At 63.9% G+C, this 55,738-nt stretch carries 53 protein-coding genes, 1 pseudogene and 1 riboswitch (1 of these 55 cut by a window edge); of the genes and pseudogenes, 29 read left to right on the top strand and 25 right to left on the bottom strand.

The annotated features are described in order from the left end of the window. Window positions 1-205, top strand: the 3' end of a protein-coding gene (locus tag FJW05_RS10210) for a LysE family translocator (RefSeq protein WP_140631155.1). Its footprint begins 407 nt before the window's first position; only the last 205 of its 612 coding nucleotides appear in the window; its start codon lies off the left edge, out of view; it ends in the stop codon at window positions 203-205. 122 nt (window positions 206-327) lie between these two features. Continuing rightward, window positions 328-726, top strand: a complete 399-nt coding sequence (locus FJW05_RS10205) for a RidA family protein (RefSeq protein ID WP_140631153.1) — start codon at window positions 328-330, stop codon at window positions 724-726. Here FJW05_RS10205 and FJW05_RS10200 read toward each other — a convergent pair. Genes FJW05_RS10200 through FJW05_RS10190 form a run of 3 tightly spaced genes read right to left on the bottom strand, consistent with a single transcriptional unit; the run spans window position 723 to window position 2,611 of the window. After that, window positions 723-1,109 carry a nuclear transport factor 2 family protein gene (locus tag FJW05_RS10200; RefSeq protein ID WP_140631151.1) on the bottom strand — a complete coding sequence of 129 codons (387 nt, stop codon included), beginning with the start codon at window positions 1,107-1,109 and terminating at the stop codon, window positions 723-725. The two genes, FJW05_RS10205 and FJW05_RS10200, sit on opposite strands and share 4 nt — an antisense overlap. Window positions 1,110-1,128: 19 nt before the next feature. Further along, the gene (locus FJW05_RS10195) at window positions 1,129-1,563 is read right to left on the bottom strand and encodes an OsmC family protein (protein WP_140631148.1); all 435 of its coding nucleotides are present in this window, start codon (window positions 1,561-1,563) and stop codon (window positions 1,129-1,131) included. Between the two features lie 37 nt (window positions 1,564-1,600). Then, window positions 1,601-2,611: an NAD(P)-dependent alcohol dehydrogenase gene (locus FJW05_RS10190; protein WP_140631146.1), complete on the bottom strand. Its 1,011-nt coding sequence runs from the start codon at window positions 2,609-2,611 to the stop codon at window positions 1,601-1,603. A 114-nt stretch (window positions 2,612-2,725) separates the two neighbouring features. Between FJW05_RS10190 and FJW05_RS10185 the strand changes: the two genes are divergently transcribed. Beyond that, window positions 2,726-3,334 (top strand): TetR/AcrR family transcriptional regulator, encoded by a 609-nt coding sequence (locus tag FJW05_RS10185; protein WP_140631144.1) that lies wholly within the window; start codon window positions 2,726-2,728, stop codon window positions 3,332-3,334. 72 nt (window positions 3,335-3,406) lie between these two features. Here the strand turns inward: FJW05_RS10185 and FJW05_RS10180 are convergent, their stop codons facing one another. The 6 genes from FJW05_RS10180 to FJW05_RS10155 form a co-directional block, all read right to left on the bottom strand. Next, window positions 3,407-3,874, bottom strand: coding sequence for a TadE/TadG family type IV pilus assembly protein (locus FJW05_RS10180; protein ID WP_140631141.1), 468 nt, complete (start codon window positions 3,872-3,874; stop codon window positions 3,407-3,409). After that, window positions 3,871-4,452: a TadE/TadG family type IV pilus assembly protein gene (locus FJW05_RS10175; RefSeq protein WP_140631139.1), complete on the bottom strand. Its 582-nt coding sequence runs from the start codon at window positions 4,450-4,452 to the stop codon at window positions 3,871-3,873. Before FJW05_RS10175 ends, FJW05_RS10180 begins: the two co-directional genes overlap by 4 nt. Then, window positions 4,452-6,524, bottom strand: coding sequence for a TadE/TadG family type IV pilus assembly protein (locus FJW05_RS10170; RefSeq protein ID WP_281405767.1), 2,073 nt, complete (start codon window positions 6,522-6,524; stop codon window positions 4,452-4,454). Before FJW05_RS10170 ends, FJW05_RS10175 begins: the two co-directional genes overlap by 1 nt. Before the next feature lie 356 nt (window positions 6,525-6,880). Further along, window positions 6,881-8,536 carry a chaperonin GroEL gene (gene groL, locus FJW05_RS10165; RefSeq protein WP_140542511.1) on the bottom strand — a complete coding sequence of 552 codons (1,656 nt, stop codon included), beginning with the start codon at window positions 8,534-8,536 and terminating at the stop codon, window positions 6,881-6,883. A 63-nt stretch (window positions 8,537-8,599) separates the two neighbouring features. After that, window positions 8,600-8,896: a co-chaperone GroES gene (groES, locus tag FJW05_RS10160; protein ID WP_010915433.1), complete on the bottom strand. Its 297-nt coding sequence runs from the start codon at window positions 8,894-8,896 to the stop codon at window positions 8,600-8,602. Between the two features lie 229 nt (window positions 8,897-9,125). After that, a complete protein-coding gene (locus FJW05_RS10155; RefSeq protein ID WP_181164899.1) occupies window positions 9,126-9,428 on the bottom strand; it encodes a hypothetical protein in 303 nt (100 codons plus the stop codon). A 21-nt stretch (window positions 9,429-9,449) separates the two neighbouring features. On the opposite strand from FJW05_RS10155, the gene FJW05_RS10150 reads away from it, so the two are divergent. Beyond that, window positions 9,450-9,824, top strand: coding sequence for a hypothetical protein (locus FJW05_RS10150; protein ID WP_246673324.1), 375 nt, complete (start codon window positions 9,450-9,452; stop codon window positions 9,822-9,824). Window positions 9,825-9,832: 8 nt separating this feature from the next. Here the strand turns inward: FJW05_RS10150 and FJW05_RS10145 are convergent, their stop codons facing one another. Further along, window positions 9,833-10,594, bottom strand: coding sequence for an SDR family oxidoreductase (locus tag FJW05_RS10145; protein ID WP_140631137.1), 762 nt, complete (start codon window positions 10,592-10,594; stop codon window positions 9,833-9,835). A 106-nt stretch (window positions 10,595-10,700) separates the two neighbouring features. On the opposite strand from FJW05_RS10145, the gene FJW05_RS10140 reads away from it, so the two are divergent. Beyond that, on the top strand, window positions 10,701-11,597 hold the full coding sequence (locus FJW05_RS10140; RefSeq protein ID WP_140631134.1) for a LysR family transcriptional regulator: 897 nt from the start codon (window positions 10,701-10,703) through the stop codon (window positions 11,595-11,597). 6 nt (window positions 11,598-11,603) lie between these two features. On the opposite strand, the gene FJW05_RS10135 is transcribed toward FJW05_RS10140, so the two are convergent. Beyond that, a complete protein-coding gene (locus FJW05_RS10135) occupies window positions 11,604-12,230 on the bottom strand; it encodes a TetR/AcrR family transcriptional regulator (RefSeq protein ID WP_140631132.1) in 627 nt (208 codons plus the stop codon). A 119-nt stretch (window positions 12,231-12,349) separates the two neighbouring features. On the opposite strand from FJW05_RS10135, the gene FJW05_RS10130 reads away from it, so the two are divergent. Genes FJW05_RS10130 through FJW05_RS10120 form a run of 3 tightly spaced genes read left to right on the top strand, consistent with a single transcriptional unit; the run spans window position 12,350 to window position 15,962 of the window. Continuing rightward, window positions 12,350-13,546 carry an MFS transporter gene (locus tag FJW05_RS10130; RefSeq protein WP_140631129.1) on the top strand — a complete coding sequence of 399 codons (1,197 nt, stop codon included), beginning with the start codon at window positions 12,350-12,352 and terminating at the stop codon, window positions 13,544-13,546. Between the two features lie 2 nt (window positions 13,547-13,548). Continuing rightward, on the top strand, window positions 13,549-14,829 hold the full coding sequence (locus FJW05_RS10125; protein ID WP_140631127.1) for a D-arabinono-1,4-lactone oxidase: 1,281 nt from the start codon (window positions 13,549-13,551) through the stop codon (window positions 14,827-14,829). Further along, window positions 14,826-15,962: an alanine racemase gene (locus tag FJW05_RS10120; protein WP_140631124.1), complete on the top strand. Its 1,137-nt coding sequence runs from the start codon at window positions 14,826-14,828 to the stop codon at window positions 15,960-15,962. The genes FJW05_RS10125 and FJW05_RS10120 overlap by 4 nt, the downstream gene beginning before the upstream one ends. Before the next feature lie 5 nt (window positions 15,963-15,967). Here FJW05_RS10120 and FJW05_RS10115 read toward each other — a convergent pair whose 3' ends face one another. Both FJW05_RS10115 and FJW05_RS10110 read right to left on the bottom strand, forming a co-directional pair. Beyond that, entirely contained in the window at window positions 15,968-16,369 is a 402-nt protein-coding gene (locus FJW05_RS10115; protein WP_140631121.1) for an XRE family transcriptional regulator, read from the bottom strand. After that, entirely contained in the window at window positions 16,369-16,665 is a 297-nt protein-coding gene (locus FJW05_RS10110; protein WP_140542535.1) for a type II toxin-antitoxin system HigB family toxin, read from the bottom strand. The genes FJW05_RS10115 and FJW05_RS10110 overlap by 1 nt, the downstream gene beginning before the upstream one ends. Before the next feature lie 174 nt (window positions 16,666-16,839). Here FJW05_RS10110 and FJW05_RS10105 point away from each other — a divergent pair, with 174 nt between their 5' ends. Beyond that, the gene (locus FJW05_RS10105) at window positions 16,840-17,775 is read left to right on the top strand and encodes a helix-turn-helix domain-containing GNAT family N-acetyltransferase (RefSeq protein WP_140631119.1); all 936 of its coding nucleotides are present in this window, start codon (window positions 16,840-16,842) and stop codon (window positions 17,773-17,775) included. 155 nt (window positions 17,776-17,930) lie between these two features. Here FJW05_RS10105 and FJW05_RS10100 read toward each other — a convergent pair whose 3' ends face one another. Next, entirely contained in the window at window positions 17,931-18,764 is an 834-nt protein-coding gene (locus tag FJW05_RS10100; RefSeq protein WP_140631116.1) for an AraC family transcriptional regulator, read from the bottom strand. Between the two features lie 233 nt (window positions 18,765-18,997). After that, a riboswitch (cobalamin riboswitch) is annotated at window positions 18,998-19,203 on the top strand. Window positions 19,204-19,294: 91 nt separating this feature from the next. Between FJW05_RS10100 and FJW05_RS10095 the strand changes: the two genes are divergently transcribed. The 7 genes from FJW05_RS10095 (at window position 19,295) to FJW05_RS10065 (ending at window position 26,523) form a co-directional block, all read left to right on the top strand. After that, the gene (locus tag FJW05_RS10095) at window positions 19,295-19,681 is read left to right on the top strand and encodes a DUF1636 family protein (protein ID WP_140631114.1); all 387 of its coding nucleotides are present in this window, start codon (window positions 19,295-19,297) and stop codon (window positions 19,679-19,681) included. Then, a complete protein-coding gene (locus FJW05_RS10090) occupies window positions 19,678-20,466 on the top strand; it encodes an ABC transporter ATP-binding protein (RefSeq protein ID WP_140631111.1) in 789 nt (262 codons plus the stop codon). Before FJW05_RS10095 ends, FJW05_RS10090 begins: the two co-directional genes overlap by 4 nt. Window positions 20,467-20,497: 31 nt before the next feature. After that, on the top strand, window positions 20,498-21,445 hold the full coding sequence (locus FJW05_RS10085) for an ABC transporter substrate-binding protein (protein ID WP_140631109.1): 948 nt from the start codon (window positions 20,498-20,500) through the stop codon (window positions 21,443-21,445). 353 nt (window positions 21,446-21,798) lie between these two features. Then, complete coding sequence (locus tag FJW05_RS10080) at window positions 21,799-22,785, top strand: iron ABC transporter permease (protein ID WP_140632017.1); 987 nt, start codon at window positions 21,799-21,801, stop codon at window positions 22,783-22,785. A gap of 155 nt (window positions 22,786-22,940) precedes the next feature. Next, window positions 22,941-23,417 (top strand): MarR family transcriptional regulator, encoded by a 477-nt coding sequence (locus tag FJW05_RS10075; protein ID WP_095767923.1) that lies wholly within the window; start codon window positions 22,941-22,943, stop codon window positions 23,415-23,417. Further along, window positions 23,414-24,610 (top strand): HlyD family secretion protein, encoded by a 1,197-nt coding sequence (locus tag FJW05_RS10070; RefSeq protein WP_140631106.1) that lies wholly within the window; start codon window positions 23,414-23,416, stop codon window positions 24,608-24,610. The genes FJW05_RS10075 and FJW05_RS10070 overlap by 4 nt, the downstream gene beginning before the upstream one ends. A 380-nt stretch (window positions 24,611-24,990) precedes the next feature. Continuing rightward, window positions 24,991-26,523, top strand: a complete 1,533-nt coding sequence (locus FJW05_RS10065) for a DHA2 family efflux MFS transporter permease subunit (RefSeq protein ID WP_140631104.1) — start codon at window positions 24,991-24,993, stop codon at window positions 26,521-26,523. Window positions 26,524-26,553: 30 nt separating this feature from the next. On the opposite strand, the gene FJW05_RS10060 is transcribed toward FJW05_RS10065, so the two are convergent. Further along, on the bottom strand, window positions 26,554-27,060 hold the full coding sequence (locus FJW05_RS10060) for a CAP domain-containing protein (protein WP_140631102.1): 507 nt from the start codon (window positions 27,058-27,060) through the stop codon (window positions 26,554-26,556). Window positions 27,061-27,228: 168 nt separating this feature from the next. On the opposite strand from FJW05_RS10060, the gene FJW05_RS10055 reads away from it, so the two are divergent. Next, the gene (locus FJW05_RS10055; RefSeq protein WP_095767874.1) at window positions 27,229-28,053 is read left to right on the top strand and encodes a DUF2189 domain-containing protein; all 825 of its coding nucleotides are present in this window, start codon (window positions 27,229-27,231) and stop codon (window positions 28,051-28,053) included. Window positions 28,054-28,212: 159 nt separating this feature from the next. Here the strand turns inward: FJW05_RS10055 and FJW05_RS10050 are convergent. The 3 genes and pseudogenes from FJW05_RS10050 to FJW05_RS10040 form a co-directional block, all read right to left on the bottom strand. Continuing rightward, window positions 28,213-28,772: pseudogene (locus FJW05_RS10050) on the bottom strand (LysE family translocator). A gap of 199 nt (window positions 28,773-28,971) precedes the next feature. Continuing rightward, complete coding sequence (locus FJW05_RS10045) at window positions 28,972-30,945, bottom strand: pilus assembly protein (protein ID WP_181164898.1); 1,974 nt, start codon at window positions 30,943-30,945, stop codon at window positions 28,972-28,974. Window positions 30,946-31,143: 198 nt separating this feature from the next. Next, window positions 31,144-33,081, bottom strand: coding sequence for a pilus assembly protein TadG-related protein (locus FJW05_RS10040; RefSeq protein WP_140631099.1), 1,938 nt, complete (start codon window positions 33,079-33,081; stop codon window positions 31,144-31,146). 263 nt (window positions 33,082-33,344) lie between these two features. On the opposite strand from FJW05_RS10040, the gene FJW05_RS10035 reads away from it, so the two are divergent. Beyond that, on the top strand, window positions 33,345-34,205 hold the full coding sequence (locus tag FJW05_RS10035; RefSeq protein ID WP_140631097.1) for a TIGR01459 family HAD-type hydrolase: 861 nt from the start codon (window positions 33,345-33,347) through the stop codon (window positions 34,203-34,205). 32 nt (window positions 34,206-34,237) lie between these two features. Then, window positions 34,238-35,221, top strand: a complete 984-nt coding sequence (locus tag FJW05_RS10030) for a bifunctional riboflavin kinase/FAD synthetase (protein ID WP_140631095.1) — start codon at window positions 34,238-34,240, stop codon at window positions 35,219-35,221. A 160-nt stretch (window positions 35,222-35,381) separates the two neighbouring features. Here FJW05_RS10030 and FJW05_RS10025 read toward each other — a convergent pair whose 3' ends face one another. The 4 genes from FJW05_RS10025 to FJW05_RS10010 form a co-directional block, all read right to left on the bottom strand. Further along, window positions 35,382-35,936: an HdeD family acid-resistance protein gene (locus FJW05_RS10025; RefSeq protein ID WP_140631092.1), complete on the bottom strand. Its 555-nt coding sequence runs from the start codon at window positions 35,934-35,936 to the stop codon at window positions 35,382-35,384. Window positions 35,937-36,118: 182 nt separating this feature from the next. After that, window positions 36,119-37,546: a glycosyltransferase family 1 protein gene (locus FJW05_RS10020; protein WP_140631090.1), complete on the bottom strand. Its 1,428-nt coding sequence runs from the start codon at window positions 37,544-37,546 to the stop codon at window positions 36,119-36,121. Beyond that, window positions 37,546-38,511, bottom strand: a complete 966-nt coding sequence (locus FJW05_RS10015; RefSeq protein WP_140631087.1) for a glycosyltransferase — start codon at window positions 38,509-38,511, stop codon at window positions 37,546-37,548. Before FJW05_RS10015 ends, FJW05_RS10020 begins: the two co-directional genes overlap by 1 nt. A 110-nt stretch (window positions 38,512-38,621) precedes the next feature. Further along, complete coding sequence (locus FJW05_RS10010) at window positions 38,622-39,515, bottom strand: hypothetical protein (protein ID WP_140631085.1); 894 nt, start codon at window positions 39,513-39,515, stop codon at window positions 38,622-38,624. 193 nt (window positions 39,516-39,708) lie between these two features. On the opposite strand from FJW05_RS10010, the gene FJW05_RS10005 reads away from it, so the two are divergent. Both FJW05_RS10005 and FJW05_RS10000 read left to right on the top strand, forming a co-directional pair. Further along, window positions 39,709-40,899: a glycosyltransferase family 4 protein gene (locus FJW05_RS10005; protein WP_140631082.1), complete on the top strand. Its 1,191-nt coding sequence runs from the start codon at window positions 39,709-39,711 to the stop codon at window positions 40,897-40,899. A 120-nt stretch (window positions 40,900-41,019) separates the two neighbouring features. Continuing rightward, a complete protein-coding gene (locus FJW05_RS10000; RefSeq protein ID WP_140631079.1) occupies window positions 41,020-41,817 on the top strand; it encodes a MipA/OmpV family protein in 798 nt (265 codons plus the stop codon). 3 nt (window positions 41,818-41,820) lie between these two features. Here the strand turns inward: FJW05_RS10000 and FJW05_RS09995 are convergent, their stop codons facing one another. Next, the gene (locus FJW05_RS09995; RefSeq protein ID WP_140631076.1) at window positions 41,821-42,255 is read right to left on the bottom strand and encodes an RES family NAD+ phosphorylase; all 435 of its coding nucleotides are present in this window, start codon (window positions 42,253-42,255) and stop codon (window positions 41,821-41,823) included. 2 nt (window positions 42,256-42,257) lie between these two features. Next, the gene (locus tag FJW05_RS27695) at window positions 42,258-42,932 is read right to left on the bottom strand and encodes an antitoxin Xre/MbcA/ParS toxin-binding domain-containing protein (RefSeq protein ID WP_246673318.1); all 675 of its coding nucleotides are present in this window, start codon (window positions 42,930-42,932) and stop codon (window positions 42,258-42,260) included. Between the two features lie 107 nt (window positions 42,933-43,039). Between FJW05_RS27695 and ileS the strand changes: the two genes are divergently transcribed. Together ileS and FJW05_RS09980 are read left to right on the top strand one after the other, a co-directional pair. Then, window positions 43,040-46,003, top strand: a complete 2,964-nt coding sequence (gene ileS, locus FJW05_RS09985) for an isoleucine--tRNA ligase (RefSeq protein WP_140631068.1) — start codon at window positions 43,040-43,042, stop codon at window positions 46,001-46,003. A gap of 361 nt (window positions 46,004-46,364) precedes the next feature. Further along, window positions 46,365-47,039: a hypothetical protein gene (locus tag FJW05_RS09980; RefSeq protein ID WP_140542481.1), complete on the top strand. Its 675-nt coding sequence runs from the start codon at window positions 46,365-46,367 to the stop codon at window positions 47,037-47,039. A gap of 126 nt (window positions 47,040-47,165) precedes the next feature. On the opposite strand, the gene FJW05_RS09975 is transcribed toward FJW05_RS09980, so the two are convergent. Continuing rightward, on the bottom strand, window positions 47,166-47,621 hold the full coding sequence (locus FJW05_RS09975) for a nucleoside deaminase (RefSeq protein ID WP_140542480.1): 456 nt from the start codon (window positions 47,619-47,621) through the stop codon (window positions 47,166-47,168). 181 nt (window positions 47,622-47,802) lie between these two features. Here FJW05_RS09975 and FJW05_RS09970 point away from each other — a divergent pair, with 181 nt between their 5' ends. The 6 genes from FJW05_RS09970 to FJW05_RS09945 form a co-directional block, all read left to right on the top strand. After that, entirely contained in the window at window positions 47,803-49,782 is a 1,980-nt protein-coding gene (locus FJW05_RS09970) for a pseudouridine synthase (RefSeq protein WP_140631064.1), read from the top strand. Continuing rightward, window positions 49,763-50,317 carry a 16S rRNA (guanine(966)-N(2))-methyltransferase RsmD gene (rsmD, locus tag FJW05_RS09965; protein WP_140631061.1) on the top strand — a complete coding sequence of 185 codons (555 nt, stop codon included), beginning with the start codon at window positions 49,763-49,765 and terminating at the stop codon, window positions 50,315-50,317. The genes FJW05_RS09970 and rsmD overlap by 20 nt, the downstream gene beginning before the upstream one ends. Before the next feature lie 83 nt (window positions 50,318-50,400). Then, window positions 50,401-51,762 (top strand): pitrilysin family protein, encoded by a 1,362-nt coding sequence (locus tag FJW05_RS09960; protein WP_140631058.1) that lies wholly within the window; start codon window positions 50,401-50,403, stop codon window positions 51,760-51,762. Window positions 51,763-51,899: 137 nt separating this feature from the next. Next, window positions 51,900-53,342: a pitrilysin family protein gene (locus tag FJW05_RS09955; protein WP_140631055.1), complete on the top strand. Its 1,443-nt coding sequence runs from the start codon at window positions 51,900-51,902 to the stop codon at window positions 53,340-53,342. Continuing rightward, window positions 53,339-54,196: a patatin-like phospholipase family protein gene (locus FJW05_RS09950; protein WP_140631053.1), complete on the top strand. Its 858-nt coding sequence runs from the start codon at window positions 53,339-53,341 to the stop codon at window positions 54,194-54,196. The genes FJW05_RS09955 and FJW05_RS09950 overlap by 4 nt, the downstream gene beginning before the upstream one ends. A 530-nt stretch (window positions 54,197-54,726) precedes the next feature. Further along, window positions 54,727-55,738 (top strand): hypothetical protein (locus FJW05_RS09945; RefSeq protein WP_210239091.1); only part of this gene is annotated, 1,012 nt, incomplete at its 3' end.

The following is a 55,738-nucleotide window of genomic DNA, read 5'->3' as shown; positions in this document are numbered from 1 at the left end:
CGAGCCGCACGCGCTGCCCAAGATGCTGGAGCTCTCCGGCGTTTTCATGCTGATGACGTTCGTCGTCTTCGCCATCTACGGCGTCTTCGCGGCATCGGTGCGCAACCACATCGTGTCGCGGCCGAAGGTGCTGACATGGATGCGCCGCAGCTTTGCCGCCGCCTTCGTCATGCTCGGCGCCAAGCTGGCGCTTGCCGATCGGTAGCCTTTGGCGCCAGCCTTCTACATAGCCCATGGTCGAGCCTCGGAGGAGCTTTGGGCTAATGAGGCTCGAGAGATCCAGAAATCCGAGTAAGGCCGGAAATCCGAGTAAGAAAGGCGGTCGCAATGACGCTTGAATGGATCAATCCCCAGGATCTGCCCAAGCCTGACACGTACAGCCAAGTTGTCGTGGCGAAAGGCACCAGGCTGATATTTATCGCCGGCCAGGAATCTGAAGACCTGAACGGCAAGCTTGTCGGCGAAGGCGATTTCACGGCTCAAACGCGCCAGGTGTTCGCCAATCTCGGTCGGGCTATTGCCGCCGCAGGCGCCCGTCCCAACGACGTGGCGAAGATCATGATCTACGTCGTCGGTTACCGGCTCGATGACCATTACCCGATCATCGATGCCGCCCGCGTGGCTCTGTTCGGGGACCACAAGCCGGCCAACGTCGTGTTGGGAGTGGCCAGCCTGTCGCCTGGATATCTGATCGAGGTCGATGCGGTTGCGGTGGTCGATACTTAACCTTTCACATAGCCCATCGCCTCGACGATTTGCCCATCGGCGACGCGCATCAGGTTGACGCCGCGCAGCGACCTGCCGTCGGCCATCCAGAAGCGCCAGCGGATCGTGGCGCGGTCGCCGGCGACGAACGTCTCTTCGATGTCGAAGCGGGTACCGGGTCCGGTGGCGATCGCCGACCACAATTCGACGCAAGCCGCCTTGCCGGTGCGGCGGGCGCCGTCGGGCGCCGGCGTGGTGTTCTCGATCACACAACCCTCCGCCACCAATTCGTCCAGTGCCGCCGGATCGTGACGCTGGAAGACGTCGTTGTAGCGCCGCATGATTTCCGCCGTCTCGGCGGAGCGTTTGGCCGCGGCGATGTCAATGATCAATTCCTGGGTCATTGGATATTCTCCTGTCGTTTCAGTGAGCTACGAGCCCCGCCTTGAGCGTGATGGTGGCGACGCCCGCCAGCGCGCGCGAGACGAGACAGGCCGCCTTGGCTTTTTGCGCCAGCCGCTCGAAATCCTCCGCCGATATGCCGGCGATGTTCGCCTGAGTTTCGAGCTCGATGCGGGTGATCGTCGGCCCGGCCGTGGTTGCGCCGAGATGCACCTTGGCGATGGTGCGGATGCTCTCGGCCGTATGGCCTTCGGCGCCGAGCATGGCGGTGAGCGCCATCGAGAAGCAGCCGGCATGGGCGGCCGCAATCAGCTCTTCCGGATTGGTGCCCGGGCCGTTCTCGAAGCGGGACGGGAAGGAATAGGCGCCTTCGAACACGCCGCTGCCCAGCCGCAGCCGGCCGGATCCTTCCTTGAGCGTGCCCTGCCATTGGGCCGAGGCTTCGCGGATTGTCATGGCTGATCTCCTATCTGGTTTTGCGGAAACGCGGCGATCACGCGCCGTCGATGACGACCTTGCCGAAGACGTCGCCCAGTTGGAAATGGCGGTAAGCCTCGCGCGCCTCGGCGAACGGGAAGACCTTGTCGATGATCGGTCTCAGCCGGTGCGTGGCGACCGCGGCAAGCATCGCCTCGAGCCCGTTGCGGCTGCCGACAAAGAGACGGCCGATGGTGACCAGGCTGCGCTGATAGACGGCGCCCGGAATCTCGACCGACTTGCCGTTGCGGTCCTGCACGGTGAGCAGCACGATGCGCCCGTGAAGCGTGCTGGCGATCAGCGATTGCGCAAAAGTCGCCGGGCCGCCGGTTTCGACGACCAGGTCGATGCCGCCGGTCGCCTCGCGCAGCTTCATGCCCCATTCCAGCGTTTCGGCTGCCGCGACGACGAGGTCGGCGCCGAGCGCCCGCAGCCTCTCGGTTTTCTCCGTCCGCGAGGTGACAGCGGCCACACGGCAGCCCATGAGCTTGGCGAACTGCAAGGCAAACAGCGCAACACCACCTGAGCCAATGGTGAGAACCCATTGCCCCGGCTTCGGGATCTCGGCGCCCGTCAGCGCGCTCCAGGCGGTCAGCCCGGCGCAAGTGAAAGTCGCAGCCTCCTGCCAGGAAAGATGGTCCGGCAGCCGCACCGCCCATTGCTCGTCAAGCAGCGCATATTCTGAGAGCATGCCGTCCAGCGTGCAGCCGAGCTGGTCGATCACGCCCGGATGCATGCGGCCGTCGATCCAGCGCGCGAAATAGCTGCCGGTGACGCGGTCGCCGACGTCAAAGCGGGTGACGCCATCGCCGACGGCCACGACTTCGCCGGCACCGTCGCTCAGCGGCACGATGCCGGCACGCGGTGCCAGAGGATAAGTGCCGTTGAGGATCATCGTGTCGCGGCGGTTGAGCGAGGTGGCGCGCACTCGTACCAGGATCTGGTTTGCACCCGGCTTGGGCAGCGCTTCCGTGCGCATGACCAGCGCCTCGATGGCGCCGAATTCCTCGAGCCGGTAAGTCCGCATTTTTGCCTCCGCTATATGTAGACCGATTTACATATTATGTAGACCGATTGTCATATTCGGGGCAAGCCCTATAATGCGCACTCCTGACAGAGGTTGACATTTTGAGAGGTCGACGTGGCGACGGACACACGCACCCGCATGATCGAGGCGACGGCGCTGCTCATCCGCAAGCGCGGCTATCACGGCACGTCGCTGAACGACATTCTAACCGCCAGCGGAGCACCGCGCGGCTCCCTCTATTTCCATTTCCCGGGCGGCAAGGACCAATTGGTCATCGAGGTGACGCGAGCCAGTGTCGCCGACGTGACGGAGCGGCTGGGCGCCGCGCTGTTGGAAGAAAGCGATCCCGCCGTTGCCGTCCACCACATCTACCAGTCGGTCGGACGCATGCTGGAGGAAAACGAATTCTCGTTCGGCTGTCCGGTCGCGCCGGTGGTGCTCGACGCGCCGAACAACGTTCCGGACCTGGTTGAAATCTGCCGCTCGGCCTTCGAGCAGTGGATCGGACTGCTGCGCCAGGCGTTCGTCAGGGCAGGGGTGCCGGAGCGGCGCGCGCAGGCGCTGGCCCTGCTGGTCGAATCTTCGCTGGAAGGCCTGATGGTGATCGCCCGCGCCACCCGCGACCGCACGCCGCTCGCCGCCGTGGCCGACGAGGTTGCGGCGCTGGTCGAGCAGGCCGTGCTGGCTGGTGGCGTAGCTCACCCTGCAAAGACAGCCGTGTGACCGCTAAAGCCGGATGATTTCAGGCCGAGTCGACCTGAAGTCTGCCCGAAAAACCGGTTCAAATCTTTCGGATCATGCGCCCTGGTTGGGAAAGCAGGCCGTGGCGCTGAGCTGTGGGCCGTTGGCCAAGGCGATCAGGACGGATGGCAGCACCGTCGCGAATGTGTAGGAGACCCGCACGGTGGTGAAGCCGCTGAGGCCCGAGCAGGTCGTGTTGTTGTTGACGTTGATGTTGGTGCCAGTGAGTGCTATGCCGTCCGCCGCAGCCATGCCGCTGATGAAGGTAACGGTGTTGGCGGCGTTGTAGGTGCCGTTTTGCGAGCAGCCGCTCTGCAGCACGCCGACGCACCGCGCGCCGGCTGTCGCCGTGTCCTGCAGCACGTGCTGTGTCCAGTACATGCGGCCGAACTCCACCGTGCCGAACAGCACCAGCAAGAGCGGCAGCGAAAGCAGGGCGAATTCGACCGCATTGGCGCCGGACCGGTCGCGGATGAACGGGATCAAAGACTTCGCCGCAAAGCGCTCCAGGACGTGTCTCATTGCGGCTGCACCATGGCCCGGACGGTGATGTTGCCGCTGTTCACCACGTCGAAGCCGCCGAACAGCGGCGAGAAGGACCGGCTTGCGCTGATGGCGACGAACTTGCCCCCGATGCCGCCGGCCGGGCAGGTCGAGCCGCAGGTCACCGCCGAACCCCAGGTGACGCTGGCCGCGCTGCCGGTCGGGCAATAGCAGAGATCGGCGTTGGAGACGGTGCCCGTCTGGGTCGCTGTGCCGTTGCTCGTGTCGTAGTTGACTGTGGCGCCGTTGTTGACGACGACCTGGACGCTGCCCCCGGCGCTGCCCAACCCGTTCGCCACCACCGCCAGGATGTTGCCGGCAAGCGTGCCGCCGCCGGCGGAGTTGACCTTGTCGGCGCCAAGCAGCGCGTAGTTGGAGCCGGCCGAGATCGCCGAGGACAGATCGAACTTCGCCTTCAGCGAGGCGCCGATGTCGACCAGCCCGGCAAGGATCAGGATCAGCACCGGACTGATCAGCGCGAACTCGACGGCCGATGCGCCGCTCGTCTCGCGGCGGAGAAAGCGGGCGAATGCTGGGCTGATTTTGAAACGTGGCATCACTGGACGAGGCTCACCTTGCTGCTCGTGGTAGCGCCGGTGGCGGCGACGCATTCCGAGGTGGCCGCCGTGCCGCCTGACAGGGTGATCAGGGAACCGATCAGCTGCAGGCACTTGGTCGTATCGGTGTTCGAACCCAGGATGCTGGAGCCGCCATTCATGATGATCGGCCCGTAAGGGAAATAGAACGCGCCGGAGATCTGCGCGTTGGAACCGCCTTCGGCGAAGGTTGCGCCGGCCGTGACCGAGGTCGACGTCGGTCCGATCACGGCAAGCTTCGCCGTGGCGCCCATCTGCGGCGCGGTCAGCACGATGTTGCTGTAGCCGGCGGCCACGCAGAAGACATAGCCATTGCAGCTTCCCGAGTTCGACTTGGTCTTGCCCGACAGCACCAGCGTTACGTTGTTGCCGCTGACGCTGATCGTCGAGCCGCCGCAGCTGGCGCTGCCGCCGCCGCTCCCGCCCAGCGCGAAGTAACCGTCGATCGTGTAGACGCCGGCGCCGAGCAGCACCGCGCCCGAGGCGATGAAGTTGCCCTCGATGTCGTGCTGGGCGGTGGCCGGGACGACGAAGCAGCTGCCGCCTCCGCCTCCGTTCACATCGCCGACGACCTGGAACACGCCCGAGCTGGTGGCATCGGCCATGATCGTGATGGAGCCGCCGCCGAGCGTGATGGCATCGCCATTGCCGCCGGGACCGATCTTGTAGCTGTTGGAGGTGCCCGAGCCGAAAGTCAGCGTGGCGCCGCCGGCATTGTTGATGCCGCCAGGCAGCTCGAATGTGCTCGGCCCGCCGAAGGTGAGCGTGCTGCTGTTGCAGAGGCTGACGCGCGCGATGCCGCCGCAGGTGTTATCGCTGATGCCGATCTTGAACGTGCCGGCGCCGAACGCCGTGGTGCCGTAGCCGGTCGTCAGCCCCTTGCTGAAGTTGAAAGTGCCGGCACCGAATGTGGTAGTCCCGGTGGTTGTCACCTGCTTGCCGAAATTATAGGTGCCGGCGCCGAAGGTGGTGGTTCCGGCCGTGGTCAGCTTGCCCGCGAAATTGTAGGTGCCCGGTCCGAACTTCGTGGTGGCGCTGGTCGTGAGATCGCCGGAGATGTTGTAGACGGTCGTCGCCGCGCCCGTGGTGGCGAAGTTGAGATTGATACCGCCGCCGATCGTGATGGTACCCAGGTTGACCGTGGTCTTGCTGCCGCAATTCAGCGTCCAGGTTGATGACGACGATGCCCAACTGGCGGCGCAGCCCAGCGCATTCGCCTGGCCTTGGGTTGATCCCTGGGTCCAGCCGAAGTCGATATTGTTGCCGCTCGAGGTGGTCGGCGCTGCTGGCGCGGCGGTTGGCGAGAGCGCCGCCACGGTGGCAAAGCGGGCGACGGCAGCCGCGACCGCGGAATTGCCCGCCAGCGGATCGGGAGTCGACTTCTTGGTGATCACCGCCGCCGTCCCGTTTGGTCCGGTGATGCCGTTGCAAGGCTGGCTCGGGGCCGTGGCGGAGTTGTAGTTGACGCCGATAGCCGAGATGCCGGTGCCGCACGGAACGGTGATCGTGTTATTCGACGAGACCGTGCATTTGGGGGCGTTGACGGCCGTGCCGCCTGACAGCGTGATGCCCGTCTGGGTGCCGTCCAGTGCCAGCATGCAACCCGGTGTCGATGGCTGCGAGCCCAGCTCAGCGACGGAACTGGCGTAGATCTGCAATTGCTGGCGATTGTCGAGGACGCGCGCAAGCAGCAGCTGTTTCTGCGTACGGATCGATACGGAGACCGCGTTCACGCCGGTTGTCTTCGGCGAGGTGACCAGCGTCGCCGACACATCGGCTGCCGGAACGCCGTTGAGCGTGGCGACATTGACCGCCGCCGCGGTCATCCGGTCGGTCGACTGTGTCTTGTTGTAGGCGAGCGCGCCGGCAAAGGCCGCGAGATCGGCGGTGCGCTGGTTGCTGGCGCGCTCGACCAGCGCGCCGCCATATTCGGTGACCAGCGCCGCCATGCCGACGAGCAGCGGCAAAAGCAGCGCGGACATGATGAGGACGTTGCCGTCACGGTTACGCACGAACCGGTGGAGAATTTGCATCGATGAAGACCCCGACACCCCTAAGCGCGCGAGCAATCAAGCACGCCCTATTCATTAGTAGGCGCGGACATCTTAAAAAATATTGTCCGACAAATGCCGCAACGATCGCGGGCGTTTAATCGAAGGCGCTGATTTTGTTGAGGAATTGCACAAAGTTTAGGCAGTCGGTTGAAGCTGCAGGGCAGGGGTTGCCCATGGAGCAGCACGTTCTAGGCCGCCGCAACGAGAAAGGGCGGCATCTCTGCCGCCCCTTTCCGTGTGTTAGCCAGATCGGCTGGATTAGAAGTCCATGCCGCCACTCAAGCCCGCTTGCGGGCTTGAGCAACATTGGTTGATGGGCGTGCTTTATGGACTTCTTAGAAGTCCATGCCGCCCATGCCACCCATGCCGCCGCCGCCCATGCCGCCAGGCATGCCGCCGCCAGCCGACTCCTTCTTGGGAGCTTCGGCGATCATGGCTTCGGTGGTGACGAGCAGGCCGGCGACCGAGGCCGCGTCCTGGAGAGCCGTGCGAACGACCTTGACCGGATCGACGATACCCATGGCGATCATGTCGCCATATTCGCCGGTCTGGGCGTTGTAGCCGAAGGTCGGGCCCTTGTTCTCAAGGATCTTGCCGGCAACGATCGATGCTTCCGCACCGGCGTTGGACGCGATCTGACGGGCCGGAGCCTGCAGGGCGCGACGAACGATGTTGATGCCAGCGGTCTGGTCGGAGTTGGCGCCGGTTGCCTTGATGTTCAGCGAAGCGCGCAGAAGCGCGACGCCGCCGCCGGGAACGATGCCTTCTTCGACGGCCGCACGGGTCGCGTTGAGAGCGTCATCGACGCGGTCCTTCTTTTCCTTGACCTCGATCTCGGTCGCGCCGCCGACGCGGATCACCGCGACGCCGCCGGCGAGCTTGGCCAGACGCTCCTGCAGCTTCTCCTTGTCGTAGTCCGAGGTGGTCTCCTCGATCTGCTGCTTGATCTGGGACACGCGGCCCTGGATCTCGGCCTTCTTGCCTGCCCCGTCGACAATGGTGGTGTTCTCCTTGGAGATCGACACCTTCTTGGCGCGGCCGAGCATGTTGAGGCCGACATTCTCGAGCTTGATGCCGAGGTCTTCCGAGATGACCTGGCCACCGGTGAGGATGGCGATGTCTTCCAGCATGGCCTTGCGGCGGTCGCCGAAGCCCGGCGCCTTGACGGCGGCGATCTTCAGGCCGCCGCGCAGCTTGTTGACGACGAGCGTGGCCAGGGCCTCGCCTTCGACGTCTTCCGAGATGATGACCAGCGGCTTCGAGGTCTGCACGACAGCCTCGAGGATCGGCAGCATGGCCTGCAGGTTGGAGAGCTTCTTCTCGTGCAGAAGGATGTAGGCGTCTTCCAGGTCCGCAACCATTTTGTCGGCGTTGGTGACGAAGTAGGGCGACAGGTAGCCGCGGTCGAACTGCATGCCTTCGACGACTTCGAGCTCGGTCTCGGCGGTCTTGGCCTCCTCTACGGTGATGACGCCCTCATTGCCGACCTTCTGCATCGCTTCGGCGATCATCGAGCCGACCGAGGCATCGCCATTGCCGGCGATGGTGCCGACCTGGGCAACTTCTTCCGAGGTCTTGATCTTCTTGGCGTTCTTGATCAGCGTCGTGACGACGTCGCCAACGGCGAGGTCGATGCCGCGCTTCAGGTCCATCGGATTCATGCCGGCGGCAACCGCCTTGTGGCCTTCCTGGACGATCGACTGCGCCAGAACCGTTGCGGTCGTGGTGCCGTCGCCGGCGATGTCATTGGTCTTCGAAGCAACTTCGCGGACCATCTGCGCGCCCATGTTCTCGAACTTGTCCTCAAGCTCGATTTCCTTGGCGACGGTAACGCCGTCCTTGGTGATGCGCGGGGCGCCGAACGACTTGTCGATGACGACGTTGCGGCCCTTGGGGCCGAGGGTGACCTTCACCGCGTCGGCGAGGATGTTGACACCGCGCAGCATGCGCTCACGGGCATCGCGGGAGAATTTTACGTCTTTGGCAGCCATGTTTTAGCTCCTGGCAGGGGCTCGGGAAGAGCCCGAAGATGAAGATTCAGGTGAGGCCGATGATCAGCCAATGATGCCCATGATGTCGGATTCCTTCATGATCAGAAGGTCTTCGCCATTGAGCTTGACTTCAGTGCCCGACCACTTGCCGAACAGGATGCGGTCGCCGGCCTTGACGTCCAGCGGCACGAGCTTGCCGCTTTCGTCGCGGGCGCCGGAGCCGACGGCGATGATCTCGCCTTCCTGCGGCTTCTCCTTCGCCGTATCCGGGATGATGATCCCGCCGGCGGTCTTGGATTCGGATTCGACCCGGCGAACGACCACGCGGTCATGAAGCGGGCGGAACTTGGACTTTGCCATGTTATCTTCCTCGAATGAGAACGGTGAGAACTGTTCCTCCATCCGGCGAGGCCGCCGGATATAAGTTAGCACTCACCAAAGGCGAGTGCTAACGTGGCGCTGAGATAGGCCGCTGGGTTGCCGGAGTCAAGGCGCGCGCAACGGGGCAGCGGCGCGAAATTTTTCTCCTGCGAGACGCCAGGCCGAAATGCGCCGGCCATCGCGAGGCGCCGACGAGCAACCCCGCCCGTCAGTCAAGGCGCTTCGGCGAACGCAGCACCAGCAGCGGGCAGCGTTCCGCGAGCCCGTATGTGCCGGTCGAGGCCAGCCGGACATCATCGAAGAAGGTCCCGGCTTCCTTGATCAGCGCTGCCGCCGGAGCGAAGCTGTAGACGACGGACGAGTTCCGGTAGACGTCGATGGTTCCGACGACCGGCAGTTCCCATTCGGTTCGAGCCGACAGCTCTTCACGATCGGGAAACAGCGCGTCGAATTGCTCCAGGATTCTCCGCACCGGCATCGTGTAGTCAGGCGCGCCGCCGTTGGCGGTCATGGCCACGCGCCATTTGAGCTCGTGGAACGTCGAGGTGCGACCGGCCAACGCAGGGCGCGGACTTCCTGCGGTTCGTCGGACGGTATTGGCGCCCGCTTCTGGCTGTTCTGCGGCGAGCGCGAGCGCTGCACCCGTCATGTCTCGCCGCAGAGCCTGGTCAAGGGCGACGACACCATCCGCCGCGAGGCGGTGCCCGTGCCGGACGAGCTGCGCGCGCTGCGGCGCCAGCTTGGCTTCGATTACGGCAAGTTCGACTTCGTCATGCATGAGGGCAGGGCGGTGCTGCTCGATGCCAACAAGACCCCTGGGCGGGCCAGGAACCTGTCGAGCTTCATCGCCGCCGGCAATGCCAATCTTGCCGACGGCTTCGAAGGACTGATCCGGCAGGTCAAGTGACCGATCGCCTAGATGTTCATGCCCCCAGACACCTCGATGCGCTGGGCGTTGACCCAGCGATTGTCCTCGGACAGCAGCGAGGCGATCATCGGGCCGATGTCGTCGGCGACACCGGCGCGGCCGAGCGCCGTCATGTCGGCCACGACGCGATTGATCTCGGCGTCGTCGCGCACATGGCCGCCGTTGAAATCGGTCGCGATCGCGCCCGGCGCCACCGTGTTGGCGGTGATGCGCCGGGCTGCCAGTTCCTTGGCGAGGTAGCGCGTGAACACTTCGACGCCGCCCTTCATCATCGCATAGGCGGCGGAGCCCGGGACCGAGAAGCGCGCCAGGCCGCTCGAGACGTTGATGATACGGCCGCCATCGTTGATCAGCGGCAGCAGCGCCTGGGTGAGGAAGAACACGCCCTTGAGGTGGATGTTCATCAACGTGTCGAACTCCTCTTGCGTCGTCTCGGCGATTGGCTTGCGCAGACCGGTGCCGGCATTGTTGAGGAGATAATCGAAACGGTCGCGTTGCCAGGTCTCGTGAAGCGTCTTCTTCAACGCTTCAACGAAAGCCGGGAAGCTGGCGACGGCGCCGGCGTCGAGCTCAAGCGCGGCAGCCCGGCCGCCGGCCGCCTCGATCTCGGCGATTGCCGTCTTCGCCTCGTCGGCGCGCGAGCGATAGGTGAGGACGACGTCGACGCCCTTGCGGGCGAGGTTGAGCGCGGTGTTGCGGCCGAGGCCGCGGCTACCGCCGGTGATGAGAGCGATGGGGCGGGTGGTCATGGCGAAATCTCCTTCTATCTGGATGGAGATGCATATACTCGCCCGGTGGGCCGATATAATCGGCCATGGATTGCCAACACTATTCAGCATGTGCGAACAATCAGCGATGGACCGATTCGACAGCATGCGGCTCTTCACCCGCGTCGTGGAACGGCGCAGCTTCACTGCGGCCGCCGCCGATCTCGCCCTGCCGCGCTCCAGCGCCACCGCCGCTATCAAGCAGCTCGAAGAACGGCTCGGCGTGCAATTGCTTCGCCGCACCACGCGCCATGTCACGACGACGCTCGACGGCGAAGCCTATTACCAGCGCTGCATCGGCATCCTGGCCGACATCGAGGATGCCGAAGGCGGCTTCGGCGCGCACGAGGTGGGGGGAAGGCTCAGCGTCGACGTCAACGGCCACATGGCGCGCACCTTCCTACTGCCGGAATTGCCGGCGCTGCTCGCCAGATATCCGGGCCTGACCGTGCATATCGGCGAAGGCGACCGCCTCGTCGATCTCGTGCGCGAAGGCGTCGATTGCGTCATCAGGGCCGGCACGCTGCCCGACAGCGACATGATCGTGCGGCGGCTCGGCATCGCCCGCGAAATCACCGTCGCCAGCCCCGCCTATCTCGAACGCCACGGGGTGCCGCGCACGCCGGACGATCTGGCCGGCCATATGATGATAGGCTTCGTGTCTTCGCGCACGAGGCAGGTGATGCCGCTGGAATTCACCGTCGACGGCAAGGTTCGCGAAATCACCCTGCCGTCGCGGGTCACCGTCGCGAACTCAGACACAAGTGCCGCGCTGGTCCGGCTGGGCTTCGGGCTGTTCCAGGCGCCAAGGCTCCGCTATGCGGACGATATCGCTGCCGGCCGGCTGGTCGAGGTGCTTCCCGATTTTCCGCCGACGCCGACGCCGATCTCGGTGCTCTATCCGCCGAGCCGCCAGTTGTCGCCACGGGTGAGGGTATTTGTTGATTGGCTGGTGGAAATCCTGGGGCCGAAGCTGGATCCCTGATCGCGCTCAGAGAAACAAGCGCAACTGCGTGTGGATGATCGAACGATAATCTTCGATCGTGCGCCGGCCCTCCGCCTCGTCCTGCGTCAGCGCCAGCCGCACGACGCCGCCGGCGAGCTGGAAGATCAGGAACACGACACGTCCGAACGCCTCGCGCTGCTCCGCTTGGAGCATCGGCCCGACCTTATCGCAGAACATCTTCGCCTGTTGCCTCGTCTCGGCGATGTCGAGATGCTGCAGCGCCTTGTCGGCCTGGATGGCGTTCTGCAGGTCCTGGATGGCCGGGTCTGCGGCGACACGGCCATGATAATCGTCGAGCAGGCGGTCGGCCGCGTCGGTCACGTCGTCCAGCCGGCCTATCCCGGCGATGATCGCGCCGAACCTTGCACGGCTTTCCTCGGAGAACCGCTCATAGAGCATCGCCAGGATCGCCGACTTGCTGGGGAAGTAATGATAGACGGTAGCGATCGGCCCGCCGGCGAGTGCGCCGACTTCCTTCATCGTCACCGCGTCGATGCCTTTTTCGCCGATCAGCCGCATGGTCGTGGCGAGGATCGCGTCGATGCGCTCGCGACTGCGCTCCTGCTTCGGCCTGCGCCGCGGTTCCGTCGCCGTTCGCCTTGTCTGCGTCATGCGCCAAATCTCGTGAAAGCCTCGAATTCGCGGTTGACAAGAAACATGATCAAGTATCAGTTCCGTCAAATGCTGACAACTTGTCAGTTTTTCGATCGAGCTGCAAGGGAGGGCGCCTCGTGACTGCATCGCAAGCCGCGCAAGCGGAAAATGGCGATTGGCTTGTCGGCAACCCGACGGGCCTGCAGCTGGCCTCGGCGCTGTGGATCGGCTCGGTCGGCCTCCTCATCCTCGGACTGCAGCCGGTGCTGCTCGGTGCGCTCTACACCGAAGGTCACGTCACCGGCGACGAGCTGGCGCTGGTCGCCACCGCCGAGATGATCGCGATAGCGATCGGCTCGGGCGTTGTGGCGATGCTGCTTCCCGCCAGGAACATGCGCTGGAAGAGCACGGTGCTGCTCGTCCTGCTCGCGCTCGCCAATGTCTGGACCGCCTATGCCGGCAGCCCCAATACGCTGATCGGCGCGCGCACGCTGGCCGGCCTCGCGGAGGGCGGGCTGGTCGCCGTCGCGACGGAGCTGATCGCCCGCTCGCGCCGGGCCGAGCGCATCGGCGGCTATTTCGTCACGCTGCAGACCTTGGCGCAATGCGCGCTGGCGCTGATCCTCGCGCTCTTTGCCGTGCCGAGAGCGGGCTCGGCCGGCGGCTTCATCGCGCTCGGCATCGTCTGCCTGCTTTCGCTCGTCGTGGCCTGGACAGTGCCGGACGACTATGCCGACCTGCCCAAGGAAGAACAGTTCGCCAACGTGGCGACCGTGCCGGCGATCGCCGCGCTGCTGTCGATCTTCTGCTATTTCATGTTCTTCGGCGCCGTCTGGGCTTTTCTCGAGCCCATCGGCGCGCAGTTCGGCATCGATGGCCGCACTGTCGGCTTGATGGTTTCGGCGAGCCTTGCCGCGCAGGTGCTCGGCGCGATGACCGCGACAAGCTTCGAGGCGCGCATCGACTATCGTTTTGCCATCACCGTCATCGGCATCGTCGCGGCGATCAGCTCGCTGCTGCTTGCATCCGGCCCGGGTCTTTCGGTGTTCTGGGCCGTGGCGCTGGTGATGGGCTTCATCCTGCTCTTCATCGTGCCTTACCAGATCCGGCTGGCGATCACCGCCGACGAGACGCGCACCGCGGTGCTGCTGGTGCCTGCCGCCCAACTCTTCGGCCTCGCCATCGGCCCTATCGCCGCATCGCTGCTGATCGACGGCGCGGACTTCCGGCCCGTGCCCGAATTCGCCGCTGCCGCCGCCTTGGCGAGCGTGCTTTTGCTCGGCATTTTCGTGCTGGTCGCGCGACGGCTCGGCCGGGTCCGAGCAAAGGGGTGAAGATGGCAAATCCCTGGAGCAACTGGTCCGGCCTCGTCACGGCTTCCCCGAAATTGATCGCGACGCCGGCCGATGCCGGCGAGCTGGCCGAACTGGTGCGCTCGGCGCCCGGTCCGCTGCGCGTCGCCGGCGCCGGCCATTCCTTCACGCCGCTGGTGCAGTCCGACGGCACCATCGTCTCGCTGGAGAAGATCGAGGGGCTGGTCTCGCACGATGCCGCGAACAACCGTGCCCGGGTGAGGGCAGGCACGCGGCTCGGCGCCCTGATGCACATCCTGCAGAACATCGGCCAGGGCCTGCCCAACATGGGCGACATCGACCGCCAGGCGATCGGCGGCGCGCTGAGCACGGCGACGCATGGCTCGGGCCCGACGCTCGGCGCCTATCACACGCAATTGGAGGCGGTGCAGTTCGTCGATGGGCAAGGCGAGCTGCGCGAGTTCAGCCGGGCAGACGACCTGGACATGATCCACGCCACCGGCGTCGCGCTGGGCAGCTTCGGCGTGCTGACCGAAGTGGCGATGAACAACATCGCCACCTATCGGCTGCGCCGCCGCAAATGGGTGCTGCCGATCGGCGACATGCTCAAAAATTTCGAGACGATGATGGCCGCGCATCGCTCGGCCGAGTTCTACTACATTCCATTTGCCGGATATGCCCAGTTCATCGCCAGCGATCTCAGCGATGCGGCACCGACGACGCGGCCGACCGAAGACGACGAGGAAGGACTGGCGACTTTGCGCAAGCTGCGGACAGCGTTGCGTTGGCTGCCGTCGTTGCGCCGGGCGCTGATCAGGGGGGCGGTGAAGAAGGTGCCGCCGGAAGACTATGTGCAGGACTGGCTCAACGTCTACGCCAGCGAGCGTCGCACCAAATTCAACGAGATGGAGTATCACTTGCCTTACGAGGAAGGTCCCAAGGCGTTGGCCGAGATCATTGCGCTTACGGAAAAGCATTTCCCGGAAGTCTATTTCCCGATGGAGGTGCGCTCGGTGGCGGCCGACGAATTCTGGCTTTCGCCATTCTACAAAAGGCTGACCTGCTCGGTCGCCGTCCACCATGATGCGGCCAATGATCCGCTGCCTTTCATGCGCGCCGCCGAGCCGATCTTCCGCAAGTATGGCGGCAGGCCGCATTGGGGCAAGATGCACAGCCTGAAGGCGGCGGACTTCAAGAAGCTTTATCCGCGCTGGGACGATGCGATGGCGGTGCGGCGCGACATCGATCCGCAAAACCGTTTCGTCTCGCCCTACATGGCCGGCCTGTTCGGCATCCAACAATGAGCGCCTATTTCGCCGCCCTGTCCGACGCATTGATGGCCGCCGAGATTTTCCGGCCCTGCCTTGTCCTCGATCGCGACCGGCTGGACAGCAACATCGCGCTGGTGAAGCAAAGGCTGGCACCGGGCCTTGGCGTGCGGCTGGTCGACAAATCGCTGCCTTGCGTGCCGTTGCTTTCGCATATTGCCAAGGCGCTTGGCACCAAACGCTTCATGACCTTCCATCCGCCGCTGTCGCAGGCCGTGCTTGACGCGTTTCCCGAGGGCGATCTTCTCTACGGCAAGCCGATGCCGGTGGGTGCCGCCAAGGCCGCGCTGACCAGGGGCGGCGCCGGCTGGTGGTCGCGCGTCTGCTGGCTGATCGACACGCCGGAGCGGCTGGCGGAATATGGCGCGCTCGCTGCCGCGCTCGACACCGAATTGCGCTTCGCTTTCGAGGTTGACGTCGGCCTGCATCGCGGCGGTTTTCGTGATCCCGCCGAGATTAACGCGCTCACGATTCCAAAAGGTCTGCTCTGCGACGGCATCATGGCCTATGAGGCGCATGCGCCGGAGATACCGGGCCTGTTCGGCGGCGTGGCCAAGGCGCTGAAGCGGGCCTCTGCCAAAGCCGCGGAATTCGTCGCTGCCCTCGATCCGGACCAGCACCGCATCCTCAACATCGGCGGATCCAAGACGGCGCTGCTGCACGGCGGTGGCGTCGCCAACGAAGTGTCGATCGGCTCGGCCTTCGTGCTGCCCAAGGATTTCGACACGCCCAGCCTGGAGGGCTTCCAGTCGGCGGCCTTTATCGCCACCCCGATCCTCAAGGCGCTCGATCCGATGCTGCCCGGTCCGCCAGCGGTCTCACGCACGCTGCACGCGCTTGGCCTCTTCCCGCGCAAGGGCTGCTATCTCTATGGCGGCAAGTGGATGGCCGAGCCGGTGTTTCCCGAAGGGATGAAGCCGAACGGGGTGATCGGCCTGTCATCCAACCAGCAGTTCATGGGCCTGCCGGCGGGCGCGAGCGTGAAACCCGGCGACTATGCGTTCCTTAGGCCGACGCAGAGCGAGGCGGTGCTGCAGCATTTCGGCGCGATCGCGGTATTCGCCGGTGGGCGGATCGTGGAGTTCTGGCCGGTGCTGCCGATGGGGTGACCGCGTTATCCGGCGGCAGTCACTTTTTCATCGTTCGCCAGATGGTACGGATGAATAAGGACTTCCGCGGGGATATGCCACTCGCGGTTGATCTTGAATGCCATGTCCATCGTGAGCGCGCGTTTGCGGGTCAGGATCTCGGAGGCGCGCGACGCTGAGCCCAAGAGTCGCACGAGCGCTGCCCGATCGAGATTGGCCATTTCCATATGGGCGACGATCGCATCCACGGGGTCGGTTTCTTCGATGGGATAGTGTTTGGCTTCGTAGGCCTCGATCAGGGCAGCCAGCACATCGAAGCGGTCGGCCTCCGGGCTGCCCACAGCGGGCTCATGGTCGAAATAGCGAGTGATTTCGGCAATGGCCCAATCGTAATCAGCCTCGGTCTTAATGGGTCGAATGTTTTCCATCACACCTTCTCCACGTCTATCTTGTCATATTCGGCGTGGGTGCCGACGAATTTGATCAGCAACCGCTTGAATGTGTAGCTCACATGCACGACCAGCCGGTACTTGTTGCCGGCTATGTCAAACACGACGCGATTGTCGGCGACAAAATCCACGGTCGTGCCGAACTGGGCCTTGATGTCCGCCGAGGTCTTCCATTCGACCTTGCTCGACGCGTTGAACCAGGCGGTAAGCGGCGCTTTAGCCTGTGGATGCTTGGTCCAAAACGTTACGAGCGTTTTCTTGCTGACGATCTGCATGACCACATATAGCGTATTCCCATCTTGGGAACAAGCGAGATTTCCCAATTCGGGAATACCATGCCCGAGATGCACCCACCGTAACGGCTCGACCTATCGCGAGATCATCAATTGCCGTATTTATTGACTCAGTCAACTAAATGGTTGATCCTGTCCATGACAGGAGGATTTCCCATGACCGTCCACAATCACCCCGGCAAGGACCGTATCGATGCGGTGCGCGCCTTCAACCGCTTCTATACCCGCCAGCTCGGCCTGCTCGACGAGGGCCTGCTGAAAAGTCTGTTCTCGCTGACCGAGGCGCGGGTGCTTTACGAGCTCGCCCATCGCGATGGGCTGGTCGCAAGCGACCTGGTGCGCGACCTCGGCCTCGACCCCGGCTATGTCAGCCGGCTCTTGAAGAAATTCGAGGAGCGCGGCCTGGTCGGACGCGAAGCCAGTGAGACCGACGCGCGCCGCGCCTCGATCGCGCTGACGCCAGCCGGCAGGGAAGCCTTCGCGCCGCTCAACCAGGATTCGCATGACCAGGTGCGCACGCTGCTCGATCGCCTGGCGCCGGCCGACCAGGAGCGGCTGGTCAAGGCTATGCGCACCGTCCAAGACTTGCTCGGCGACAGACCTGAAGCCAAGGTGCCCTATATCCTGCGGCCGCTGCAGGTCGGCGACATCGGCTGGGTCACGCACCGCCAGGGCATGCTCTATGCACAGGAATACGGTTGGGACGAGACCTACGAGGCTCTGGTCGCAGAGATCCTCGGTGAATTCGTCAAGAACTTCGTCCCGCAATGGGAGCGCAACTGGATCGCCGAGCGCGAAGGCGAGGTGGTCGGCTCGGTCTTCGTCATGCGCAAGTCGCCCAAGGTCGCGAAGCTCAGGCTGCTCTACGTCGAACCGTCGGCGCGCGGCCTCGGCATCGGTCGGCGGCTGGTCGACGAATGCATCGCCTTCGCGCGCGCCAAAGGCTACAAGACGCTGACGCTCTGGACCAATGACATCCTTGGTTCGGCCCGCCGCATCTACCAGGCTGCCGGCTTCAAGCTGGTCGAGGAAGAACGCCATCATTCCTTCGGCAAGGATCTTGTCGGGCAAACGTGGAATCTCGAGCTTTAGGTGTTCCCTTCTCCCCCTGTGGGAGGTGTCGCCGAAGGCGACGGATGAGGGGTGCTCCAGGGAATGCCAGCGTCTCACTCCGCTGGAACACCCCTCATCCGTCTCGGCGCTGCGCGCCGATCCACCTTCTCCCACAGGGGGAGAAGGGAAGACCATCATCCTTTGACCGGCACCCAGATCTCCAGCCCGCCATTGCCGGTGCGGGCATCGAACTCGGGCCCGTAGCGCTCGAACTCGGGCGCGTCGGCGATCTCGTGTCCGGAGACCGGCAGCCACTTGTTCCAGATCGTGTTGACGGTCCGGCGGATGGTCGAGATGTGCTCGCGATGCGAGAACACCGCATATTTCTGCGCCGGCACCCGCACGCGTTGGAAATCCTTCGGCAGGTCGGAGAAGTCCAAAACCTCGACGCCGACGACATAGTCGAAATTGCCGGCATCGTCGCCATTCGTGCACACGCCGTAGAAGACGCCGGGCACCTCGCCCGGAATGTTGCCGATATAGGGGGCGAAGCGCTGCCACTGCATCGGAATGCCGGCGCTGGTCTCGCAGCTGTAGCGCTCGCCGAGCCCGGCGACGAGGAAGGGGCGGCTGGTCTCGAAGCGCGGCGGCTCGAGTGCGGTGAGAAGCGAACTGTCCATCAGTATGGGCTCCACAAGATCGAGGTTTTCGGTCGAGCCTTGCGCGCGCACCAACTCCGGCGTGGTGCCGAACTCATCGCGAAAGGCCCGCGTGAACGCCTCATGCGAGCCGTAGCCGGCATCGAGCGCGACCGAGAGAATGTCGCGCGCGCCGCCGGCCAGCTTGCGCGCCGCTTCGCTCAAGCGGCGTGCCCGCATGTACCCCATGACCGACCGTCCTGTGGCCGCGCCGAAGGCGCGCGTCACATGGAAGCGCGACACGCCGCTGCTTGCCGCTATCTCGTCAAGGCTGATGGCGTCGGGCAGGTGGCTTTCGACAAACCACAGCGCTTTCTCAGTCGGGTTCATGGCTCCTCGCATTTGGCTCGGCGACACTAGCCCCCGCGCCGCCGGCCAGTTTGATCGAAATTGCGCTTTGAGCGAAGTCGAACGAGTTGACAAGCCACGGCAATGTATTCTAGCTGGTAATGTTATTACATATCAAAGGGAAATAAACGACTTGCGGCAACGACCCAGCGATCCTGCCATGTCTTTCGCACGAGGGGCGGACGAAGGCCCGTTGCGACTCGCACGGGGACAACCTACGATAGCTGCGTCATGGTCCCCGAGCCGCAAGGCGAGGGGTGAAAAGGGAACACGGTGAGGCTCATCCGAGTCGAGGCCGTGGCTGCCCCCGCAACTGTGAGCGGCGAGCTCCATCCGAAACGCCACTGGCCGGCAAGGCTGGGAAGGCGGATGGCGTAACGACCCGCGAGCCAGGAGACCTGCCATCGACACGAGTTGACCGGACGGGGTGTGCCGGGAGGAGACGCGGACACCGGTCTTGTCGGCCGGTTCGTCCGGCATCCTTCCGCCGCCATTTTTGGAAAGTGACGGAAATGCCGGACGTCTTTAGCCATCGCATCATCGTCTGTTCGCTGTGCCGCGATACCGTGACCGGGCGTAGGTCCGGCGGGGATTTGTGCGCCGACCTTCGCTCAAGGCTTGCCGAGACTTTGGCGTCGTCATTTGCTGTCGAAACCGTCGACTGCATGGCCGGCTGCTCGCGCCCGCTGACCGTGGCCTTCAACGCGCAAGGCAAGGCCAGCTATCTCTTCGGTTCCATCGACAGCGGCACCGACGCCGGCGCGCTGGTCGAATTTGCCAGGCTCTATGCCTCGCTGCCCGACGGCTGGTGCAATTCCGGCCAGCGCCCGGCAAGGCTCGCCGGCAAGATACTGGCGCGCATCCCCACCGCGGGCAAGGCCAGGGAGCTGGTCCGGTGAGCGCGCTCCTGCTCGAAGCCCGCGATTTGCGCGCCACGGCAAATGGCCGGACGTTGGTCGAGGATGTCAGCCTGTCGCTGGCGGCGGGCGAGCGGCTGGCCATCATCGGCCCCAATGGCGCCGGCAAGACAACTCTGCTGCGCATGTTATGCGGGGCGTTGTCGCCGAGCCGCGGCGAGGTTCGCCTTGCCGGACGCCGGCTGGATAGGATCACCGCCGCCGAACGGGCGCTCAGCATCGCCGTCGTCGGTCAGACGGACCAGCCGGATCCGCGCCTTGCGCTCATCGACTATGTCGAGCTTGGCCGTGTCCCGCACGCCGGTCTGAGGCGCCGGCACGACGATCGCGACATCGTCGTCGAGGCGCTGCGCCGGACTGGGCTGTTGCCGTTGCTCGCGCGCACCGTCGGCTCGCTCTCCGGCGGCGAGCGCCAGCGCGCGCAGCTCGCCCGCGCCATCGCGCAGGAGCCGAAAATCCTGTTTCTCGACGAGCCGACCAACCATCTTGACCCGCGCGCTCGCGGCGAGCTGCTCGAGCTGGTGGCCGAGTTCAACATGGCCGTGGTCGCCGTGCTGCACGATCTTGCGCTGGTGGCGCCCTTCGCCACCAGCGTCGCGGTGATGAGCAACGCCCGGCTGCACGCCCTGGCTCCGCCGCGCGAGGCGCTGGCGCAGCCGCTTGTCCGCGAGGTGTTCGGCATCGACGTGCTGCGCCTGCGGCACCCGACCGAGGATCGCGAGCTCACCGTCTTCGAGCTTCCCATGCGCGCTTCCTCGCCGTCCTGAACCTGCACACCCCAACAAGGAGCATCATCTCGTGAAACGCCTCGCCTTGTCGCTGGCCCTGTCGCTCGTCGCCTCGGCCGCCTTCGCTTTCCCGGTCACCGTCGACAGCTGCGGCAAACCGCTCACCTTCGATGCGCCGCCGAAACGCGCCGTCATCCAGGATCTCAACATGGCCGAGATGGCTTTCGCGCTGAAGCTGCAGCCGTCGATCGTCGGGCTCACCGGCATCACCGGCTGGTACAAGGTCGGCCCTGAGTTCAAGTCCGAGCAGGGCGCCATCCCGGAGCTGGCGCCAAAATATCCGATGCTCGAAAACCTCGTCGCCGTGCAGCCTGATTTCTTCTTCGCCGGCTGGTATTACGGCATGAAGCCGGGCGGCGAGGTGACGCCCGACACGCTTGCCCCGCATGGCATCAAGACGCTGGTGCTGACCGAGAGCTGCGTCCATCTCGACAAGAACCGGCCCGCCGCCTCGATGGATCTGCTTTATGGCGACGTCGAGAAGTTGGGCAAGATCTTCGGCAAGCAAGCGGAGGCCGAAAAGCTGGTCGACGGCTGGAAGGCCGAGCTCGCCGGCATCATGGCGAAGGTGGGTGGCCGCAAGGGCACGCGCGTCTTCCTCTACGATTCCGGCGAGGACAAGCCCTTCACCGCCGGCAAGTTCGCCATCCCCAACGCCATGATCGCCGCCGCCGGCGGCGAAAACATCATGGCCGACATGGAGACGAGCTGGGGCAACACCGACTGGGAGACGGTCGCCTCGCGCAATCCCCAGTTCCTCATCCTGCTCGATTACCAGGATGGCGGCGGCTACAGGAAACTGCTCGATTTCCTTAAAGACCATCCTGCGATGAAAGAGACGGACGCGGTCAGGAACGAGCGCTTCGTAGCGCTGCGCTACGCCGAGCTGACGCCCGGACCCGCCAACATCGAGGCGATCGGCAAGATCGCCAGGGCCATGCATCCGGAAGCGTTTTAGGTCTGAGGCACGAATGAGCCGGGAGTGTTGCCGTTGATGGATAGCCTGCCTTGGAGAATGGCGAAAACGCCCCTCATTTCGTCATCCACGGGCGGAGCAAGGAGCGAAGCGACGCGGCGCAGAGCCGAGGATCCATTCCGTGGCTTTCGGGCGTTGCAACCGTGCGGAATTCTACGCCGTCGCTCTCCGCGCGCCAGGTCACGGAATGGACTCCAGGGTCTCCGCGACGGCGCTTCGCGCCTGCTTCGCCCTGGAATGACGAAGTCGCGGAGACCCCCGCTAATCCCGAACGCCGGTATCGCCGCGGCAGGTCCCATGCCGTGAATTTGCGCCATACCCCATTCATCCTGGCGATGGCGCTGGGCGCTATCCTGCTGGTAGCGCTCGCGCTGCTTTCGATCGCCTATGGCTCGACGCTGATACCTTTGCGCGAGGTCGTCGGCGCGCTGGCGCATGCGGCTGGGCTCGACAGCCGCGGCCCATCGGGCCCGGTCGGCAGCATCGTCGTCGACCTGAGGCTGCCGCGCACGCTGCTGGCGATGACCGTCGGCGCCGGCCTCGGCGTCGTCGGCGCGCTGCTGCAGACCGTCACCCGCAATGACCTCGCCGACCCGTTCCTGTTCGGCCTCTCCTCGGGCGCGGCAGCCGGCGCCGTTTCGGTCATCACCGTCTTCGGCGACAGTTTCGGCATCTGGACGCTCCCGCTCGCCGCCTTCACAGGCGGCATGCTGGCGGCGGCGATCGTGCTTCTGTTGGTGTCGCGGGTGAGGGGTCAGGGGCCGGAGCGGCTGATCCTTGCCGGCCTCGCCGTCTCGTTCATGTTCACCGCGCTGACCAACTACCTCGTCTTCGCCGGCGACCAGCGCGCCGCGCATTCGGTGTTGTTCTGGACCATGGGCGGACTTGGTCTCGCTCGATGGGACAATATCGGCCTGGCGGCGCTGGGCGCCGGCATCATCCTCGCCTACGGCCTGTGGAACCACCGCCGCTTCGATGCCTTTCTCGCCGGTGAAAGCGCCGCCGAGAGCGTTGGCGTGCCGGTGGCGAGGATGCGCCGCACGACATTCCTCGTCGCCGCGCTGGCGACCGCCAGTCTCGTTGCCGTAGCCGGCGTCATCGGCTTCGTCGGCCTGATGATCCCGCATCTCGGCCGGCCGCTGGCCGGCTCGCTGCACCGGCCCATGATAGCGATCTGCGCGCTGTTCGGCTCGATCCTGCTTTTGGCCAGCGATCTGCTCGCCCGCACGCTTTTGCCGCCGCAGGAACTGCCGATCGGCATCATCACGAGCTCGCTCGGCGCCTTCTTCGTCGTCACCATGCTGATGCGCAATCGGCCATGATCTCCCGGCCTTGGGATCGGCCTGCCGGCACCGACCCCTGCACGTTCATCGATCGCTAACCGTAAGGGAGCTTGCCTTGCTGCAACGTCGATTTGCCGGCTTCTGGAGCAAAGCTGCCTCTTGAATAGTGAGCACGCTTATTATATGTACCGCTCATGGTTTCCGACGGTATCGACAGATTGGGATTTTTGATCCACGACGTGCAGCGCTTGATGCGCAAGCGTTTCGAGGCGCGCGCCAGCGGGTTGGGTCTTTCCTCGGCGCAATGGCGGCTGCTCGTGCGCGTTGCCAAGGAGGCCGGCGTGGCGCAGGCGCGGCTTGCCGAGCTCCTCGAAATCGAACCGATCAGCGTTTCGCGCCTGGTCGACCGCATGGAGGAGGGCGGCTGGATCGAGCGCCGCCAGGACGCGACCGACCGGCGCGTGCGCATGATCTTCCCGACCGAGAAGGCGAACGCGGCCTATGCCGACGTCAAGAGCCTTGCCGGCGAGGTCTATGAGGAATCGCTGACCGGCGTGTCGGCGGAAGAACGCCGCGTCCTGATCCGAGTGCTGGACGCCATCGTGCAGAATTTGACGGACGCCGAGACGTCCCTGGAAAAGATGAAGAATACGGAAGGGGCAGCAGCATGAACGCGGCAGCCAAGATAGAAGACGACAACATCACCAAGCTTGCGCCGGCGCAGCCGGTCGCTGAAGCGCCGGCCCAGCCGGCGGCCGCTCCGGTTGCGGCGGCTCCCGAGCCGCGGCTCGCTCCGGCGCCGAAGAAGAAGCGCCGCCCCGGGCGCTTCCTGTTGATGGTCGCCCTGCCGCTGGCCCTGCTTGCCGGCGGCGCGTATGTCTGGATCACGGGCGGCCGCTATCAGGAAACCGAGAACGCCAACCTGCAGCAGGCCAGGATTTCGGTCGCCTCCGACACGGCCGGCCGTATCGTCCAGGTCGGCATAGCCGACAACCAGTTGGTCAAGCAGGGCGACCTTCTCTTCGTCATCGACCCCGAGCCTTACAGAATAGCGCTCGCCCAGGCCGATGCGGCGGTCGCCGCTGCGCGCCTCAATGTCGAGCAACTGCGCGCCGCTTACAGCCAAGCGATGGCGCAGGAAAAGTCCGCCTCCAGCGAGGTCGACTATGCGCAGTCGCAATATGGCCGCGCCGCCGATCTCGCGCAGAAGGGCATCAATGCCAAGTCGTCGCTCGACGAGGCGCGCAACGACCTCGACAAGGCCAAGCAACAGCTCGCCGTCGCTCAGCAGGGCATCGTCAGCGCCAAGGCAGCGCTCGGCGGCAATCCGGACATCGAGACCGACAAGCATCCGACCGTGATGGCGGCGCTCGCCGCGCGCGCCAAGGCCGCCTACGATCTGGCGCAGACGACAGTCAAGGCGCCGGCGGACGGCATCGTCTACCAGGCCGCGTCGTTCAAGGTCGGCCAGTATGTCGGCGTCGGCACGCCGCTATTCGCCCTGGTCGAGACGGGCGACACCTGGATCGACGCCAATTTCAAGGAGACCCAGCTCACCAACATGAAGCCGGGCCAGAAGGCCGAGATCGTCGTCGACACCTATCCGGGCCGAACCTTCGAGGCGACCGTGAAAGCGATCGGCGCCGGCACGGGCGCGGAGTTTTCGCTGCTGCCCGCGCAAAACGCCACCGGCAACTGGGTCAAGGTCACGCAGCGCATTCCCGTGCGCCTGGAATTGACCGACCCCGACGCCAAGATGGCGTTGCGCACCGGCATGAGCGCCACCGTCACCGTCGACACCGGCGTGGCGCGCGGCCTGCCGTCGATCTTCGGTCACGCCACGGCAGGGGAGCAGGCGCGGTAAGACAGCGAGCCCGTCGCGATCCGGCCGGCATTGAGGGGATTGGTCTGGTGGAGACGTGGCAAGGATCAGCAAGGCAAGCCGCATGGCGGCTCGTTCGAATGCTGAGGCCCGGCCACGGACCCGTTGGTCCTCAGGTTTCCGGGCGGCAGGCATCCGCTCCAACAGAGACTTTCGGTCGATGTAACCCCCACATCGATAGTCGCGTCCCACCGCGATGAAGGTCTCTCAACGAAGGCTTTGCCGCCCGGAAACCTAGAGCCGGATGATTTCGGGTCTGTTCGACCTGAAATCCGAATCCGCCTCTAAGTCAAAGAGCATGATACTTTTCGGCATCATACTCTAACGTACATGTTTTTGTTACCTGCTGGAAGTTCAGCATCATGAGCACGCCCGAACCTTTCAAGGAAGTGCCGCACCGCGGACTGATCACAGTCGCGCTGATGCTGGCGACGATCATGCAGGCGCTCGACACCACGATCGCCAACGTCGCGCTGCCGACCATGACCGGCGACCTCGGAGCCTCGCCCGACAACATCAACTGGGTGCTGACCTCCTATATCGTGGCCGCGGCGATCATGACGCCGGTTACCGGCTGGCTCGCAGACAGGCTCGGCCGCAAGGAGCTGTTCCTCACCGCCGTCGTCGGCTTCACCATTTTCTCCATGCTCTGCGGTCTTGCCTGGAGCCTCGAGACCATAGTGCTCTTCCGCCTGCTGCAGGGCGTGTTCGGCGCGGCCATCGTGCCGCTGTCGCAGACCTTCCTGCTCGATATCAACCCGAAGGAGCGCCATGGCCAGGCGATGGCGATCTGGGGCGCCGGCATCATGCTCGGGCCGATCCTGGGGCCGACGCTCGGCGGCTGGCTGACGGAAAACTTCAACTGGCGCTGGGTGTTCTTCATCAATCTGCCGGTCGGCATCCTCGCCTTCCTCGGCATGGCCGCCTACCTGCCTGTCATCGCCAAGCGCGTGCGCGGCTTCGACTTCTTCGGCTTCGCCATGCTGTCGCTCGGTGTCGGCGCGCTGCAGCTTCTGCTCGACCGCGGCGGCGAGGTCGACTGGTTCAACTCGGCCGAAATCTGGATCGAGCTCGCTCTGTCGCTCACCGGCTTCTGGGTGTTCATCATCCACACGGTGACGGCCGAGCATCCCTTCATCGATCCAAAAATATTCCTCGACCGCAATTTCGTGACCGGGCTTGGTTTCATCTTCGTCATGGGCGTGCTGATACTGGCTTCGATGTCGCTGTTGCCGCCGATGCTGGCCAACATCTTCGGCTATCCGACCGTGACCATCGGCGTCGTGCTGGGTCCGCGCGGCATCGGCACGATGATTTCGATGCTGGTCGTCGGCCGCATCATGCACAGGATCGATGCCAGGATCCTCGTCGCCATCGGCTTCCTGCTCACCGCGCAGTCGCTCTATACGATGGCGAGCTTCACGCCGCAGATGGACAATTGGCTGATCATCTCCTCGGGCGTCATCCAGGGCCTAGGCATGGGCATGGTGTTCGTGCCGCTGTCGACGGTCGCCTTCGCCACGCTCGACGCGCGCTACCGCACCGACGCCACGTCGCTGTTCAGCCTGGTGCGCAATCTGGGCTCGTCCATCGGCGTATCGGTGGTCGCGGCGCTGATGGTGCGCAACACCCAGATCAACCACACCGAGCTGTCGGCCTTCATCAATCCGTACAACCCGAATCTGTGGGCCGCTTCTCCGGCGGCCGCCGCCGGCAATCCCCTAGCACTTTCGCAGGTCGACCGCGCGGTGAATGCCCAGGCGATGATGATTTCCTATATCAACGACTTCAAGATCCTGATGGTGATGACGCTGGCCGCCATTCCATTCGTCATTCTGCTGCGCAAGCCCAAGGCCGCGCCCGTAGGCGGGGCGCCGGCCGCGCATATGGATTGATAAAGTCGCTGATGTCAGCCGGCCGCCTTTTCAGCGGCCCAGCACCAGCGCCCAATAGCGCAACGCCGGATCCCGGCCGTCCCGCACGTAAGCCAGCCCGAAGCGGCTGAAGTCCTGATCGAGCATGTTGCGGCGGTGGCCGGACGAATGCATCCAGATGTCGAACAGCTTCTCAAGGTCGAAGCGGCCCTCGGCGATGTTTTCGGCGGCGGCGCCCCGCACGCCATTGTCCTTCATGCGCGAGGCGAAATCCTTGCCCCAGCCGGTGGTGTGGCTCATGCGCTCGCGCGAGGCCATATAGCCGGCCTGCTGCAGCGCCGCCTGTTCGAGCTGCGCATCCGGCGTCAGCGTCGGCAGACCGGCGGAGCTGCGGATACCGGCCAACGTCGCTGTCGCGGACGAAGAGACGCCCGCGCCTTCGCCCGTCGGCACAGAGACGGTGCTGCAGGCGGCGATGCCGGCAAGCGCCGCTAGGCCGGCGGCTGCAAGCAACGTGCGGCGCTTGAAATCGGGGGGGACGGTGATCGAGCTGGTCATGCGGCCTCTGATACCGGCGATCGTGGCTTTTGCCGGGCAAGGCGATGAAAATCGCATGAAGCGCGACATTCCCCGGAAGATCGGTTATCATCCCGGCGTTCTTGAAAGTGGCAGCCACGGGCGGCCACCCAGGCGGTGACCGCCCCCGGTATAAAACGGAGGACGGTTATGGCTGGTTTTCATGTCATGGCGGACGCGCGCGGGATGCATGTGCAGCCTACGGTGCGCCACATCACCACGTCGGATCTCTGGGATGCGTTGAGGCTCGGCGCCGAGGATTTCTGGGCCAAGCCGTCGCATTATGTGTTCCTTTGCCTGATCTATCCGATCGTCGGCCTGATCCTGACCCGGTGGAGCTCCGGCTCCAACGCCATCCAGCTCGTCTACCCGCTGATGTCGGGCTTTGCGCTGATCGGGCCCTTCGCGGCCATCGGCCTCTATGAGATCAGCCGCCGGCGCGAGCTCGGCATGAGCAGCCGCTGGCATCATGCGCTCGACGTGCGCCACTCGCCGGCGCTGCCGTCGATCGCGGTCATCGGCGTCCTGCTCTTCGCGCTGTTCCTGTTGTGGCTGTTCGCCGCGCAGTCGCTCTACACCAGCCTGTTCGGCGCCGAGCCGCCCGCTTCGGTCGGCGCCTTTTTGCGCGACGTGCTGACGACCGGCAGGGGCTGGACGTTGATCCTCGTCGGCAACGCCGTCGGTTTCGTTTTCGCCGCCGTCGTTTTGGCCACCACCGTCATTGCCTTTCCGCTGCTGCTTGACCGCGATGTCGGCGCCGTCTCGGCAATTGAAACCTCGGCCCGCGCCGTTATGGCCAATCCGCTGACGATGGCGCTTTGGGGGCTTACGGTCGCCGTGTTGCTGGTGGTCGGCTCGATCCCGCTGTTTGCCGGGCTTGCCGTCGTCATGCCGATCCTCGGCCACGCGACCTGGCATCTCTACCGCAAGGTGGTCGAGCCGGAGCAGATCCGGCCTGTACGCCGGCCGATGTAGATCTGATGGCTCGCCCTTAGGGTGCGTTGAGATTCAGGTCAGGCCGAGTCGAGAATGATGGCTGTCGAGAACCGGAGCGGAGCGTACTGCAGTACGTGAGCACCGGAAGCGCAGACAGCCGTCATTCGCAGGCCGGTCTCACCTGAATATCAATGTGCCCTAGCGCTGCGCCTCAGTCGCCATCTTCAAGGCCAGCGCCGTCAGCACCGTGCCCATCATCCAGCGCTGTACGACCAGCCAGAACGGCCGTCCGGCGAGGAAATTCGCGATCGAGCCGGCCGTCACGGCAATGATGGCATTGACGGTGATGCTGATCGAGATCTGCGTCAAGCCGAGCACCAGAAGCTGCGACAGAACATGGCCCTTGGCCGGATTGATGAACTGCGGCAGCAGCGACAGGTAGAGCACGGCCACTTTCGGATTGAGCAGGTTGGTCATCAGCCCATGACGAAGAGCTTGCGCGGCCTGTCCCTCGGCAACTCGCGGACCTGGAAGGGGGAGCGCCCGCCCGGCTTCAGCGCCTGCCAGGCGAGCCACAACAGATAGAGCGCGCCGGCGAAGCGAAGCGCGTCGTAAGCGTATGGCACGGCGAAGATGAGCGCCGTGATGCCGAAGGCTGCCGAGACCACATAAAACAGGAACCCCAGCGCCACGCCGCCGAGCGAGATCAGCCCGGCTTTCGGCCCTTGCGACAGCGAGCGCGAGATCAGGTAGATCATGTTCGGCCCGGGCGTGAGCACCATGCCGAGGCAGATCAGCGCGAAAGTGAGATGATTGGCGGCGTCGGGCATCGGAGTCTCCGGTGGCGACGTAACAATCATCACGCGCCGCGCCGTTCGCAAGAGCATGACTGCGGGAGCTTTTGCGCCAGCGCGGACAATTGGCGAAAGCGACGCTGCTTCGGCGCTGGCGCCCCCGCTACCCAACCACGCGCAAATTCGACAACTCGTTGGCAATCTCCTTGAAGTTGTCGGAGAGCGTCGCCCCAGTGGCGTTCCAAAACAGCTTGGCCGGTTTGCTGGGATCGGTCGGATCCTTGCGGAAGCGGGAATCGGAAGAGCAGGCCTTCAGCGCGGCCATCGCCTTCTGGTCGCTTGAACTGATAGACGACATGTCGAGCGCCACCGTCATCACCATGATGTTGGCCGCCTTGGCATTGTCGCACAGCTTCGCCATCTGCTCGTTCATCGCCGCGGTGTAGTTGCTCGACGAATAGTTGAACTGGCCGATGGCGCTCGACGTGCCGCCGAACAGGCGGGTGACCGAGGTGCCGTTATAGCCGACGCCGGTATAGCCGTAGGCGGCATAGGTCGACTTGTTGCCGGCCGGGTCGGAACTGACCGTCGAATAGGTGTTCTCGCCGTCGGTGAGAACGATGACGACCTTGTCGTTGCCGCGCTCGGATTCCGGACGGCCTTCCGTGAAAGGTTCGGCGCTCGAAACCGTGCGCCAGCCCCAGGCCATGCCTTCGGGCACATTGGTGTTGCCGTTCGGCTGCATCAGGTCGATCGCCGCCTTGATGGCCGCGAGCCCATCCGTTTGGGTGACGTCGGTGAGCGGCGTGATCGGTGTGGTGGTGCAGCTGTAATTCGGCCCGGCGCCCGAGCTCAATACCGGAGCATTGATCGGCCGTGGCATGAAGTACTTGGCCATATTGGACTGCCTGGTCTTGCCGGTGGTGCTCGACGGATCGTCGTTCCACCAGCTGTTGGCGGCGCCATAGGTCACCGGCCTCGGTTCGTCAGGATCCTGTGTGACATACCAATGGTTGCCGGGCTCGTCCGGCGCGAACATCGGCACGAACATGGTCGCCGGATCGCCGACGCCGATGCCCGTGTTGTTAGGCCCGCCGGAGGCCGGCGTGTCGTTGATATTGTAGGGGTAGGGCCGCACTTCCACGCAACCCTGCCAACTGGCGAACGGGCCATAGGTGTCGTTGTAGTCATATTCGTTGTGGCTGCGCTCGCAGGTATGGTTGTCGCGATATTCGTCGCAGACGACGCGCTTGCTGCCGGCGATACGTTCGTGGCTGGTGACGACCTTCATATCCCGATAGAGCTCGAAACGGGTCAGTATCTGCCCTTCCTCCGCGCCCCAACCGGTACCCTTTTTATACCAGATGCCGTTGATTTTCTGAGCGTATTTGGTGGGAGCATTCAGCGTCGACCAATCGAAATTCTCGTTGGCGATTGGCGACAGCCCGTAAGTGTCCATCCAGGAGGCGTTGTCGTTGTTCGGCCCGACATTGACCGACGCCGCGAACGGCACGAGGCTGAACTGGACCGGCTTGTCGATCTGCTTGATCTGCGCTGCCTGCTGCCCCAACGTGTCGACGAGCTGCTTGGCCGCCTGCTTGAGCAGGTCGATGCGCTTCTGTCCCGTGCCTGTGCCGGGCGTTGTCATGGAGCCCGAATTGTCGAGCACCATCGCCACTTCCAGCGTATTCTTCAGCCGCACCTGCGAGTCCATGGCAAGGTTGATCGACTTGTTCGCATCGACCGTGGATGCGCCGACGAGCAGCGAGGAGGACGGGTAGAAGTAAGGGTGGTAGTTCAGCGTCGCGCTCATCGTGAGCAGGCCGCCGCCGGCCTGGCTCGTGGGCAGCGTGATGTTGAGCGAGATGTCGGCGGGGTCGATGTTGTTCAGGTTGGCGTTGAAGAAGTCGACCGCGTAGGCTCTGATCTGGTCGTCCGTGGCGCCTTCGGCAAGCCGCCGCGCCGCGGCGAAATTGGCGGCGTCGAGCGCGTTGAGCACCATCTGCTTCTGGCGGTTGAGCTCGCTGAAATCGACGGCCATCGCCACCGCCCCCATCAGCGGCACCATGGCGATAGCGGTCATGAGCGCATAGTTGCCGCGGCGGTCACGGCAGAATTGATGCCAGAATTTGCGCATTTTTCTCGAGCGGCCCCCCGCCGGCGGATTCTCTGTCGGGCCACACTTCCACAAAACGCTGAAGGACCGGTTTGGCAAACCGCTCGATTGCTTAACGGCGGCTTCACCGACCGCTAACCAAATCATTGCCTGCGGCGCGCCGCGCGATGGAAAGCGCCCGCCTTGGGGGCGGGCGTCATCGATGCTCGTCCGAGCAGATCAGCTGACGATGCGCAGGTTCGACAATTCGTTGCCGATTTCCTTGAAGTCGTCCGACAGTGACGCGCCAGTCGAATTCCAGAACAATTTCAGAGGCTTGCTCGGATCGGTCGGATCCTTGCGGAAACGCGAGTCCGACGAGCAGGTCTTCAAGGCGTTCATCTGGGCTGCCTCGGCCGTGTTGGTAGAGTCGAGATCGAGCGCGATGGTCATAACGATGATGTTGGCGGCCTTGGCGTTGTCGCACAGCGTTGCCAGATGCTCGCTCATGGCCTTGGTGTAGTTGGCGTTCGAATAATCGCTCTTGCTGACACTGGTGCTGGTGCCGAGGAATGGCCGGCCATAGGTGTAGGTGCTTCCGAACGGCTTGGTCTGGCTGCCGTAGGCAAGATATCCAAGCGCGGAATAGATGGCCTTGTTGCCGGAAAGATCGTTGCCGCCGCTCCTGTAGTAGGTGCCCGAGTACGACTGGGCACTCACCGAATCCGGCGTGTAGTAGGTATTGGCCCCGTCGGTCAGCACAATCAGAACCTTGTCGTTGCCTCTTTGTGTTTCCGGGCGTCCCTCGGTGAAGGGCGCGGTGCTGGAAAGAGCGCGCCAGCCCCAAGCCATGCCTTCCGGCACGTTGGTGGCGCCGACATCGACCATGGCGTCGATGGCGTTCTTGACCGTGGTGGCGCCGGCAGAGGTGGAGACATCGGTCAGCGGCGTGATCGCGGTCGTGCTGCAACTGGTGTTCGGGCCGGCATTGTTGCCGTAGGCGGGGGTGACCTTATTGCCGTAGTTGAAATATTTCGGCATGTATTTCTGGCGCGTCGGATTGTCGGTGCCGGACGTCACGTCGAGATGCCAGTTGTTGTTTGCGGGCCGGGAGTAGCCGTCGGTATAGTCGGTCTCGTCAGGCGCGAACATGGGCACGAACAGCGTCGCCGGCGTCGAGGTCGAGGGGGCCGTATCCTGGATATTGTACGGATAGGGACGCGACTCGACGCAGCCGCTCCAGCTTGCGATCGGCGCATAGGTGTATGTCGCGTTGGATCTGCAGTTGCCGCTGCTGTCGGTGGAACTGCACGCCGAAATTCGCTGCATCCATTTGTAGAGCGAGAAGCGCGTCAGCGGCTTGTCTTTCTGAGTGGGGTCCCAATCGGTGCCGCGCGCATACCAGATGCTGCCGACCTTCTCGACATATCTCTGGGGCCAGGGCGAATTCCCCTGGGTCATCGTCGTCCAGTCGAAATTCTCATGCTGGATGGGCGAGATGCCGTCTTGATCCATCCATGCAGCATCTTTGTTTGCCGAGCCGATATTGACCGAGGCGGCGAACGGAACCAGGCTAAACTGAACCGGCTTGGAAATCTGCTTCATCAGCTGCGCTTGCCCCGACAACTGGTCGACAAGCTGCTTGGCGGCGCTCTTCAGAAGGTCAAAACGTACTTGGTTCGAGCCGTGGCCGAGTTCGGCCATCGAGCCGGAATTGTCGAGCACCAGCGACACTTCCAGCGTGTTCTTGAGGCGGATTTCAGATCTGGCCGAGAAGTTGACGTTCGTCTGACCCGGCGTTCCGCCAAGCAATGCGACCGCGGCCGGCAGGAAGTAGGGCTGGTACTTCAATGCCGCCTCGAGCACCAGCGTGCCGCCGCCCGCATTGTTGTTGGGCAAGGTGACCGTCAGCGTCGTGTTCGCCGGAAGGACGTGCTTGAGATTGGCCTCGAAGAATGTCTTGGCATAGGCCTTGGCTTCGGCGTCGGTGGCGCCGCCGACGATCTGCTGTGCCGTCGCAATGCCGGCGGCGTCCAGCGCGTTCAACGTCTCCTGCCGCTCCCTTATGAGCTCGGCATAGTCGACCGCAAGCGCCACGCCGCCCATCAGCGGTATCATGGTGACGGCCGTCATCAAGGCATAGTTGCCTCGTCTGTCGCGTAGGAATTTGCGGATCAATGCCCTTAGCCCCCGCCAGGATCCTATAGTTTCTCGTTTAGCATGATCATGAATCGTTAAATTTTAGCTCTCTCGAAAGCGTCAAGGTCGCACGGTCATTTGACTGGGCATTAACCCTGTGCACCGACGCGCCGTCGAAGGCCGATTGCCGGAAAGCTGGTGACAGGATGAAGCGCTTCGGTTATGCGGGACCGGCCGTGGCGTCCGCTGAACTGAAGAATGGCTGTCGCGGTCTTGTCAGGGATCGAAATCAGGGAAACGGCATGGCGGATTCGCCTGACATCATCGCTTCGCTCGACGATCTTGCGGGGCGCTACGCCGCCATACTGTGCGACGTATGGGGCGTCGTGCACAATGGCGAATGGCACTTTCCGGCCGCTGCCGCGGCGCTTGCAAGGGCCCGCGCGGCCAATGTGCCTGTCGTGCTCATCACCAATTCGCCGCGTCGCAGCGCCGACGTCGTCGCCCAGATGAAGGTCATCGGGGTTCCGGCCGAGGCCTTTGACCGGGTCGTCACATCAGGCGATGTGACCCGCGACCTGATCGCCGAAGGACCGAGGAAGATCTTTCACATCGGTCCCGAGCGTGACTTCACCCTTTATGATGGGCTCGACGTCGATCTCGTCGAGGAATTCGAGGCCTCCGGCGTCGTCTGCACCGGCCTCTATGACGACGAGGTCGAGAAGCCCGCCGACTATGCGGACATGCTACAACGGCTGCGCGCCCGCAACCTGCCGTTCATTTGCGCCAATCCGGATATCCTGGTGGAGCGCGGCGAGCGCACCATCTGGTGCGCCGGCGCGCTCGCGCGAGATTACGCGCAGCTGGGTGGCCGTACGCTGATTGCCGGCAAGCCCTTCGCGCCGATCTACGATGTCGCCATGAAGGAGGTCGCCGGCCTTCTTGGCCGCGCCGTCGAGCGCAGCGAGGTCCTCGCCATCGGCGACGGCATGATGACCGATGTCAAGGGCGCGGCCGACAACGGCTTTGACGTGCTCTATGTCTCGGGCGGCATCCACGCTCGCGATTATGGCGATCCGCTCCGCCCCGATCCTGAAAGGCTCGCCGGCTTCCTTGAAAAGCACGGCTACCGGCCGGTCGCCGTCATTGCGCGTCTGCAATAGGTTGGAGGTCTGGCCATGACGGGCGCCTCGACATGAACCAAGCCTTCCAACGTCTTTCGGCGGTCGCGCCGCTGCCCGCGCATTTGCGCGGCGGCGTCGTGGCGATCGGTAATTTCGACGGTGTCCATCGCGGCCATCAGTCCGTCCTGGAGCGCGCGCTGAGCGAAGCAACCCGCAATGGCGTGCCCGCTTTGGTGCTCACCTTCGAGCCGCATCCGCGCAAGGTGTTCCGGCCACAGGTGCCGCTCTTCGTGCTGACGCCGCCGCCGATGAAGGCGCGGCTGCTCGCCGGGCTTGGCTTTGCCGCTTTGGTCGAGCAGCCGTTCACGCGCGATTTTGCCTCGCTCTCGCCCGAGGCTTTCGTGACCGATGTGCTGGAGAAGAACCTCGGCATCCGCCACGCCGTCACCGGTTTCGACTTCCATTTCGGCAAGGACCGCCAGGGTGGGCCGGCCTTTCTGATGGCGGCCGGCGAACGGCACGGCTTCGGAGTCACGCTGGTCGACGCCTTCCGCGATGAAGGCGCGGAGGTGGTTTCGTCGAGCCGCATCCGGGACCTGCTCGCCGAAGGCAAGGTGGAGGAGGCCGCCGGCTTGCTCAGCTACCGGTTCACCGTCGAGACCGAGGTGATCGGCGGCCAGCGGCTTGGCCGCACTCTCGGCTTCCCGACCGCCAATATGCGGCTTTCGCCGGAAGCGGGTTTGAAGGAGGGGATTTATGCCGTCCGCTTCCGTCGCGCCGACGGCGCGCTTCATGACGGGGTCGCCAGCTTCGGCCGGCGTCCCACCGTCGACGACAATGGCGCGCCGCTGCTCGAAACCTACGTCTTCGATTTTTCCGGCGATCTTTATGGCGAGACCTGCCAAGTGTCGTTCTTCGGCTTCCTGCGCCCGGAGCTCAAATTCGACGGCCTCGATGCGCTGGTAGCGCAGATGAAACAGGACGAGGCCGAGGCGAGAGCGCTGCTCAAGGGCGTGCGCCCGCTCTCGCAACTGGACGCCGAAATCGCGTTCTAGGCTGCGTTGATATTCAGGTGATGCCGGCCTGCGAACGACGGTTTCCTGCGCTTCCGGTGCTCACGTACGAAAAGTACGCTCCGCTCCGGTTCTCGGAAACCACCGTTCTCGGCTCGGCCTGACCTGAATCTCAACACACCCTAGATCGCCCGCTTGCGGCTTACCGCTTCAGCGCCAGCCCGATGGCGATGAAGCTCCATCCCTGGAACACCAGGTCGATCGCCAGGAAGATGCCAAGAACCCAAAGGCTGTTCACCGGCCAGCCCATGGCGATCATCAGGCCGAGCAGAATGGTGATGATGCCGGCCGCCAGCAGCCATCCCCAGCCTTGCTGCGGCCGGTGGTTGAAGGCCACCCAGGACCGCAAAAGCCCCGAAGCGACGAGCGCGACGGCCAGCAGCAGCGTCAGCACCGCCGAGGCGAGCAACGGGTTGTCGAAGGCGAAGAAGCCGGCGACGGCGTAGAGCAGGCCGCTCAGCAGCCAGTAGAAGAAACGTCCCGAGGTCTTGACCCCGAAGGCGTGGATGATCTCGATGACACCCGCCATCAGCATCAGCCAGCCGACGACATAGACGGAGGCGACGGTAGCGATGAACAGATTGCCGAAAGCGATGCCGCCGAAGATCAGCAGCAACACGCCGAGCGCCACGAACCATCCCCATTTGTCCCGCGTCTGGCCGATCGCGTCTTTCAGAGCATCGCCTTGCAAGGTCATGATCTTTCCCTCCGATGTCGCCGCGCCGCTTGCGGGTGAAAGGAAGGTAGTCCCGATGAACTTAAGCGTCCAGCGAGCAGCACGGCGTGCGAAGCGCCGCCTTCGTCAGCCCGCCATTTGCCGACGACCCGACTTGGCCGGCGTCGGCCGGATGACAGCGATCGGCGGGCATGCAGAGATCGTCAACCTGGCGGCGGCTGGACTTCGTCCGGGAAGGGCGCCAGCGTCGCCTCCAGCGTCTCCCGGCCGGCCTGCCCCCAGCTTCGCGCCACGAAATCTGCGGCCTTCGCCTCGTACGGAGCACGGGCCGCGGGCGAAGTGATCCATTCCCGCATAGCGTCTTCCCAACCTTCGACGTCGAGCGGATCAAGGCAGAGTCCCGACGAACCGACCACTTCGGCGATGGCTCCGCCCGTCGAGGCAATCAGCGCCTTGCCGTAGGCCAGCGCCTCGACGGGCGGCAGCCCATATCCCTCATAAAGCGACGGGTACACGCAGAACGCGCTGTTGCGGTAAAGAAGGGACAGCGTTCCGTCATCGACGTTGTCGAGATGAACGAGGCTCTTGCCGTAGGCAGGATGGCCGTGAAGCTTGGCCAGGATGCCGTCGACCAGCCAGCCGCCGCGGCCGACGAAAACCAGCTTCATGCCGCTACGCGCGACTGTTCCGTCCACGACGAGGCGCGTCCAGACATCCATGAGCAGCGAATGGTTCTTGCGCGGTTCGATGGTGGAAACGAAGACGACGTAGCGATCCGTCTCGAGTCCATCCGGCAGGCGGCCGTCCGCCTTCGATTTGCGGGCGCTGTCGCAGCCGAGAGGGACATGCTCCAGCTGCGGCAGGTGGATGCCGCGCTTGGCGGCATATCCCTCGACATCGGTGGTGACGCGCCTCGAAGTCAGGATGAAACGGTCTGCCAGTCTCATCGCCAGATCCACATAGTCCGTGAATCTCTTGACGTCGTGCGGCTTGTACCATTCGGGAAACTGGATCGGAATGATGTCGTTCAACAGCACGATCAGCTTTGCGCCGGCCAAGCGCGCCTCGCGCGAAATGACCTCGATATCGGTATGCGCCCAGTCGTTGTTCGTCAAGAGCAGATGGTCGCCGGGCGAAAGATCGTATTTGTCGCCGGCCACGGTCCTGAGCGGGACGATCCGGGCGCGTGAACCGCCCACGCCAGCGACCTGCCGCCGCTCGGTTTCCTTCATTAGCCTGTTTTCGATCCGGTCGAGAAAACGAAGGAAAGGGCTGCCGGGATTGCGCCGGCCGAACGCGCCGATTTCCGCTATCAGGATCCGGCGCGGTCTGATGATCGCCATCAGCAACCGCCGCGCCCAGTTCGGCCAGCGATCGTAAAAACGAGTCTTGAAGCGGGCAGGGTCCGGGTAAAAGGTCATGTCGCAGGAAATGTCGCCGGCGATGATCTCCGCCGCCATGTTCGGCGAAACCCGTCTAAGCACCCGCTCGATCGGGTCGAACACTGTGAACGCCACCTCGGAGGCCTTGAATGCCGCCGCCGCGGCTGCGTAGTGGCGTTGCACGCGGACCAGGCCGACCGGGGGGCCGAGCCAGCGCACCATGCTGGAGAGATCGACGACAAGCCGCATCAGTTGGGCCGAATTCTTGCAGGACGCGCGATCATCCTGCGCCAGGCCAGTCGAGGTCCCAGCGCGAGCGTCCTGAAGGAAGGGGCGCCGACAGCCGCAAGGAACAGCAGCTTGCAAGTGACGGCCATGGGTATGCCCGCGGTTCGCAACAGCAACTCGATGTCGCGTCTTTCCAGGCTGGAGATGCCGGCCCCTGTGGCGGCGCGCGATGCCAGAAAGCTCGTGATGGCCTGCGCGGGTTGGCCGTTGGCGTCGAACGGCTCGGCGCGATTGCGACGCAGCAGCGCCGACTGCCTGGCCAATGCCGCTGCCGCCTTTTGCTGATCCTGCTTCATGCGCGATATCTGTCCCGGATGCGATCTTAGCTTCACGAGCCGCGCATCCATGTTGGCCAGTTTTCCCGTCTCGGAAAGCCGCAGCCAAAGATCGTAGTCCTCGGCATAGGTGAACGCCCGACGGTAGCCTCCCGCGCGCCGGACGGCCTCGGTCCGGAACATCACCGTCGGATGAAGCATGGGATTGTACCTGGCAAGCGCATCCCGCAACTGGTCGTTGCCGGCCGGAACGTCAATCGGCCTCAACAGGTTTCCGTCCCGGTCGATCTGCAATCCCGCGGTGCCGAGCAACTGCAAATCGGCGTCCGCCTGGAAACACGCCACCTGCAGGCGCAACCTGTCGGACAGCGAGACATCGTCGCAATCCATGCGCGCCACAAGCGGGGCCCGCGCGAGCGAAATCCCCATGTTCAGCGCATCGACGATCCCCTTGCCGCGGTTGGCGACAACCTTGACGCGGCCGTCGCGGTTGCCGATCGACGTCGCGATCGCGGCGCTGTCGTCGCAAGATCCGTCGTCGACGACGATGACTTCGATATCCGCCAGATCCTGGTCCAGGATGCTTTGCAGGGCCTCGCCGACATATTGCGCGCCGTCTCGCACCGGCATGATGACGCTTACTGTCGGCAATGGAACTTTCCTTGCGATGCTGGGTCGCGACCGAATGGCCGTTGAATTCTCGAATGTCGGCAGCCTGGCTTCAAAATTCCAATTCCAAAGTTTCCTCGGTCTGTCGACCGTCAATGTCCTTGTCGCGCCGATCCGAGCGGGACCTCAAGTGCGGGCGCGAGCAGCCGCAGGACCGCCTCACGCTTTTTCGCCTTCAACGAGAGGTCGCCATCGAGGCCGACTTCATGAAGCCAGCTTCCCCGCCATTCGCAATAGGCCCGTCTGAGCTCAACCCCAGGCAAGGCCGCGAATGCGGTTATCGGCCGTTGCGGAACCCTGTTCGGATCCACATCCCGATAGAGCACATCCCAGTTGGCTCCGCCGGTGTCGAGGCCGGCGAACCAGTCGAGCCCGAAATCAAGAGGCTTGCGGCCGACGGCGTCGAATCGGAAGAAGCAATAGCCAGCCCACAAATACCATCGCGAGCCTGCCGTGCGGAGGTCGCCGTGAAACGGCGCACCTTCAAGAGGCTCGAAAGGGTCGCATGGCTGCGTCGGGAAAAGATCCTGGTCCAGGAATCCGAACGCGGCCGGCGCGGCAGGCTTCAGAATATTGTGCCACATCCAGTTGAGCGCCGCGCCGTGGGACCGGCTCGGGTTTCTTGCGGTCCACGGATTGGTCGGCAGCCTGACATAGGCGGCGCCATGGGCTGCGCATACCTGCCTGTTGTCGCCTGCGGAAGCTTCGCCGATGCTGTTGTCGGCAACGATGTGGAGATCATGGCGAACGAGTTGTCTCGTCAGCCGCAACTGCAGATCCAGGCACTGAGCATCGCCGAAAGCGACGGTAACCAGGACATGGCGACCCCGGACGGCGGCACGGATGTCCTGGATATCGCCATCCTTGAGCGGCTGACGCAGAAACCTCCGGTCGATTTTCCGGTAACGGGCAGTCTTGACGGCATGCGTCAGCGGCTGCAGCCTCAACCATTGCTGCAAGTCATATTCGCGCAGGGCCTTTGGCACGGCTGCCGCGGCTTTCAGTCGAGGCCGGCTCGGCGGCCACGATCGTTCCGTGGAATTTTCATGCGCGCTCCAATTGAGTTTTTTTGAAAAAGCTTGAATGCAACAGCATCCAGGTCTCTTGATAACGGACTATATACAGCATATGCCTATTTTCAACACGACCAACATTTGAGCGCCCGGCGTGTTTGTTTGAATGGGGAAGTCTGGGGCGCACCCGGGGTCTCTCTCCGATCTGACTTGGGGGTGGGGCGGCGCTCCGGATAACGCGATGAGAATCTGCTGCGCAATCTCTACCCTCTTCATGAACGGGGGTCTGCAGAGGGATTGTCTCAATATCAGCGACCGACTGGTCGGGCGCGGCCATAGCGTGACGATCCTGACGACGCGCCAGGTCGGTCATGTCGAGAGTTCGGCTGCGATAAAGATCCAGCCGGCAAGGGTTCTCTCCAACCCGGGCACCGAATATGCGCTGGGAAGGTCGGTGCTGACGGCCAGGCGCGACTTCGACTGCGTGGTCGGTTTCAACAAGATGGCGGGTCTGGACATCTACTATGCCGGCGATCCGCCCTATTTTGTGTCGAAGCTCGGATGGTGGCGGCCGTTTTCGCCCCGCTTCATGCGCCAGCAGAATCTCGAATCGATGATCTTTGCCCCTGGCAACGCCGTGCAGATCATTGCGCTCAGCGAAAACCAGGCAGCGCTTTACCGAGACTTCTGGCGAACCGAGGAATCGCGCATTCACGTCGTCGGCCCGACGCTCGATCCGAAACGCCGCAGACCGGAACTGCTCACTGTCGACCGCAATGAGATCCGCGATCGTTTTGGGCTTCCCCGCAAATCCGTCATTGCCTTGACCATCGCCAATAGATTGAAGGTGAAGGGTCTCGATCGGGCGGTAAAGGGCCTTCAGCCGTTCCCGGATATCCATTGGCTGATCGCCGGTCTTCGAAAAGGCAGCGAGGAAGAAACGCGGCTTCGCGCCCTGATTGCCAAATCCGGCATGTCGGAACGGGTTACCCTGTTGGGCATCCAGGAAGACATTCCGGCGATTGTGGTTGCAAGCGATTTCATGCTGCATCCGGCTCGCCTTGAAAATACAGGCACGGTGATCCTCGAGGCACTCGCAAACGGCTTGCCTGTCATCGCATCGGACGCCTGCGGATATGCAAAATATGTCGAAGCCAGCGGAGCGGGGCTGGTTGTGGCCAACCGCGACGATCCTGAAATCTGGCGGCAGGCAATCCTGAAGGCCGGCAACCCGGCGGTCCCCGCGCAATGGCACAGAGCGGCCCTTGCCTATGGGGCATCAAACCCGCTTACCGGCGGACTGGAAGCGGCTTGCGATCTGATAGAGACGTCTCGCCGCACCCGGCGTGTCGCCTAATTCGTCCGTCGATTCCGCCGGTTCCGACGTTACGACTTTAAGCCAAATTTTACCGAACGCGCGGCATGGCTTGAGCGCTGGCAGGTGGTGCTGCCGGCGCGTTTCGCGTAAGGGGTGACGATGCGTATTGTCGGGACGATTCCGCTGGCCATCGCCTTGGGCCTGTCCACCGCGCCTGCTGCCCAAGCAGGCGAAGGCAGCTGGATATCCGGCGACTGGTATCTGACGCTCGGCGCCACAGCGCTGGTCGCGCCGAATTTCGAGGGCGGCAAGAAATATATGCTCAGCGCCCAGCCGATCGTTTCGCTCGGCAGGGTCGGTCCGGAGGCGCGCTTCACCTCGCGCAACGACAACATCTCGCTGGCACTGATCGATGACGGTTCCATTCGCGCCGGCTTGACCGGCAAGTTCATATTCTCGCGCGAGAGCAAGGATGAGCTCAAGGGCCTCGATCCGGTGCGCTTCGGCGGCGAGGCGGGCGGCTTCTTCGAATTTTATCCGCTGGACTGGCTTCGCGCGCGGGCCGAGCTGCGGCATGGCATCCGCTCCCACAACGGTTTCGTCGCCGATATCGCGGCCGACGCCTTCTACGACATCACGCCGGCCGTTCGCATTTCCGGCGGTCCGCGCGTTTCCTTCGCCTCGTCGGACTATTTCGACGCCTATTACGGCGTCAATGCCAAGGAAGCGGCGGCTTCGGGCTTGAGCGAGTACCATCCGGGCGGCGGCGTGAAGTCGGCCGGCCTCGGCGGCACGATCACCTGGAAAGTGACCGAGCCGATGACGGCGAGCGTTTTCACCGAATATTCGCGCCTGATGGGGCGGGCGGCCGATTCCAGCCTGGTCAAGGAGCGCGGCGACCGCAACCAGTGGATGTTCGGTGTCTCGACCACTTACCGCTTCAATTTCACGATGTAGGTCTTACCCCAGCAATCGTGTATCGACCGGGTGATGCGTGACGCTGACGATGTGGATGCCGTCGCGAGCCAGGAGGCTGGGGCTGAGGAGAAAGTTCTTGGTGAATGGGACGATGACACTGGGAACCTCCATGACCGCATGCGTGGCGGCGGTGACAAAGTCCGTTCCGAGCTGCTGCGTCATGGCCAGGTTGTTCTTCCAATCTGCTGGCAGGTTGGTGGATGCAACCGCGACGCCGTCCGGCACTTCGATTCCCAGAAGCTGATAGGTCTGAGGCAGGTCTTCCGCGTCGAGATGCACCAGTATCTCAAGAAGCGCCGTCGCCGGATGATCAGCGCAATAGACGATCGGTGTTCCCAAGGAATGCCAGCGGCCAGCGCCCAGCGTGCCGCCGATGCCGGACAGGTCGGCATAGTTGGAGATGCGCCAGAGCCGCATTCTCAGGCAAAAATGCCATAGTCTATGCGATGGAGTTCTTCCTCCACCAAGACGGCGCCCGTCTCGGACTGGAGTAGGTTGATAGGTGTTTCGCCGAGCACCTTGCTGTGCTTGCGGAGCCAGCGTTGGGCTTTTTCATGGCTACCGAATACCCGATCTGCCATCGCCGAAATCCGCTCTAGCCGCACGACCCGATCAGATTCGGCAACTGTCAGTGCTTCGTTTCGCTCTTTGCGGCGAGCCAACGTGCGTCGCGGACCAACTATTCTGTAGATTTCGTCATTGCTGAAGCCTCGCTGACGAAGGCCTTCGAGCCTGGCCACGGGGACGAGAAACCGGTCTGATACCGCTGCGGACAACGTCGCGGCCGCCTTTGTCTGAGCGCTGATATGCGAGCTGGACATGGTTTTGGTTCCGTTGCCATTTGCCCATGAATATAGCGCAAATGGCTCATGCCGCAAGAAAACTGACGGCAGAAGGGCTTCCAGCGGGGAAATGCCGTAGAGTTCAGGCTTTTCAAGCCGCCGCGCCTCGTCTAAAAGCCACGCCATGACGAGCTTTTCGCGCCTTTTCGCGATCGCGATACGAATTACGGGCCCGGTGTTCCGGGCGGCCTGAGCGCCGCTGGAGCCGCCGGGTGTTTTCGCGCGCGCCCCTCGCGTTTTTTTCATGAACATCAACGCATATCGCCCGAAGGTGGCTTCGTTTTTGGGAAAACGATATGCGTCAAAGCAAGACTTGAACGCCCGGCTTTTGTCGTCGGGTACCCTGAGATGGCAGATCAATGACCGACACTGTTGAGACGATCGACTATTCCAAAACGCTTTATTTGCCGCAGACGGATTTCCCCATGCGCGCCGGCCTGCCCGAGAAGGAGCCTGGCTTGGTCAAGCGCTGGCAGGGCATGGACCTTTACAGAAAGCTGCGCGAGGAGGCCGCCGGCCGCGAGAAATTCGTGCTGCATGACGGCCCGCCCTACGCCAACGGCAACATCCATATCGGCCATGCGCTGAACAAGATCCTCAAGGACGTCATCAACCGCTCCTTCCAGATGCGCGGCTATGACGCCAACTACGTGCCGGGCTGGGACTGCCACGGCCTGCCGATCGAATGGAAGATCGAGGAGCAGTATCGCGCCAAGGGCAAGAACAAGGACGAGGTGCCGGTCAACGAGTTCCGCAAGGAATGCCGCGACTTCGCGGCTCATTGGATCAAGGTGCAGGGCGACGAGTTCCAGCGCCTCGGCGTCATCGGCGATTTCGACAATCCCTATACGACCATGGCTTACCATGCCGAGTCGCGCATTGCCGGCGAACTGTTGAAATTCGCCATGTCCGGCCAGCTCTACCGCGGCTCGAAGCCGGTGATGTGGAGCGTGGTCGAGCGTACCGCGCTCGCCGAGGCCGAGGTCGAGTACCAGGACTATGAGAGCGACACAATCTGGGTGAAATTCCCGGTCGCGAGCCTCGCCCAGCCGGTCGCCGGCGCCGCGCCGGCGCTGGACGAGGCCGCGCTCGATCTGGTCGAGGCGCATGTCGTCATCTGGACGACCACGCCCTGGACGATCCCCGGCAACCGCGCCGTGAGCTATTCGCCGCGCATCGCCTATGGCCTCTATGATGTGACGGCGGCCGAGAACGCATTCGGCCCGCAGCCCGGCGAGAAGCTGATCTTTGCCGACGCGCTGGCCGAGGACTGTGCCGCCAAGGCCAAGGTCGCGCTGAACCGGCTTCACAGCGTCTCGGCCGAACAGCTTGGGAAGCTTACGCTTTCGCATCCTTTCAAGGGGCTAGGCGGCGGCTATGAATTCCCGGTGCCGATGGTTGCCGGCGAGCATGTCACCGACGATGCCGGCACCGGCTTCGTGCACACCGCGCCCGGCCATGGCCGCGAGGACTTCGACGCCTGGATGGAAGCCGCGAGCGAGCTGAGGGCGCGCGGCGTCGATACCGCGATCCCCTTCACGGTCGACGATGCCGGCTTCTTCACCAAGGACGCGCCGGGCTTCGGCCCCGGGCGCGAGGGCGGTGCGGCGCGCGTCATCGATGACAACGGCAAGAAGGGCAATGCCAATCAGGCGGTCATCGACGAGTTGATCAAGCGCAACGCGCTCTTCGCGCGCGGCCGGCTGAAGCACAGCTATCCGCACTCCTGGCGCTCCAAGAAGCCGGTGATCTTCCGCAACACGCCGCAATGGTTCGTCTATATGGACAAGGACCTTGGCGACGGCACCACGCTGCGTAGTCGCGCGCTGAAGGCGATCGACGACACCCGCTTCGTGCCGGCGGCGGGCCAGAACCGCATCCGCGCCATGATCGAGGAGCGCCCGGACTGGGTGCTGTCGCGACAGCGCGCCTGGGGCGTGCCGATCGCCGTCTTCGCCGACGAGGACGGCAATGTGCTGAAGGACGAGGCCGTCAACCGGCGCATCATGGACGCTTTCGAGAAGGAAGGCGCCGACGCCTGGTTCGCCGAAGGCGCCAAGGCGCGCTTCCTCGGCAATCACGATGCCTCGAAATGGCACCAGGTGATGGACATCCTGGACGTCTGGTTCGATTCCGGCTCGACGCATGTCTTCACGCTGGAAGACCGTCCGGATCTCAAATGGCCGGCCGACGTCTATCTCGAGGGCTCGGACCAGCATCGCGGCTGGTTCCATTCCTCGCTGCTCGAAAGTTGCGGCACCAGGGGCAGGGCGCCTTACGACACGGTCATCACCCATGGCTTCACCATGGACGAGGAAGGCCGCAAGATGTCGAAGTCGCTCGGCAACACCGTCGTGCCGCAGGACGTCATCAAGCAGTCCGGCGCCGATATCCTGCGGCTCTGGGTGGTGACGACCGATTATTGGGAAGACCAGCGCCTCGGCAAGAACGTGCTGCAGACCAATATCGACGCCTACCGCAAGCTCAGGAACACCATCCGCTGGATGCTGGGCACGCTGGCCCATGACGACGGGCAGGATGTGCCGGTCGAGACGATGCCGGAACTGGAACGGCTGATGCTGCATCGGCTGTCGGAGCTGGACGAGGTGGTGCGCCAGGGCTACGACGCGTTCGAGTTCAAGCGCATCACCCGCACGCTGCTCGATTTCATGGTGGTGGAGCTTTCGGCCTTCTATTTCGACATCCGCAAGGACGCGCTCTACTGCGACGGACCGTCGAGCCTGCGCCGCAAGGCGGCCGTGCAGGTGGTGCGCCACCTCTTCGAATGCCTGGTGAAGTGGCTGGCGCCGATGCTGCCCTTCACCACCGAAGAAGCCTGGCTCGACCGCCATCCGCAAGCCGTGTCGGTGCATCTCGACCAGTTCCCGGCGATCCCGCAGAACTGGCGCAACGAGGCGCTGGCCGAGAAATGGCGCAAGGTAAGGCAGGTGCGCCGTGTCGTCACCGGCGCGCTGGAGATCGCGCGCGCCGAGAAGCTGATCGGTTCGTCGCTCGAGGCGGTGCCGGTGGTGACGCTCGACGACGCGGCGCTGGAAGCAGCGATCGCCGATGTCGACATGGCCGAGATGGCGATCACCAGCGATCTCGTCGTCAAGCATGGCAAGGCCCCGGAAAGCGCCTTCACGCTCGACGACGTCAAGGGCGTGGCGGTTGTGGTGGAGAAAGCCGAGGATCGCGGTCTGGTCAAATGCGCGCGCTCCTGGCGCTACACCGCCGATGTCGGACGGGATCCGGAATTTCCGGATGTCTCGGCCCGTGACGCCGCCGTGCTGCACGAATTGAAGGCGCTTGGGCGGCTCTAGATGCATGTCGCCCAAAAGTGTCCGGGCGGTTTTGGGATAACGACATGCATCAGCCAATAAATGCATGTCGCCCAAAAGTGTCCGGGCGGTTTTGGGATAACGACATGCATCAGCCAAATAGGTATATGTCGCCCAAAAGTGTCCGGCGGTTTTGGGATAACGACGCGTCAAACAAGTGCAAAAGCAGCGCGCCGGGTGGCCCGAAACCGCCCGTGCGTTGCCCTTAACGAGCGGTTGAGGTAAACACGCGACACTCCGGCAGACAAATTGTCGCCGGATTTCCATCGCAAATGCGGGGAAGCAGGGGACCGTGCCCTTGGCCGGTGGCGACCGAAAGGCTGTTAGAGTGGGACTTTATGGCATGACCGACAGAACGTTTGCGCGCGCCGCGCTGCTGGCGCCGCTTGTGGTATCGGCCGTCGCAATGTCCGGCTGCATGAGCTCGCCCACCTACGGAACCGACAAGACGGCCGCCGCGCAGCTCTTCGACGACGTTTCCGGCGCCGCCGCGATCACGCCGAAGCGTCGCGATCCGATCGACTACAAGCCGCGTCCTGAGCTGGTGAAGCCGGCCCCGGGGCAGAAGGAAAACCTGCCGCCGCCGCAGCAGAGCATCGAGACGGCGAGCGCCGACTGGCCCGAATCGCCGGAGGCGCGCCGTGCCCGTATCCGCGCCGACGCCACCGCCCATCAGAACGATCCGAACTACCAGGCCGAAGCGGCCGAGGATGTCCAGACCGATCCCGAAGCGGTTAAGAAGGCGATGGCGGAGTCGGGTTCAAGCCACCCCCCGCGCTGGTCGCCGGATGATTCCAGCGCCACGCGCCGCGCCGAGGTTCAGCGCCGGCTGGCCGAACAGAAGCAGGGCGATCCGACCACTCGCAGATATCTGAGCGAGCCCCCGCTTGCCTATCGCCAGGCGGCCGCCACCGCGCCGCAGAACGAGCTCGGCGAGGACGAGTACAAGAAGGAGCGCCGTCTCAAGGCGCAGGCCGAAGGCAAGAAGGGTGGCTGGTTCGACTGGCTGGGGCTGTGAACAGTCAGTAGTCAGTAGTCAGTAGTCAGTAGTCAGTAGTCAGTAGTCAGTAGTGACTACTCACTACTCACTACTCACTACTCACTACTCACTACTCACTACTCACTAACCACTACTCACTTCACCTCACCCGCCATCCCGTCTCTCGCGAAAAAAATCCTTGAGGATGAGGGCGGCGTCGCTTTCGCCGATCCCCGCATAGATGTCCGGCGTGTGGTGGCAGGTGGGCGAGGCGAAGAAGCGCACGCCGTTGACCACCGCGCCGCCTTTCTCGTCGGCGGCGCCGAAATAGAGCCGCCGCAGCCGAGCGAAGGAGATCGCGCCGGCGCACATCGCGCAGGGCTCCAGCGTCACATAGAGGTCGTGGCCGGTGAGACGCTCGCTTGCGAGCTTCCGGCAGGCCTCGCGGATCGCCAGCATCTCGGCATGCGCTGTCGGGTCCGCCAACTCGCGCGTGCGGTTGCCGGCTTTCGCGACCACCGTGCCGCCATTGGCGATCACGGCGCCGACCGGCACTTCGCCGCGGCCGGCGGCCGCTTCGGCCTCTTCAAGCGCCAGGGCCATGAAATCCGGTCGTTTCAAGGGGTCTCCATTCCGATTACTCCTCGCCACCCGACAGCGATCCTGTTATCTAGCGCGAGACCTTGAAAACCGGAATCGGTTTTTGCCGCGCTGGCATATGCGCAATAATCAAGATGACACCGCCTGCGCTGGGCGTCCGAAAGGGCGTGCTGCGCTGTAGCAGGTGAAGACGAGCGAAGTAATGAACGACGACAAGAAATCTTCACGCGGGCCGCGCAAAGCCGGCTCGAAACCGGCGGGCCTGCGAGACGGCAAGCCGGCCTACGGCGCCAAGAAGCCGTTCGCCAAGCGCGAGCGGCCCGCGGCTGCCGAAGGCGAGCGCCGCTATGGCGAGCGTAGCTATAAGCCACGCGAAACGGTCGAGGGCGCTGGGCGTGCCGAAAAGCCGTTCCGCAAGGGTCCGCGCCCTGACGGCAAGCCCTTTGAGAAGCGCGATGGCCGCAAGCCTTACACACCGCGCGGCGACCGGCCGATGGCGGCCGAAGGCGAGCGCCCTGCCCGTGACTTCAAGCGCAGCTACAAGCCGCGTGAAACGGGGGAAGGCGGGGAGCGCGGCGACAGCCCGTTCCGCAAAGGTCCGCCGCGCGACGGCAAGCCCTTCGACAAGCGTGAGAGTCGCAAGCCCTATACGCCGCGTGGCGACCGGCCGGCGGGGGCCGAAGGCGAGCGGAGCGAACGACGTTTCGACCGCCCCAAGCGCGCGTTCGATGACCGTCCCAAACGCGATTTCGCCGACCGGCCGAAGCGAGACTTCAGCGATCGTCCGCAGCGCGATAGCATCGCAAGAAAACCGGAAGGTGGCTTCAAGCCGCGGCCGCGGCCCTCGGAAGCCGCGCCGGAAAGCGGCGAGCGCATCGCCAAGCGGCTGGCGCGCGCCGGCATCGCCTCGCGCCGCGACGCCGAGGAACTGATCGCGGCCGGCCGCGTCAAGGTCAACGGCAAGGTGCTGGACTCGCCAGCCTTCAATGTAAGCGCCAACGACATCATCCATCTCGACGGCACCGAGATTCCGCCGATCGAGCGCACGCGTCTCTTCCTGTTCCACAAGCCGGCGGGAGTCGTCACGACCAACCGCGATCCGGAAGGCCGTAGGACCGTCTTCGACGTGCTGCCGCCCGACCTGCCGCGGCTGATGACGATCGGCCGGCTCGACATCAACACCGAGGGCCTGCTGCTCTTGACCAATGACGGCGGGCTGTCGCGAGTGCTCGAATTGCCGGCCACCGGCTGGCTGCGGCGCTATCGTGCGCGCGTCCACGGCAAGGTCGAGGAGAGCGCGCTCGCCGGCCTGCGCGAAGGCATCGCCGTCGACGGCGTCTTCTACGGCTCCATCGAAGCTTCGCTCGATCGCGAGCAGGGCTCCAATGCGTGGCTGACGCTCGGCCTGCGCGAAGGCAAGAACCGCGAGGTGAAGAACATCCTCGGCGCGCTTGGCCTCGACGTGACGCGGCTGATCCGCATCTCCTACGGGCCGTTCCAGCTCGAGGACCTGCCGGAGGGCCATGTGCTCGAGATCAAGGGCCGTGTGCTGCGCGAGCAGCTTGGCGAGCGGCTGATCGAGGAGTCCGGCGCCAATTTCGATGCCGAAATCCAAAAGCCGTTCTCCAATAAGCCGGTGCGCGGCGGCGGGCCTCGCCGTGAAGAGACCGACCGGCCGAAATTCACGCGCGACGGCGACCACCGGCCGATCGGCGAGGGCGGGCTGATCAAGGCGCGCAAGCGCCGCGAAGGCAGCCGCGACGAGGCGCTGAGCAAGCTCTCGACAAAGCCAGACAGGGCATTTGGGCCAGACAGGGCATTTAGGCCGGACAGGGCGTTCGGCGAGCGCGGCCCGAAATCCGACCGCGGCGGTTTTGGCGACAAGCCGCGGTTTGGGGGCAAGAAATCCGAGCGCGAGCAGCGGCCGATCGAGCCGCCGGGCCAGCGCAAGGCCAATGTCTGGATGGCGCCGGGCGCCCGGCCGATCGGCAAGGGCAGGGCGGAAGCCGACGCCGCCAAGGCCGCCGAGGCCAAGGCGCGCAAGGCATCCTACAAACCGGGCGGCAAGGGAAAGCCGGGCGCGAAGCCGTTCGGCAAGCCTCGCGGCGAGCGTCCTGAAGGCGATGGCGGCGACAGGCCGCGCGGTCCGAAGAGGGGCGGCGATGCGGATCGTCGGCGGTGAATTCCGCGGGCGTCCGCTGGCGACGCCGAAAAGCAACGCAATCCGCCCGACCACCGACCGCACCCGCGAGGCGGTGTTCAACGTCCTGGCGCATCGCTACGCGGAAAAGCTCGAGGGCGGCCGCGTGCTCGACCTCTTCGCCGGCACCGGCGCGCTCGGACTTGAGGCATTGTCGCGCGGCGCCTCCTACTGCGTCTTCATTGAGGAATCGACGGAAGGGCGAGGCCTGATTCGCGAGAACGTCGAGGCCTATGGACTCACCGGCCGCACCAAGATTTTTCGTCGTGACGCCGCTCATTTGGGCGACGCCGGCACGATCTCGCCCTTCGGCCTGATCTTCGCCGACCCGCCCTATGGCAAAGGGCTCGGCGAGCGCGCGCTGCGCTCGGCCAAGGCCGGCGGCTGGCTTCTGCCTGGCGCGCTCTGCGTCGTCGAGGAGGCTGCCTCGGCGGCGTTCGAACCGGGCGCCGGTTTTTCCGTGATGGACGAGCGCAATTACGGCGAAACGGTCATTCGCTTCATCGAGGTTGGGTAGCACCGCCTCGAAAATGACTCACAATTCACGTTGCCTCGCCAACAACCTTGCCTATCGTCGCGCAACCGCGACCGGAGAACTTGATGAGACGAACAGGGATTAGGCTGCGCACAGCGCTTCTGGCGGGCGCGCTGGCGCTTGCCGCGGCCGCTCCGGCCCGTGCGGTCGATGTCGGCGCGGTCAAGGATTTCCTGCTCGACAACGGCATGGAAGTGGTCGTCATCCCGGACCATCGCGCCCCGATCGTCACCCACATGGTCTGGTACAAGATCGGCAGCGCCGACGAGCCGCCCGGCAAATCCGGCATCGCGCATTTCTTCGAGCATCTGATGTTCAAGGCCACGACCAACCACGCCGCCGGCGAGTTCGACCGCGCCGTGTCCGAGATCGGCGGCTCCAACAACGCCTTCACCTCTTACGACTACACCGCCTTCCACGAGACCGTGCCGCCTTCGGCGCTCGAGCAGATGATGGGCTTCGAGGCCGATCGCATGCGCAACCTCATCCTGACCGACGATGTCATCAAGACCGAGCGCGACGTGATCCTGGAGGAGCGCCGCTCGCGCATCGACGGCAACCCGCAGGCGGTGCTCGACGAGGAGGTCGATGCGACGCTCTGGCAGAACCAGCCATACCGCATTCCGGTGATCGGCTGGATGCAGGAGATGGAGCAGTTGAACCGTCCGGACGCGAAAGCCTTCTACGACGCCTATTATCGACCGAACAACGCCGTGCTGGTGGTGGTGGGCGACGTCGATCCCGACGCGGTGAAGGCGATGGCCGAAAGGACCTACGGCAAGGTCGCCCGCGGCCCGGACCTGCGGCCGCGCATCCGTCCCGTCGAGCCCGAGCAGAACACGAAGCGCACGGTGACGCTGACCGACGCGCGCGTCTCGGTGCCGAGTTTTTCGACGCAATGGGTGGTGCCATCCTATCACACGGCCAAGCCCGGCGAAGCCGAGGCGCTCGACCTGCTTGCCGAGATCCTCGGCGGCGACAACCGCAGCAGGTTGTACCAGCAGCTCGTCGTCAAGCAGGGTATCGCTTCCGAGGCCGGCGCCTACTTCCAGGGCACCATGCTCGACGCCACCAACTTCACCGTCTATGGCGCCCCGCGCGGCGACGCCAAGCTTGTCGATATCGAGGCGGCGGTCGATGCCGAGATCGCCCGCATCGTCAAGGACGGCGTGAGCGACGATGAGCTGGAGCGGGCCAAGACCCGCTATGTGCGCTCCATGATCTTTGCGCGCGACAAGCAGGACGACATGGCCAACATGTACGGCTCGACGCTTGCCACGGGCGGCAATGTCAAGGACGTCCAGGAATGGCCCGACCGCATCCGCAAGGTAACCGCCGATGAGGTCAAGGCGGTCGCCGCCCGCTATCTGGTGCTCGATCGCTCAACCAGTGGCTATCTCTTGCCGCAGCAGCAGGCGGGGAATTGATGATGAGCATGGTTCTTGGCCGCACGAGCACCTTTCCTTCTCCCCGCCAGGCTTCCCCTACTCCCCTTGTGGGGTCCGAAGGACGGGGCGAGACCCGTGGCTCGACCCCGGGCGGTGGCCGAGCGACGCTCGGTCGGATGAGGGGTGTTCCAGCTTGGCAAGGACGGCGATCCTTCCAACACCCCTCAACCGTCTCGGCGCTACGCGCCGACCCACCTTCTCCCGCAAAGGGAGAAGGTGGGCGCGTCTATCGCGCCTTCGCCATCCTTTGCTTCGCCCTGTTCTTCCTGCTTTTGCCGGCGCTTGCCGCGCGCGCCGAAATGAACATCCAGGAGGTGAAGTCGAAGAAGGGCGTCACCGCCTGGCTGGTGGAAGACCATTCGATCCCGCTGGTTGCGATCCGTTTCGTCTTCGACGGCGGCACGGCGCAGGATCCGGCCGGCAAGGAAGGCCTGGTCAACCTGATGACCGGCCTGTTCGACGAGGGCGCCGGCGACCTCGACAGCGAGGGCTTCCAGGTGAAGCTCGACGATGCCGGCGCCGAGATGAGTTTTCAGGCCGCCCGCGATGGCATCTATGGTTCGATCCGCATGTTGTCCGACCAGAAGGACGAGGCTTTCGGCCTGCTGAAGCTGGCGGTGAACCGCCCGCGCTTCGACCAGGCTCCGATCGACCGCATCCGCGCCCAGATACTGTCCGGTATCCTCGCCAATGAGCGGGACCCCAATACGATCGGCCAGCAGCGTTGGCTGCGCGCGATCTACGGCCAGCATCCCTATGCGCGGCCGGACGAGGGCAACAAAGACAGCCTCGCCACCATCACTGCCGACGACCTCAGGACCTTCCACAAAGCAAATTTCGCCCGCGGCGGCCTGCATGTGGCGGTGGTGGGCGATATCGACGCCGCCACGTTGAGCGGCAGGCTCGACGAGGTGTTCGGCGACCTGCCGGACAAGCAGGCGCTGGCGCCGATTGTCGACGTCACGCCCAAGCTCGGCCAGCAGCTCGAAGTGAATTACGACTTGCCGCAGACCTCCCTGCAGCTTGCCTGGCCGGGCGTGAAGCGAAGCGATCCCGATTTCTACGCCGCCGCGCTGATGAACGAGATACTCGGCGGCTCGACATTCACGTCGCATCTTTACGAAGAGGTGCGCGAGAAGCGCGGCCTTGCCTATAGCGTCAGCTCAGATCTCGTCGATCACGAGCATTCCAACGCGCTGCTGGTGACGACGGCGACGCGTTCCGACCGCGCGGCCCAAACGCTTGCGATCGTGCGGCAGGTGGTGAAGGACATGGCCGACAACGGCCCCTCGGAGGAGGAGCTCGCGGCGACCAAGAAATACATGGTCGGCGCCTACGCCATCAGCAATCTGGATTCGTCCAGCTCCATTGCCGCGACGCTGGTGGAGCTGCAGATCGATGATCTCGGCATCGATTATATCAAGCGGCGCGCGGCTCTCATCAACGCCGTGACGCTGGCTGACGTCAAGGCGGCGGCGAAGAAGCTCCTGTCGTCCGACCCGGCGGTGATGGTCATTGGGCCGCCGCTGGTTCAGGTGGCGGGAGGCCGCAAGGGATGAGCCCGACCTTCGGGGTGGCCTTCGGCGGCGGCGGCGCGCGCGGTCTTGCGCATATCCATATCATCGAGGCTCTCGACGAGCTTGGCATCAAGCCGGCGGCGATTGCCGGCTCGTCGATCGGCGCCATCATGGGCGCCGGCATGGCCGCGGGCATGACTGGAGCGCAAATCCACGATTATTCCCGTTCGATCCTCGGCAGCCGCGCTGAAATGGCGGCGCGCATGTGGCGGTCGCGGCCGGGCACGATCGCCGAAGCCATGCAGGGCGGCATCCGCGTCGGCCAGTTCAATATCGAGCGCATCCTCAAGGCGTTCCTGCCTCAGGATATCCCCGCCACCTTCGAAGAGCTGAAGATTCCGCTCAAGGTGACGGCGACGGACTATTTCGGCCACAAGCTCGCCGTGTTCGCCGAGGGTGAATTGCATTCGGCGCTCGCGGCCTCGGCCGCCATTCCGGCGGTGTTCCGCCCGGTGGTGCGCAATGATTGCCTGCTGATCGACGGCGGCATCTACAATCCCGTCCCCTTCGATCTCCTCGAAAAGGATGCCGATGTCATCATCGCAATCGACGTGGTCGGTGCGCCGAGCGACGCCGAGCGCAAGCATCCGACCACGGTCGACCTGATGTATGGCGCCTCGCAGCTGATGATGCAGTCGATCATCGCCAACAAGCTGCAGCAGTCCAGCCCCGACATCCTGATCCGCCCAAAAGTCTCGAAGTACCGCGTGCTCGATTTTCTCAAGATCGAGGCGCTGATGGCCGAGACGGCGGAGATCAAGGACGAGCTGAAGCGCGCCGTGGAGAAGGCCGTGGAAGCGCATGGCGGCAGGCAGGGCAACAAGAAAGCGGTCTGAGAGCATCCTCCAGCCGCATCGCTTCAGGTGCATATGGCTGCGACCGAGGTCTGACACCGAAGTCTGAAACGGTCGCCGCAAAGGTCCCTTATAAAGCAAGACCTAAGGATAGAGCGAAGTATTCTTTATACTGAATGGCCGAATTCGCGCCCGGATTTGAGTGTTGTCATTAACTCTTCATCGAATTGCCCGTTGACGCACGCTGCGGTAGAGTTAATAATATCCTAATATAGTAGCGTGAACAATCTCGAGACCGGCAACAACGAGATACTGTGCTACTGGGGTAGGGGAAACGCAGCGCGGCATCCGCAGCCGCTTTTAGCCGTCACCATCGAACCGCCACCCGCCATGAGACACCATGTTGTATTTGGTGCGCTCGGGCCGGGGACGGGCAGGTGCGGCGCGCCGGGCGCTAGGCGGATCCTCCTCCCCGCACGGAATTTGGACGCCGATCTTGGCGTCGTTGCATGGGGTAGTTAGCCGCCGTGGCGGCCAAAAAAGGCGCGCGAGCGTCTGTGGAGGAAATGACGATGAGTGACATTGGCGATGGTGTGCTTCTCGAGGCCACGTCGATTGGTTCCGGCACAGGTAACTACGATTCCTTCTTCCGCTTGCAGGCGACAGGTGTCGAGCAAGGCTTCAACACCGATCAGAATGGCAAAGTCCTCGACGACAAGGCCTCGTTCACACACAGCCTGCAATGGGGCAATCTGCAGCCGATCACCGTCAATGGCATCCAATATATCGAGTTCCGGCTGGACCTTAACGAAAACGTCAATGCCAACATCACGCTGACCGATCTCAGGGTCTATATTTCCAACCACGACGCGACCATCACAGACTATGATGCCGGCTTCTCCGGCTTCGTCTCGGTCTTCGACATGCCCGGCACGCAGCTGCTGACGGACTCCAATAGCGGTTCCGGCACGGACGATTACCGCGTGCTTGTCCCGGTCAGCTCCTTCCTCAGTGCCGGCGCGACGTCCAGCTCCTACGTCACGCTCTACTCGAGCTTCTCAGGTTCGGACGGCGGCTTCGAGGAGTGGCGCACCACGACGGTCCCAAGCGTTTCGACCCAGCCCGGAATCGCCATCGACAAGCAGACGGTCGACGGCGCGGTCTCCGGAGATGGCCTGAACGTCCTTGCAGGCGATTCGATCTCCTGGAAGTATACGGTGACCAATACCGGCAACGTTGCGTTGTCGAACGTCGTCGTGACCGACGACCACAACGTCGTCGTCTCACCGGTGCTCAGCAGCGGCTTCAATATCGGCGACACCAACCACGACAACAAGCTCGACACGACCGAGACCTGGATTTTCACCGGCTCCGGGACGGCGATCTCCGGGAATTATTCCAATATCGGTACTGTGACGGCTTCAACCGGTACGGGCACCGTAACCGATTTCGATCCTTCGAATTACTTCGGCGCCGATCCTAAGATCACCATCGACAAGGTGACGGCGGACGACACGGCGTCGGGCGATGGCCTGAACATCCTGTCGGGAGAGGCCATCTCCTGGAAGTACACGGTCACCAACA

This window comes from Mesorhizobium sp. B2-9-1, assembly GCF_006439455.1.
Classification (GTDB): Bacteria; Pseudomonadota; Alphaproteobacteria; order Rhizobiales; family Rhizobiaceae; genus Mesorhizobium.
Note: the sequence above shows the minus strand (reverse complement) of the source record. Positions and strands in the feature narration are given on the sequence as shown.

Excerpts from the sequence above, each read along its gene's own strand:
- FJW05_RS10145 (WP_140631137.1), bottom strand. The coding sequence starts at position 10,594 with ATGACCACCCGCCCCATCGCTCTCATCACCGGCGGTAGCCGCGGCCTC.
- FJW05_RS10200 (WP_140631151.1), bottom strand. The coding sequence starts at position 1,109 with ATGACCCAGGAATTGATCATTGACATCGCCGCGGCCAAACGCTCCGCC.
- FJW05_RS10025 (WP_140631092.1), bottom strand. The coding sequence starts at position 35,936 with ATGACCTTGCAAGGCGATGCTCTGAAAGACGCGATCGGCCAGACGCGG.
- FJW05_RS10205 (WP_140631153.1), top strand. The coding sequence starts at position 328 with ATGACGCTTGAATGGATCAATCCCCAGGATCTGCCCAAGCCTGACACG.
- FJW05_RS09980 (WP_140542481.1), top strand. The coding sequence starts at position 46,365 with ATGACCGACAGAACGTTTGCGCGCGCCGCGCTGCTGGCGCCGCTTGTG.
- FJW05_RS10110 (WP_140542535.1), bottom strand. The coding sequence starts at position 16,665 with ATGCAGATCGTCAGCAAGAAAACGCTCGTAACGTTTTGGACCAAGCAT.
- FJW05_RS10095 (WP_140631114.1), top strand. The coding sequence starts at position 19,295 with ATGCCGGACGTCTTTAGCCATCGCATCATCGTCTGTTCGCTGTGCCGC.
- FJW05_RS10170 (WP_281405767.1), bottom strand. The coding sequence starts at position 6,524 with ATGCAAATTCTCCACCGGTTCGTGCGTAACCGTGACGGCAACGTCCTC.
- FJW05_RS10115 (WP_140631121.1), bottom strand. The coding sequence starts at position 16,369 with ATGGAAAACATTCGACCCATTAAGACCGAGGCTGATTACGATTGGGCC.
- rsmD (WP_140631061.1), top strand. The coding sequence starts at position 49,763 with ATGCGGATCGTCGGCGGTGAATTCCGCGGGCGTCCGCTGGCGACGCCG.
- FJW05_RS10175 (WP_140631139.1), bottom strand. The coding sequence starts at position 4,452 with ATGCCACGTTTCAAAATCAGCCCAGCATTCGCCCGCTTTCTCCGCCGC.
- FJW05_RS10005 (WP_140631082.1), top strand. The coding sequence starts at position 39,709 with ATGGGGAAGTCTGGGGCGCACCCGGGGTCTCTCTCCGATCTGACTTGG.
- FJW05_RS10140 (WP_140631134.1), top strand. The coding sequence starts at position 10,701 with ATGGACCGATTCGACAGCATGCGGCTCTTCACCCGCGTCGTGGAACGG.
- FJW05_RS09955 (WP_140631055.1), top strand. The coding sequence starts at position 51,900 with ATGAGGGGTGTTCCAGCTTGGCAAGGACGGCGATCCTTCCAACACCCC.
- FJW05_RS09970 (WP_140631064.1), top strand. The coding sequence starts at position 47,803 with ATGAACGACGACAAGAAATCTTCACGCGGGCCGCGCAAAGCCGGCTCG.
- FJW05_RS10020 (WP_140631090.1), bottom strand. The coding sequence starts at position 37,546 with ATGCGGCTTGTCGTCGATCTCTCCAGCATGGTGCGCTGGCTCGGCCCC.
- FJW05_RS10055 (WP_095767874.1), top strand. The coding sequence starts at position 27,229 with ATGGCTGGTTTTCATGTCATGGCGGACGCGCGCGGGATGCATGTGCAG.
- FJW05_RS10065 (WP_140631104.1), top strand. The coding sequence starts at position 24,991 with ATGAGCACGCCCGAACCTTTCAAGGAAGTGCCGCACCGCGGACTGATC.
- FJW05_RS10060 (WP_140631102.1), bottom strand. The coding sequence starts at position 27,060 with ATGACCAGCTCGATCACCGTCCCCCCCGATTTCAAGCGCCGCACGTTG.
- FJW05_RS10080 (WP_140632017.1), top strand. The coding sequence starts at position 21,799 with ATGGCGCTGGGCGCTATCCTGCTGGTAGCGCTCGCGCTGCTTTCGATC.
- FJW05_RS10155 (WP_181164899.1), bottom strand. The coding sequence starts at position 9,428 with ATGACCGCCAACGGCGGCGCGCCTGACTACACGATGCCGGTGCGGAGA.
- groES (WP_010915433.1), bottom strand. The coding sequence starts at position 8,896 with ATGGCAAAGTCCAAGTTCCGCCCGCTTCATGACCGCGTGGTCGTTCGC.
- FJW05_RS10125 (WP_140631127.1), top strand. The coding sequence starts at position 13,549 with ATGGCAAATCCCTGGAGCAACTGGTCCGGCCTCGTCACGGCTTCCCCG.
- FJW05_RS09995 (WP_140631076.1), bottom strand. The coding sequence starts at position 42,255 with ATGCGGCTCTGGCGCATCTCCAACTATGCCGACCTGTCCGGCATCGGC.
- FJW05_RS10195 (WP_140631148.1), bottom strand. The coding sequence starts at position 1,563 with ATGACAATCCGCGAAGCCTCGGCCCAATGGCAGGGCACGCTCAAGGAA.
- FJW05_RS09960 (WP_140631058.1), top strand. The coding sequence starts at position 50,401 with ATGAGACGAACAGGGATTAGGCTGCGCACAGCGCTTCTGGCGGGCGCG.
- FJW05_RS10105 (WP_140631119.1), top strand. The coding sequence starts at position 16,840 with ATGACCGTCCACAATCACCCCGGCAAGGACCGTATCGATGCGGTGCGC.
- FJW05_RS10030 (WP_140631095.1), top strand. The coding sequence starts at position 34,238 with ATGAACCAAGCCTTCCAACGTCTTTCGGCGGTCGCGCCGCTGCCCGCG.
- FJW05_RS27695 (WP_246673318.1), bottom strand. The coding sequence starts at position 42,932 with ATGTTCATGAAAAAAACGCGAGGGGCGCGCGCGAAAACACCCGGCGGC.
- FJW05_RS10135 (WP_140631132.1), bottom strand. The coding sequence starts at position 12,230 with ATGACGCAGACAAGGCGAACGGCGACGGAACCGCGGCGCAGGCCGAAG.
- FJW05_RS10000 (WP_140631079.1), top strand. The coding sequence starts at position 41,020 with ATGCGTATTGTCGGGACGATTCCGCTGGCCATCGCCTTGGGCCTGTCC.
- FJW05_RS10180 (WP_140631141.1), bottom strand. The coding sequence starts at position 3,874 with ATGAGACACGTCCTGGAGCGCTTTGCGGCGAAGTCTTTGATCCCGTTC.
- FJW05_RS10075 (WP_095767923.1), top strand. The coding sequence starts at position 22,941 with ATGGTTTCCGACGGTATCGACAGATTGGGATTTTTGATCCACGACGTG.
- FJW05_RS10070 (WP_140631106.1), top strand. The coding sequence starts at position 23,414 with ATGAACGCGGCAGCCAAGATAGAAGACGACAACATCACCAAGCTTGCG.
- groL (WP_140542511.1), bottom strand. The coding sequence starts at position 8,536 with ATGGCTGCCAAAGACGTAAAATTCTCCCGCGATGCCCGTGAGCGCATG.
- FJW05_RS10035 (WP_140631097.1), top strand. The coding sequence starts at position 33,345 with ATGGCGGATTCGCCTGACATCATCGCTTCGCTCGACGATCTTGCGGGG.
- FJW05_RS10100 (WP_140631116.1), bottom strand. The coding sequence starts at position 18,764 with ATGAACCCGACTGAGAAAGCGCTGTGGTTTGTCGAAAGCCACCTGCCC.
- FJW05_RS10190 (WP_140631146.1), bottom strand. The coding sequence starts at position 2,611 with ATGCGGACTTACCGGCTCGAGGAATTCGGCGCCATCGAGGCGCTGGTC.
- FJW05_RS10120 (WP_140631124.1), top strand. The coding sequence starts at position 14,826 with ATGAGCGCCTATTTCGCCGCCCTGTCCGACGCATTGATGGCCGCCGAG.
- ileS (WP_140631068.1), top strand. The coding sequence starts at position 43,040 with ATGACCGACACTGTTGAGACGATCGACTATTCCAAAACGCTTTATTTG.
- FJW05_RS09950 (WP_140631053.1), top strand. The coding sequence starts at position 53,339 with ATGAGCCCGACCTTCGGGGTGGCCTTCGGCGGCGGCGGCGCGCGCGGT.
- FJW05_RS10045 (WP_181164898.1), bottom strand. The coding sequence starts at position 30,945 with ATGCGCAAATTCTGGCATCAATTCTGCCGTGACCGCCGCGGCAACTAT.